This is a genomic window from Salinivibrio sharmensis (assembly GCF_001995985.1).
Classification (GTDB): domain Bacteria; phylum Pseudomonadota; class Gammaproteobacteria; order Enterobacterales; family Vibrionaceae; genus Salinivibrio; species Salinivibrio sharmensis.
In genome coordinates, this window is the sequence record NZ_MUFC01000019.1 from 1 (window position 1) to 45,188 (window position 45,188).

Sequence of the window (45,188 nt, forward strand, 5' to 3'; positions counted from 1 at the left end):
GATAAGCGCTGAAAGCATCTAAGCGCGAAGCTGGCCCCGAGATGAGTCATCCCTAGAGCTTCGAGCTCTCTAAAGGGTTGTTCTAGACTAGAACGTTGATAGGCAGGGTGTGTAAGCGCTGTGAGGCGTTGAGCTAACCTGTACTAATTGCCCGTGAGGCTTAACCATACAACACCCAAGAGGTTTTGGGTTGGACTTAAAATAAGCCAGTTGATTGTGGCGAGAACGAACAGCTTTCTAGGTTGATAGTTTTCACTTTTAAAAAAGTGAAGACAAAACAAAATTTTGCTTGGCGACCATAGCGCTTTGGACCCACCTGACTCCATGCCGAACTCAGTAGTGAAACGAAGCAGCGCCGATGGTAGTGTGGGGTCTCCCCATGTGAGAGTAGGACATCGCCAGGCTCTCATTGCTTATCTTGTTGATAGCTCGATGCTTTTGATATCCGCGATGCTCATGTATTGGCATACACTGCGCGTCTCGATTCAAAATCCTCATCGCATCAATCAAGATAATCTAATTAGAGCTTAATGTTGGCTTTAGTTAGCAAAAATTTAAGCATCAAAGCGGATATGTGTAAGACTTTGATGAGAAAATACAGAGCCCTGACCTCACGGTCAGGGCTTTTTTTGTATCTGAGGTTGGGTGGTTTGTGGTTAAGAAGCGTGAGATTGAGGTTGCCAGTGTAAGCAAAAGTCCCAGAAGCGGGTGAGTAGACCAGACTGGTACTTATCTTTGTGGCGCACGAGCCAATAGCGACGAGATAACAGTAAAGGGAGTTCGAGGGCAACGACTCGACCGTCGGCAATGGCGTGCTGAGCGGAGAGCTTAGACAGATATGCCAAGCCTAACCCGGCACTTGCGGCGTTTAAAATCGCTTCTGTGGTATTGAGCTCGAAAGAAAGGTGCCAGCGCTCGAAGCGAGGTGCAAGGCATGAAAGAAAGTGCTCGCGTGTGCCCGAGCCAGATTCGCGGATCAGCCAAGTTTGATTGTCGAGATCCCCGACACTTAATGGCGCTTGACTGGCAAGTGGGTGATCAGGATGACACACCACCGCCATCTGATCACTTAGCCAAGGCGTTTGCAGTAAATCGGGATGTTGGATTTCACCTTCTATCAAACCGATATCCAGCTCGAAATGTTGCAGGCGAGCGATGATCTCTTGGCTGTTTGCAATCACTAATGTTTGCTGTTGGTGCGCGGTTGCATGACGAAAATCGCTGATCAGTGCCGGCAAAAGCTGGTTGCCTACCGTATCGCTTCCTCCTAATCGTAGGCAGCCAATCAACTGGCTGTCGTCTTTCAGTGCCGCGCTAATCTCATCGCTACGGGTCAGCAATTCATCCGCTTTAGGGATCAGCGCGGCGCCTTGGTCATTAAGGTGGAGTCGGTTTCCGCGTCGATCAAACAAGGGGTAGCCGAGCTGACTTTCTAATTCGGTAAGTGCCATACTGACCGCGGGTTTGCTGAGAAACAGTTTCTTTGCCGCGGCAGTGATCGTGCCCTCTTGCACGGTGGTTAGAAAAACCCGCAGTTGAGGAAGTGAAAGCGCCATTAAGACCTAGCGATTAAGGGTTTGAGCCACTATAAGGCCGCTTGCCCGCAATGACAATGTTAACGACGGCCTTTGTCTTGGCTCACCCAGTTCTGGATATCTAATTGTGCCTGCTTTAATGATTGATAATGTGGTGACTGCTCACTGGTATGCTCAAGTACAAAGTCGAGAGTACGCACTACATTTCGCCAACGTGGTGTTTTAGGAACGGTTTCGACGTGCAGGTACTTATCCAAGGTTCTTGTTTGCAGGCTACCTTTATCCTGATAAACACGCCATAAGCCACTTTTTTCTGCTAGGTCGACTTTATCCCCATCCCAGGCAGCTAGCGCCAAGTTCATCGCATCAACTAAGCAACGATGAATACTCTCCGGCTGTTGAGCTTGTGTCTCTTTGTGTTTAATTGTGCTTGATGGGGAAAAATACGTCGCTCTCAAGCTGTGTTTCAAGTGGGAGAGAGCGGTCGCAAGACGACCAATTTCATCGCATCGCTGGCGATGGGTAACCGGATAGTCCAGTTCACCGGCGGCAAACTGCTCGGCGCACCAAGTCAGTTGTAAGATAGGCAGTGTCAGGCGGTGAGACAGCCAATGTCCAACACAGACTAATAAAACAATAACGGCGATCAAGAGCGTCGCACTGATCGCATACAAGTGGCGAAGAGGCTGATAGGCACGTTTTTGAGGCGTACAAGTGATCAACGCCCAAGACGCCCCCGCCACATTGACGGGGCGATACGCCGTGAGTTGAGGCATGAGCGTATATTGGCTCGGTGACATAACCCCTTGTTGGCCATGGAAAGCGGTATCGATTGCATGGTTTGATGGCAGGATCGAGGGCTTAGCTTGATTGGAATGAGGCACCCAACTGTTGAGTAACGATTGATGATTTTGATTAATCAGCCACAGGCCTGACTCTGGGGGCTGCCGTTGACGTAGTGTTGCAGACAAGTTATCGGTTGTGGTGCTAATAGCAAGGATGCTTTGCATATGGCCGCTTTTAAGTATGGGAACCAGATACCAAGCTTGCATGGTGCGTGATCCGTGTGACTCAAAGTCAGTACGCATCCATTTAGGGCGTTGCTGGGCAGGCATGTTCATCAATTGCTTTATCGCATTTTTCAGGGATGGATGGTCCTGTGTCATGGGGTGAGCTTTGACGGTGTACACGAGGTTTTGGTTTAAATCAAACATCGCGAGATTGTTGAACGCGTACCTTGCTAACCAAGATTGAAATTGGTGATGAAAGCGACGATATAAACGGTGATACTTTTGTGCTGTGACGCCAGCATATTGGTTCGGAGACTGTTGAAGGATCGGTATGAGTCGACGCTGCGATTGGCGTGTATCGTCACCGAGTTGCTGGAATGCATTGGGAAAGCCATAAAAGCGCCCACCGCTGCTGGTTGCTAGATCGGAAGCTGCAAGATTGGTCACCGCGCGCACTTGATCATTAAAATATGATGTGATGGTGACATAGTAACGATCGCGCTCGTTCTCGAGCTGTTGATGAGCTTGATCAATCAGCAGTTGCGACTGACTCCAAGTAAAGTATCCCGTCAAAATCACCACAGGGATAATACTAAGACTAAAAAACCACCACATAAAGCGGCGTTGAAGACGTGTCGAGTAACCCATATCTATGTGCACGCTGTGAATACCTCTCCCTGATCACGCGGGCTTGAATCGCAAACGGCTGCCAAAAGGCAGCCGCGAGAGAGTAGACGCTAGCACGTCCGATCAGTCAAAACTGTGACCTGCTGTTAGGTATCAAGTCTTAAAACTGTGTGAGGACGTCGATTGATGGTGTTGTCAGCAACTAGCGCGCTTTTTGCGCATGATAAACCGCGAATCGACGTGTTTTCGCGAGGATATCGCACTGACCGAACCCTTTTTCAATAATCGGTGGGTAACGTAAGAAGCTATTGGCAACGATCACCAGTTGGCCATGACGGCGCAGGTAGCGAGGGGCGTTTTCCAGCAAGGATTCGGTGGCATGGTAAAATGTTTCCAAGCCTTCATGGAAAGGTGGATTGCTAATGATGGCATCAAACTGTTGTCCACTGACGGCACTTAGCATGTCTGAGGCGTGTACCTGCCCGGTTAATCCATTGGCGCTAAGGGTGGCTTGTGTAGACGCTACCGCTAGATGACTGACATCAACGAAGGTAACCGCACAGTTTGGATTGGCTGCCAATAACACAGCACCTATTACTCCTGCGCCACAGCCCACATCGAGAACATCACCTTGGATGCTGGGAAGGTTGTTCAGTAGTAGTGCAGTACCATCATCAAGGCTTTTGTGGCTAAACACACCGGGTAGAGCACGAACAGTGAGTGATAGACTCCCTACTTCGAGTGGGTAGTCATGAAACCAATCCGCCAAGCTAAATGACGCCGCCGGTGATGTGCACTGGCCATGATACAGGCTGCATCGACGTGCCGAATCTTGTTTGATGACTTGGCCATACGGGGCAAAACGTTTTTCGATGCTTTTAACGCCACTGCGGTTTTCCCCCACCACGACCCAGTCGACGTTGGCACCGAGACGGTGCGTGAGCATCGCGAGAAGAAAATCGGCTTCCGCTTTTGACTTAGGCCAATAGAAAAGCACTAAATCAACAGGGCTCTCTCCTACATATTCAGCCCCTTCATGGACCTTTACATCGGTATCTCTCATCCGTGAGGCATAGCCATGATGAGTCGTAAAGACCGACACTTGCGAGGCACGAGGCAGTAACTGCTGGGCAAAGTTATCTTCTAGCTCACCAGCTAATAGGACATGTTTGTTTTCAAACAGCGTGAGGTGACGTTGGGCAATCTCGCTAGGAGCCGTGAGGGCCATGGTATTTCTCTTCGGTTACTGTGACTGATAGGTCGCGTTTGGTCGAGGGGCGCGCTAACGGAAGATTTTCCCACAAAGCGCGCACCAGGCCAATATCAGAGTGCTTATGCGTTGTCTTGTCGGTCAAGAAAGCGCTCAAATTCGATTTCGTACATCCGAAATAACACTAAGGTAATCGAAAAGATAATCGGACCATAGATAAGCCCCATCAAGCCAAACAGATGAAGCCCTCCTAATAGTGAGAAGAAGATAAGTAGGGTGTTCATGCCTGAGTTGCCTTGCATGAGAAAAGGGCGGAGTAAGTTATCGATGGAGCCGACCACCACAACACTCCATATCAGTAAGGCGATAGCCCACTGCCAATCTCCCGTGGCCACCAAATAAAGCACGGTTGGCAGCCAGATGAGCGCAGTACCGACCACAGGGATAAAGGAGGCGAACGCCATCATGGTGCCCCAAAATAACGCCGGCAGCCCGACAGCCCACATTGCCAAGCCACCTGCGGCCCCTTGCGCGAGTGCGGTAAGAAAGGAGCCCAATACAGCAGACTTAGCCACCTTTTCCACCTCATCCAATAACTGATCCTCTTGGCTACGTGATAGCGGGATCACGTGTCGGAGCGTATGGATAATGCTGTCGTGATCGCGGAGCAAGAAAAACAGAACGAACAACATCAGCATGAAGGTGATGAAAAAGTCGGTCACATCACCTAATACCTTGGAGCTAAACTCGAGCATTTGGCCACTGAAGGAAGACATCCAAGCGGCTAGCTTTTTCACCGTTTCTTGTGGGTCAATTAAATCAAACGGCAACCACTGGTTAAGAAAGTGCAGTGCTGACTGTATTTGCGGGTTGTTGAGTAATTGTTTCGCGCCGCCGTTGTTGAGCCACTCATAACTGCGTGTAAAAAAGCTCACACCTTGCTCGATAATGGCCCCTGCCACCACGGTAAGGGGGATGATGATGATAAAGGTGATTAAGACACAGGATATGACCGACGCAGTATTCGGGCGTTGTCCAATGCGATCTTCAATACGTTTATGAACAGGGAAAAAAAGCAAAGAAACAATAAACGCGAGTACAATGGCGCCAATATAGGGCTCGATAAGTAAATAGCACGCATAGGCTGCGATAATCAGCGCGGCGATTAAAGTCCAATGTTTCGGCTCGACACGAAATGACGAAGTCACAGGGTATCCCTCTTAGGCTGGTTGAATGAATCGCGCTTGCTTTACTTGCCGTCAAAAGACCAATCCGCCGCTGGGCAAGTAAAGGCGCCTAAACAATAGGCACCTTAACATACCGTTTGTTGCACTAGTCAGTTAAAAAAATGGCCAAAAGATCGTTGAGGAAGAGCTTACCTTTAGCGGTCACTTGCCAATGTGTCTCGGACTCAACGAGTAGACCTTGATCATACGCCTGAGCTAATGGCTGGCTAAGGTGGTCGAGAGGTAACCCCGTGCGGGCAACAAACTCGGATTTCGGACAAGGTTCCAGTAGGCGAAACCGGTTCATGAAGAACTCAAACGCGAGATCCGTCTCCTTCACCCACTGGCTATCGGTGAGATAGGCCTTTTGTGGATCAAGATAGCCGCGCGGATGCTTCACTTTAACGGTTCGAAGCAGGCGAGACTGATCGCCGTTCGGTAAAGTGAGCTTACCATGGGCGCCACAACCAATCCCCAAATAGTCGCCAAAGCGCCAATAGTTTAGGTTATGGGCGCATTGATGACCGGGTAAGCTGTATGCGGATGTCTCGTATTGCACGTAGCCAGCGTCGGTAAGCAGCTGATGGCCGCGATCAAAAATGTCCCACAAGGTATCGTCTTCTGGCAGGAGCGGTGGTTTGGAGTAAAACTGGGTGTTGGGCTCTATGGTCAACTGATACCAAGAGAGATGCGGCGGCTTAAGCGCTATGGCTTTTTCCAAGTCACTCAGTGCCTCTTGCTCTGATTGCTCAGGCAAACCATGCATTAAATCGAGGTTAAAGCTGTTTAATCCTGCTTGATGAGCAAGGTGGGCCGCACGCTCTGCCTCGCCAGGGCCATGAATACGCCCTAAGAGTTCGAGCTTATCAGCAGAAAAGCTCTGCACCCCGATAGAAATCCGATTGACCCCAGCCTGTTGGTAGCCAATGAATTTATCGGCTTCCACAGTGCCAGGGTTGGCTTCCATGGTCACTTCCATGCTGTCACTGACGGGAAGGCGTGCTTTAATCCCATCCAGTAAACGCGCGATTTGCGCGGGTGACATTAAGCTTGGCGTACCACCACCAATGAAGATCGAATGCAGTGGACGTGTCGCAACAGAGGGATAGGCGCCAAGATCGGTGCCCAGATCGTCAAGCAGCGCATCAATATAATCCTCTTCCGGGATCGCGCCCTTTTGGGTGTGCGAATTAAAATCGCAATAGGGACATTTTTGTACACACCAAGGAATGTGTACATACAGACTCAATGGGATCATGGTTTATTGCGACGCTTTTAATGCTTGGAACAGGGCGTTGAGTGCTTGCCCACGGTGAGAACGTTGCTTCTTCTCGGAAGCAGGCATTTCCGCGGCGCTACATTGTTGATCGGCAGGTAAAAACACCGGGTCGTAACCAAAGCCGTTTTCCCCTTGCGGTGCGTGAGCGATTTGCCCTTCCCACACCCCGTGACAGACCAGTGGTGTTGGGTCATTAGCGTGACGCATATAAACCAATACACAGTGAAAGCGAGCGAGGCGTTCATCACTGCTACTCTCGTGCAGCGCCTCTAACAGTTTGGCGATGTTATCGGCATCACTGGCCGTTTCACCCGCGTAGCGCGCAGAGTACACGCCTGGCGCACCGTTCAAGGCATCGACTTCAAGGCCTGAATCATCGGCAATGGCGGGCAATCCGGTCACTTTCGCCGCATGACGTGCCTTAATGATCGCATTTTCGATAAAGGTGGTGCCTGTTTCGTCAACCTCTTCAACGGCAAAGTCACTTTGCGGCAGTACGTCGAAACCAAATTCGCCGAGTAGTCCCGCCATTTCTTTTACTTTGCCTGCGTTCCCCGTTGCCAACACAACTTTATTCATCACAGTTACCTATTGGGTTATGGCCCGACTATGGGGCATCGACGTAAAACGTATAATTATAGTCAAAAGACGCATTGCGGTTTCCTTCGGCGTTGAGGTCGATATGGAAGCGATACGTCTCTTCATCATCGGCTGCGAAGGTGGCGATGTAGTAGATCGCGTCACCTTCTCTTACCTCGGTAAAGTCCAGTTCACGGCTGTTTCCGACCAAGTTTTTTACTTGCCCGGTGATCTCGGCGGCTATCGCCGGTTTTCCCAGTTGCATGGTATCGAGAACGGCAATGTTGACCAAGCCTCGGTAGCCACTACGGGTAATGTCGTACTGCTGAGCGATTTCGGGCGTCAAGAAAGTGGTTGAGAGCGTGTTGTAATGCACTTCCAATTCACCGACTTCCTTAAACTGTCCCGCCCATGCGGTGGGGGTAGCCACGGCTAATAATACGCTGAGTGCTGCAATTATCTGACGCATAATCTTTCCTTGTGATAAAGCAAATTCATCTTCGCTAATCATACGTACGGGTGCCTGAGTACGATCCGCCGTACTGCTGAGGCACCCGTTAGCTTGAATTATCTGTGTGAGCCAGCTCAATACGCCCTTTGGGGATTATGGTGCTGTTATTGGCTTATAGCGCGTACCAAATCGGGCCAACAAAGTCGCCGATAAGCATATTGATAAATTGGAGCGCGATAAAAATCACCAAAATACTGAGGTCAAGCCCACCGATAGGAGGAATGATACGGCGTACTGGCGCACATACCGGCTCGGTGAGTTGGTGAAATACGTACTCGACAGGATTGTTCCCCTGGCTGACCCAGCTGAGGATGGCGCGCAGGATCAATACCCAAAATAGCAGTTTACCTGCCGCTTTCAGTAAGGCGATCGCTGAGAAGAGGAACATGCCTGAGCTCATCGCAAAAGGGTTGCCGGCGACTAAATCCAGTACCACAAACTTGGCCACCATGAGCAAATATGCAAACAGCACCGTTGCCAGATCCAAACCACCGAGTGCCGGGATCATACGACGCAATGGGCCAACCACAGGTTGAGTCGCTTTGACAATAAATTGAGAGAAGGGGTTGTAAAAGTCTGCGCGCGCCCATTGTAGCCAAACGCGTAGCAGCACCACCATGATGTAAAGATCAAACGCGGTGTTGATCAGAAAGGTCATTGCATTCATATCGTTGCCTTAGTGATTAAAATTCTTGTTCCATTTGCTCGGCACGGGTTACTGCCGCCTGCATGGCCTGTGCCACTATATCGCCAATGTGGTGCTGGTCGAAAACACGTAACGCTTCAGCGGTTGTGCCGCCTTTCGAGGTCACCTGCTCACGCAATTGGCCAATGGTTGTGTCCGTATTGCTTACAACCATTTCTGCCGCCCCTTTTGCGGCTTGCTGAACCAGCTGCCTGGCTTGCTCGTCGCTCAAGCCTTGGCGGATAGCTTCTTGCTGCATCGCTTCCATAAAGCGAAAGAAGTATGCCGGTGCGCTGCCTGCAGCAGCAATCACACCATTAATTTTTGCTTCCTCATCGACCCAGCAGACCTCACCGACGGCTTTCATCAATGCGGTGGCGTAGTGTTTATCCGCCTCCGTTACCTGGCTAGACGCATAGAGCCCGCTCATTCCTTGTCCGACTAAAGAGGGTGTGTTGGGCATCACACGTACCAGGTTAAGTATGGTACCTGCCATCTCACACAGACGATGAGTACTGATGCCGGCTGCAATCGAGATCACCAGTTTTGATGACCAATCGACAGCCGATAAATCGCTTAAAACCTGCGCCATTAATTGCGGCTTGACTGCCAAAACCACGACGTCTGCCGCTTGGCAAGCACGCGTATTATCACGGGTGGTGTGGATACCATAATCCGTACTCAGTACGTCTTCAGGATGCGCGCTGGGTGACGATGCCGATATCGCAGTGGCAGGATAGCCGGCATTAATCAGCCCAGCAATGATAGAGCGTGCCATGTTACCGGCGCCGATAAAAGTAAGGGAGCGATGTTCCATGAAAAGCGTTCCTGTTGTTTTCGTCATCGTTTTATTGTGGGTGTGCACCCCGTCATTCGGAGTAGTTTCGCGCGCCAAAAATCGCGGTGCCGACACGTACCATAGTGCTACCACACGCAATCGCCGCTTCCATGTCACCACTCATACCCATCGACAAGGTATCGATACGCTCTGTCTGCTCACGGAGGGCATGAAACGCATTGGATAAAGGTTCAAACGCGGCGCATTGGCGCTGATAGTCCGTCTCAGGCTGTGGAATAGACATCAATCCTCTGACATTCAGACCGGGTAGGGCTCGGATATCTTCAATGAGGGTGATGGCGTTATCCACGGTTAACCCCGACTTTGATGCCTCGCCACTGGTGTTTACTTGTACCAAGACATTGAGCGGCGGTAAATGTGCCGGACGTTGCTCGCTCAGGCGTTTAGCAATCTTCAACCGATCGACAGAATGCACCCAGTCAAAGTGCTCTGCAATTAACCGTGTTTTGTTGGACTGAATAGGGCCAATAAAGTGCCATTCAATGCGTGCCTCGGGGTGATGTTCGGCAAAATAATTGACTTTTTCCACCCCTTCTTGCACGTAGTTTTCCCCAAACGCTCGTTGTCCCGCGGTGATGGCATCTGCGATCGCCTCGATAGGTTTGGTTTTGCTGACTGCAATTAATTGCACTGAGTCCGCGAGTCGGCCGCATTTTTGGCTTGCGTGATCTATCTGTTCCCTGACCTGTTGAATATTGTTCTTAATATGACACATACCTGATTCTGCAAGGAAAATGAATGGATATTAATGAGCTACTTGCGTTTAGTGTAAAGCATCGCGCGTCAGATCTACATCTTTCTGCGGGGGTGTCGCCTATGGTGCGGGTAGATGGCGATATGCGCAAGCTTAGTCTGCCGCCGCTTAGCCACCAAGCCGTGATGGAATTGGTACTGGCGGTAATGAGCCCTGAGCAGCGGCACATTTTTGACAATGCATGGGAAGTCGACTTTTCCTTTGAACTAAACTCGGTGGCGCGTTTTCGTGTTAATGCGTTCCATCAGCAACATGGTTGTGCGGCGGTTTTTCGCGTGGTACCCACCACTGTCCCAAGGTTAGAGGATTTATCCGCGCCGCCACTTTTCAGTGAGCTGGCTTCGTTACACCAAGGGCTGGTGTTGGTGACTGGGCCGACAGGCTCGGGGAAATCGACCACATTGGCGGCCATGATTGCCCAAATTAATCACCACCAGCAAAAGCATATTCTGACTATCGAAGATCCGATTGAATTTATCCATCCGTCCGAGCAAAGCTTGGTGAACCAGCGCGAGGTTAAGCGTGATACGCAGTCTTTTCAGCAAGCCTTGCGCTCAGCGCTGCGTGAAGACCCAGATGTAATATTAGTGGGCGAGCTACGTGACTTAGAAACCATCCGTTTAGCGTTAACCGCGGCAGAGACCGGGCATTTGGTGTTTGCGACTTTACATACCGTCAGCGCCGCTAAAAGTGTTGATCGTATCATTGATGTTTTTCCCGGCAGTGATAAACCCTTGGTACGCTCAATGCTCTCTGCCTCACTGCGGGCGGTGATCTCTCAGCAACTTGTCAAAAACATCCAAGGCCAGCGTGTTGCTGCTTATGAAATTATGATGGTGACGTCAGCGATTTGTAACTTGATCCGAGAGGATAGAGTGGCGCAAATCACCTCCATGATGCAAACGGGTGGCGCGCATGGCATGCAGACCATGGCGCAAGCGATGGCACAGCTAGAGAATCAAGGCGTGATTGCGCCGCAGGCGGCGATGACGGCCACTCAATCTGTGTATTGACGCTCGAACCAGCTTTCGATAATCACCACCGCAGATTGGGCATCAACAGCACCTTTTCCCAGCGCCTTATATCCGCCACGGGAAAACAGATCCGCGCGCGCTTCACGAGTAGACAAGCGTTCATCGTGCAGCTCAACCGGGTAGCCGAAACGTCCATGCAGGCGGTTGGCAAACTTCTTTGCTCTCGGTGTGATGGTCTCTAAAGGTTGACCGTGTAAATCAAGCGGCAAGCCTACCACCAGATAATCGGGTTGCCAGTCTTTGAGTATGGCTTCGATATCATCCCAGTTTGGGATCCCGTCTCTCGCTTTTAATGCACACAAAGGGCGAGCCGTGCCGGTTAACGATTGGCCAATTGCGACGCCAATACTTTTGACGCCGTAATCAAATCCAATAATGGTCTGAGCGTTCATGCATGTCCTACTTGTGAAGAAAGGTTTGCCGCGTCAATGCCGAGTTGGTCGAGCGCTTTTTGCCAACGCTGATGCACCGGGGTGTCAAAGATGACCTTGGGATCGGCTTCCAGTGTCAGCCAGCTGTTGTCAGCCAATTCCTGCTCTAGCTGCCCAGATTCCCAGCCTGCATAGCCCAGCGCGACCAGAAACTGCTCCGGCTGTTGCTCGGTGCCAAGCGTAGAGAGGATATCTTTGGAGGTGGTGACGGCTAGCTGGTCAGACAGCGGGATGCTGGTGCCATAGCTGCAGTTTGCTGGGTGAAGCACAAACCCTCTGTCCTCAGAGACGGGGCCGCCAAAAAGGACTGGTTGAGATAGGCTCTTTGTGGTATTCGACAAGGGCAGTTGTCGCTCGACCTCAATTTGATCCAGCATTTTTCCCACTGATAAGTTGATCGGGTGGTTAATCATTAGCCCCATAGCCCCGTCATGGCTGTGCTCACAGACATAAATAACACCATGATGAAAACGGCTATCAGCCATACTGGGCATCGCGATTAAAAAATGATTTTTCAGATCCATATCGCCGTCTCCTGTGGGGGCGCGTACTTTGAGTATGCGCGAAAATTCAAGATTTAGATAATGAAGGCGCAGAGCGCCTTCTTTACTTAGGCGCAGCGTCTGGCGATCGCCTCCATTAACATGTCACCAATAGAAATGTCATACGCGGCATCAATCTCGCGAATACAGGTGGGACTGGTGACATTGATTTCCGTTAATTTGTCGCCTATCACGTCGAGACCAACAAAAATTAAGCCCTTTTCTTTGAGGGTAGGAGCAATGGCGCGCGCGATGGCCCAGTCAGTCTCTGAAAGAGGACGTGCTTCGCCGCGGCCGCCAGCAGCCAAGTTGCCACGGGTTTCACCGTCGGCCGGGATACGGGCCAAACAGTAGGGAACCGGTTCGCCATCAACAATTAAGATGCGCTTGTCACCGTTGCTGATGTCAGGGACGAAGGTTTGTGCCATACAAAAACGTTGGCCATGCTCGGTCAGGGTTTCAATAATCACCGACAGGTTCGGGTCGCCTTGTTTGACTCGAAAGATAGACGCGCCGCCCATGCCATCGAGCGGTTTTAAAATCACATCGCCGTGTTCGGCTTGGAATGCTTTAATCTCGTCGGCACGACGGGTCACCAAGGTGGTCGGCGTGTGCTCTGGGAACCACGCAGTATAAAGCTTTTCATTGCAATCACGTAGGCTCTGTGGCTTATTCACAATCAACACACCAGCTTGCTCGGCGCGTTCGAGCATGTAAGTCGCGTAAATGTACTCGGTATCAAACGGCGGATCTTTGCGCATCAAAATCGCATCAAATTCTTGCAATGCGAGGGTTTGGGTCTGGCCGATTTGGTACCAATGGTCGGGGTTATCCATTACAGTCACCCTGTGGGAGCGAGCGTAAGGGGCTCCCTGCTGCATTGACATATCTTCCATCAAGATATAATGCACCTCCCAGCCGCGTTTTTGTGCTGCCAACATCATGGCAAACGTGGAGTCTTTTTTCACACTGATGGCCTCGATGGGATCCATCACAACACCTATTTTCATCATGTCTCTCCTGTTTGCCGGTTAACCCAAATCGCCAAAACGGACTTGAAGGGCCGTAATGGCGGTGAGTGCCGCGGTTTCTGTTCGCAACACGCGTGGGCCTAATAGGATCTCTTCAAAGCCGTGTTCGCGTGTCATTGCAATCTCGTCATCAGACAATCCGCCTTCAGGGCCAATGAGCAAGCGCAGCTTGTTGGGGGCGTCGGGCAGCGTGTTGATAGAGTAGGGAGCTCGTGGATGCAAGTTCAGCTTTAAGCCATCAAACGCCTGCTGACACCATGTATCGAGATTGATCACCGGATTAATGGTGGGCACTACATTACGGCCGCTTTGCTCACAGGCGCCAATCGCGATTTTTTGCCATTGTTGGCGTTTTTTCTCGAGCCGCTCGGCATTGAGTTTCACCCCGCATCGAGCCGATAAAAGGGGAGTGATGGTATTCACGCCTAATTCGACCGATTTTTGAATGGTAAACTCCATTTTCTCACCACGTGAAATCACTTGGCCGAGTTCAAAGTCAAGCGGTGACTCGACACTGTGTGATTCGCAAGCGGTAATGGTCGCGACAACCTGCTTTTTACTGACTTCCGTCAGCATAGCGGGAAACTGCGCGCCACTGCCATCAAAGAGCAAAATAGGTTGTTCTGGTTGCATACGTAGGACGCGACCGAGATGGTTGGCGGCTTCGCCACTCAGTGTCACATCGCCTTGCGATGGCAAGGGCGTTGGGTGATAAATTCGAGGAATTCGCATTGTGCTCGTTTTCCATGGTCATCTCGCCCTCAGTGTAACATGGCTACGGGGGCGATAGGCTTTGTCACTAATATGGGGTCGAGTGGTGAAAAAACAAATTATTCTAAGGCGTCTTGGCTTCTCACTAGTGGCTGTTGGCAGCGGTTGCAGTGATAGGTAGCTTGTCCACGCTGTATTTTATTGTGTCGGCGAATGGATAAGGCGACAGGGCCACACTCACACTGGTACGCGAAGGTTTTGCCTTGCACGGCACTGATATCAAGCTGGTGGGTGGTATTGGCAGGGGCGTTAAATACCTGGGTCATTAGCGAACGCCACTCGGAACCATGTGGTTTTACCCGGCCGTATAACGCAAAAGTAACCAAATGACAGACTTCATGAGGGATCACTTCGTCGAAAAAGATCTCTGGTGCTTGCTGCAAAAGGACAGGGTTAAACCTAACACGCCATTGCGTGGGGTGCGCGGTGCCGGCGGCTTTTCCCCGCAGTGTAAAGCCAACCACGGGGTAGGTCAGCTGAGTGCCTAATTGACGATTGGCCGCATCAATACACTGGTAAACACGCGTGTTAGCCGCTTGCTGTAATGCATCAGATGACCACGCGGTCTTGTCAAAGGCGAATGCGTCAGAAGCAGAAGACATAGTGTGGCGATCCTAGTGGCGATCAAAAAGGGAAGCCGAAGCTTCCCTTAAAAGCAATGAGTACGTGGAGATTACCCGAGTTTGGCAAAGTCGCGCAACAGCTCCGCTTTGTCGGTTTTCTCCCAAGGGAAGATGTCGCGACCAAAGTGGCCATACGCAGCCGTTTGCTTATAGATAGGTTGTAATAGATCCAGCATTTCTTGCAAACCATACGGGCGTAAGTCGAAGTGCTCACGGACCGCTTTAGTGATCACCTCGGGCGCGACTTTTTCAGTGCCGAAGGTTTCGACCATGATGGACGTCGGCTCGGCGACGCCAATCGCGTAAGACAGTTGAATTTCACAACGGTCGGCAAGGCCTGCGGCAACAATGTTTTTGGCCACATAGCGCGCGGCGTAAGCGGCAGAGCGGTCAACTTTTGAGGGATCTTTCCCCGAGAACGCTCCACCACCGTGACGGGCTGCACCGCCATAGGTGTCAACAATGATCTTACGGCCTGTCAAACCACAATCGCCCATCGGCCCGCCAATCACAAACCGGCCCGTTGGGTTGATGAAATACTTGGTATCCTTGGTCAGCCATTTTGCCGGCAGCACAGGCTTGATGATTTCTTCCATCACCGCCTCGCGCAGATCCTCGGTTGAAATGCTGTCGCAATGCTGTGTAGAGAGCACGACGGCATCAATACCGGCAATTTTGCCGTTGTCGTAGGCGAAAGTGACTTGGCTTTTCGCATCTGGGCGTAACCAGTCTAAGGTGCCATCTTTGCGCACCCGCCCTTGGCGCTCCACCAAACGGTGTGAATAGGTAATAGGAGCTGGCATCAGCACATTGGTTTCGTTGGTGGCAAAGCCAAACATGATCCCTTGGTCCCCGGCCCCTTGATCTTTCGGATCGGCGCGGTCAACCCCTTGATTAATGTCGGGCGACTGTTTACCAATGGTATTCAATACGGCGCAAGAGTTGGCATCAAAACCCATATCAGAGTGGACATAGCCGATATCTTGGACGGTTTGACGAGTAAGCTCTTCAATGTCGACCCATGCCGAGGTCGTCACTTCCCCGCCTACCATTACCATGCCAGTTTTAACATAGGTTTCGCAGGCAACGCGTGCTTTGGGGTCTTGCTCAAGGATGGCATCCAAAACAGCATCAGAAATCTGATCTGCGATTTTATCAGGATGGCCTTCAGAGACGGACTCTGAGGTAAACAGGTGCTTAGCCATGTGACACTCTCATTGATTATCAGGGAAACTGACGATACGTACTCACGCGCATCGTCGATCATCTCAGATGTTTTAACTTCTAGACGTCTATTTTATTCGCAATTGTGATAAACGCAAGTCAGTTGATGCCTATGGGTGTTTATTAAGGTATAGCAAAACTGGCTGAGGCACGCTTACACCTCGTGGGAGACTGGCTGCGGCTTCACTGAACACCATGGTGAGGGAACCGCTTCTTGCAGCCTGATCACCAGAGATTCGACACGCAGAGGAAGACGGCCAGCGCTGCAGTATAGACGCAACGGAATAGGTGCTGAGGCCCAGTTAGGCAAGCAGCGCGTAATTCTATCAGGATGATGGTGTTGATAGCCAGTGGCGCTCCAAATCGGTAGCAATCCAACGCCCTGTCCATCAGTGATGGCATCTAACTGAATCGCTATCATGTCGCAATTAAAGCGACTAGGCATGGCGCTTAAGTGGTAGGTCTTGTCGTGATCATAGAGCGTTAATCCTTGACGGCGTAGGGCAAATACGTCTAGCCAAGGGTGTTCATCGAGCATGCTAGGATGCGTAAACGGGCCATATTGGCTGACATAGTCTGGTGCTGCGTAGATACCATATTGCCAGTGGCCGAGCTGATACGAGCGACAATTGACCGGCAGCATGATGTCTCCTGCCCAGATGATAAGATCGGCCGACTGAATACGTTGTGCGCTGACTTCGCTTGTCAATGTGATGGATACTTTGGGGTGCTCAGCGAGAAAAGTACTGATCAATGGGCCCGCCCAGCCGCGCATCATGCCGGGATGGCAAATCACTTCTATCGGCCCTTGAAGGTGGTTATTTAAATCCTGTATTGCCTCTTCACTTCTTTCCGCTAAATCAAGAATTTGATGGCAGTATCGCGCAAATATCACGCCCGCTTTTGTTAAGACCAGTCTATTGCCTTGCCTTTGCGTTAAAGGTTGTCCTAGGTCGGCTTCAAGTTGAGCTAAGCGGCGGCTCACCGTTGACTTGGGTTGGCCCAATGCCTTGGCGGCAGCGGTGAGGCTTTGATGATGACATAAAGCGGCAAACGAACGGATCGAAGAAAAATCCTGCATAACTGTCCTTTTAACGCCACTAAGACGTCACGTCGGCTGTCCAGAAGGAGAGAAATCATCTCGTTCTATAAATGGAACGAGATGTTCCCTTTATGGGGCTAGGCGTCTGTGCATCTTTGTGAATAATTCTCAATTAACAAATGATAATTATTATCACAAAATGGAGTTGATTATGTCCAGTTGTCTTCGTCCCGTTGTTATCGGGATGGTATTAGCCGGTATGCCTGTGGCTGCCAGTCATGCGGCAGAAGCCGGCGATCAAAATACGGAAACCATGGTGATCACTGCCTCAGGGTTTGAACAAGCCACGGCAAAGGCGCCAGCGAGTATCAGTGTGATTAGCCGTGACCAACTTGAAGATCGTTATTATCGCGACGTCACAGACGCACTAAAGCGTATTCCAGGTGTCGTGCTCACAGGGGGCGGTGACACCCAGGATATCAGTATTCGTGGAATGGGCTCCAAGTACACCCTGATGCTGGTGGACGGAAAGCGTATGACGAGCCGGGAGACACGTCCAAATAGCGATGGCCCGGGCATTGAACAAGGTTGGTTACCTCCCCTTCAAGCGATTGAGCGTATCGAGGTAATTCGGGGGCCGATGTCGACCTTGTATGGCTCTGACGCCATCGGTGGGGTGATTAATATTATTACCCGTCGTGAACAACATGAATGGCATGGCAACGTGCAATTAAGCACCTTACTCCAAGAAAAACGTGCTTCAGGGGATGAACAAAGCGCCAATTTTTATCTTTCTGGCGCCTTGAGCGATAAGCTTGGGATGACGGTATCGGGCCAAAACGTTCAACGTCAAGAAGACGATATTCTCTCTGGTTACGAGGACAAATCTTTACGTAGTCTTTCTACCTCGTTGACCTATGATGCCAGCGATTATCAACAGTGGACCTTGGACTTAGGCGCGAGTTCGCAAGAACGAAATGGTCACATAGGTAAAACCGTTCCCACGGATGATAGCCAGTGTCGACGCAAAAAATGTGAAAACAGCAACAATGAATATCGACGGCAATCAATCGCCCTTGGGCATGAAGGGCATTGGACGTGGGGCTGGTCAGATTCACATTTACAGTACGAGCAAAGCCGCAATAAAAGTCGTGAAATGACGATTAAGAACACCGAGTTTAAAACCCGTCTTATTCGTGATTTTGACACACACACTTTGACGGTCGGTGGCTCAGTGAACAAAGCGAAGTTGGAGGACTTTACCTCGAATAAAGCGTCGAGCCAAACTGAGATTGACAATACACAAGCGGCTTTATTTGTCGAAGATGAGTGGCGTGTGATTGAGCCATTTAGTCTGACCCTTGGCTTGCGTGTCGATCATGATGAAAACTACGACTACCACGCCAGTCCACGGGTGTATGGCGTGTATCAACTTAATAGCAACTGGGTAGTGAAAGGAGGCGTGGCGACTGGCTTCCGTTCACCGCAACTGCGAGAAATTGCCCCAAATTGGGCGCAAGTGAGTCGCGGGGGGAATATCTATGGCAACCCGGATCTGGAGCCTGAAACCTCTGTAAACTCAGAAGTCAGCATCAACTACCAAGGCGATACGGGAGTCAGTGGATCGTTAACCGCATTCCATAATGACTTTGAAGATAAGATCACCCGAGTGACTTGTCCCGCATCAACCTGTCCGCCTACTGTCTATATAGACAAGGGAGTGACAAAAACGAAACTGTCCACCACCCGGATTAACGTCGACGAAGCGGTCACACAAGGGATTGAAGCGAGCCTATTCGTGCCAGTCACGGAGACGGTTGACGTGAGTGCCAGCTATACCTATACCGATTCAGAGCAAAAAACCGGTGAGTATAAGGGGCAGCCTTTAACGCAAATACCCCAGCAGCTCGCGTATGGCGAAGTTAATTGGCAAGCCACTGAGAGGTTGCGTCCTTGGGTGAGCGCGACCTACCGTGGCGAAGAAATGGATCCTGTGACAGGCCCGTCCTCTCGCAGCAATATAGAGCCAAGTTACACCTTGGTTGATGCCGGGATGAACTACCAGCTCAGCGATGCGATTGAACTTCAAGGCGCGGTTTATAACCTATTGGATAAAACGCGTGAGTATGAAGACTACGGTTATATCAGTGATGAACGTCGATATTGGTTCGGACTGAATGTCAGCTTCTAGTCATTGATAAAAGGCGTGTTGTTACTTCATAGACTGCCACACCCCTAACACTGCCACGCCCGTCTCGGACTCTGCCGGGCGGGCGTTTTCCCTGCATTTTGTTCCCAAGTAGCGTGAGAAGAGTCACACAACACGTGCGTCTTTTACGTGCTTGAGATACACTGTGCATCATCGTTAAACGAGCACCGATGGACATGGCATTAAGAGTCGCAATTAATGGATTTGGTCGTATAGGGCGCAGTGTATTGCGAGCTCTGTACGAAAGTGGCAAGCACGATCGCATTCAAGTGGTCGCGATTAATGAGCTCGCAGAGCCCGAGGCGATGGCGCATCTGCTCCAGTATGACTCGAGCCATGGTCGATTCGGCTGGCCAGTGTCCTATAATCAAGAACACCTTTTTGTCGCCACCGACAGCATTCGCTTGCTTCATTTGCCGGAGCTGCAGCTTCTACCTTGGCGCGATCTGGATGTAGATATTGTGCTCGATTGCACGGGCAAGTTTGGTACGCGTCAGGATGGGGAAGCCCATATTGCAGCGGGCGCTAAAAAAGTCCTTTTCTCTCACCCCGCCAGCCAAGACGTGGACAGAACCGTTATTTACGGGGTCAATCATGACGCATTGACCGCCGATGATCGTATTGTTTCTAATGGTTCTTGTACCACCAATTGTATCGTCCCGGTGATTAAAGCCTTGGATGAGCATTTTGGTATCGAGTCGGGGACGATTACGACCATTCACTCTTCGATGAATGATCAACAAGTCATCGATGCGTATCACTCTGATCTTCGTCGCACACGTACTGCCAGCCAGTCTATTATTCCTGTGGATACCAAACTGCATGTTGGAATTGGTAGAATTTTTCCGAAATTTTCTGACAAATTTGAAGCAATTTCTGTCCGCGTGCCGACGATAAACGTGACAGCGATGGATTTAAGTGTCACTGTACGTACTAAAGTGAAAGTTAATGACGTAAATCAAGCTCTGCAGACGGCATCTCGATGTACATTAGACGGTATACTGGATTATACCGAAGCGCCCTTGGTATCGATCGATTTTAACCATGACTCGCACAGCGCCATTGTCGATGGGTCGCAAACACGGGTCAGTGATCACCAGCTGATTAAAACGCTGGTTTGGTGTGATAACGAGTGGGGCTTTGCCAACCGAATGTTAGATACCACACTTGCGATGGCGTAATAGACGCAAGCGTGGGTGGGGTGTTGCCCTGATTAAATCAGTTTCAATTTGCAACCTTATAGCGAGGACCATATGTCTGTAATTAAGATGACCGACTTAGATCTTGCCGGAAAGCGTGTGTTTATCCGTGCTGATCTGAACGTGCCAGTTAAAGACGGTAAAGTTACCTCTGATGCACGTATTTTGGCATCACTGCCTACGATTAAGCACTGCCTCGAAGCAGGCGCGAAAGTCATGGTAACGTCTCACCTAGGTCGCCCTGAGGAAGGTCAGCCTGAAGACCAGTACTCACTGCAACCTGTTGTGAACTACCTGGATGACGCACTCGATTGTAAGGTCAGCCTCGCGAAAGACTACCTAGACGGCCTTGAGCTTAATGCCGGTGAGCTGGTGGTGCTTGAGAACGTTCGCTTTAACAAAGGCGAGAAGAAGAACGACGAAGCGCTCTCTAAAAAGTATGCAGCGCTGTGTGATATCTTCGTGATGGATGCATTCGGCACCGCGCACCGTGCACAAGCGTCAACCCATGGTGTGGGCACGCATGCCCCTGTAGCTTGCGCCGGTCCACTGCTGGCTAACGAGCTTGACGCCTTAGGCAAAGCGATGGATAACCCTGCACGTCCAATGGTCGCCATTGTGGGTGGGTCAAAAGTATCTACCAAACTGACAGTGCTGAAATCATTGTCAACCGTTGCTGACCAGCTGGTTGTGGGCGGTGGTATTGCGAACACCTTTATCGCAGCTGACGGCCACAATGTCGGTAAATCGCTGTATGAGGCAGACTTGGTCGATACCGCGAAATCCTTAATGGAAGAGTGCCACATTCCTGTCGCAACCGACGTAGCGTGTGCGAAAGCGTTTGATGAAAATGCGGAGGCGGAGATCAAGCGCGTTGAAGATGTACAAGACGACGACATGATTTTTGACCTTGGTCCTGAATCTACCCAAGCGTTGGCGGACATTTTGAAAAATGCCAAAACCATTCTGTGGAATGGCCCTGTTGGCGTGTTTGAGTTTAAGAACTTCGAAGCAGGCACCGCGGGTATTTCAAAAGCGATCGCGGAGTCTGAAGGCTTCTCTGTTGCGGGTGGCGGCGATACGCTTGCAGCCATTGACAAGTTTGGCATCCAAGCTGACGTGTCTTACATCTCAACCGGCGGCGGTGCGTTCCTAGAGTTTGTTGAAGGCAAACCTCTACCTGCGGTAGAAATGCTAGAAGCACGCGCGAAAGACGCATAAATCAGATAATAAAACGGGAGTGACATCTCCCGTTTTTGCTTTCGTTTGACTACAATAGGCCGAGTCGTAAACGATTGCACCAGATTGATAAAGGTGCACCGCATCTTTACTCAGTTCAGCAAAGACAACCCGAGTTAATAGGACAAGAGCCATGTCTAAAGTTTTTGATTTTGTAAAACCTGGCGTTATCTTTGGCGATGACGTTCAGAAAGTATTTGAAGTTGCCAAAGAGAACAAGTTTGCACTGCCTGCAGTCAACGTGGTTAACACTGACTCAATCAACGCAGTGATGGAAGCCGCAGCGAAAGTAAAAGCGCCAGTGGTTATTCAGTTCTCAAACGGCGGTGCGGGTTTCTTCCCGGGCAAAGGTCTGAAACTAGAAGGCCAAGAAGCGCAAATTAAAGGCGCTGTTGCCGGTGCGAAGTACGTTCACGCCATGGCTGAAGTCTACGGTGTGCCTGTGATCATGCACACTGACCACGCTGCGAAAAAACTGCTGCCTTGGATTGATGGTCTGCTCGACGCTGGCGAAGCCTTCTTCAAAGAGCACGGCAAACCGCTTTTCTCTTCTCACATGATTGACCTTTCTGAAGAGTCGCTAGAAGAGAACATGGAAATCTGTGCCGAGTACCTAGCGCGCATGGACAAAATGGGCATGACGCTAGAAATTGAACTGGGTATTACGGGTGGTGAAGAAGACGGCGTTGATAACAGCGATGTTGATACTGCTGACCTGTACACCAAGCCAGAAGAAGTGGCTTACGCATACGAAAAACTGTCAGCTGTTAGCCATCGTTTCACCATTGCTGCTTCATTCGGTAACGTCCACGGTGTTTATAAGCCAGGTAACGTGGTTCTGAAGCCAAGCATCCTGCGTGAATCACAAGCATATTGTGCTGAAAAATTTGGCCTTGACCACAATGCCCTCAACTTTGTTTTCCACGGTGGCTCAGGTTCTTCACAAGCAGAAATCGAAGAATCTATTGGCTATGGCGTGATCAAGATGAATATCGATACCGATACCCAGTGGGCGACATGGGATGGTATTCGTCAGTACTACCAAGACAACGAAGGTTACCTGCAAAGCCAAATCGGTAACCCGAAAGGTGACGACCAACCAAACAAAAAATTCTATGACCCACGCGTTTGGCTACGTAAAGGTCAAGAGTCGATGGTTGCGCGCCTTGAGCAAGCCTTTAAAGACCTTAACGCGGTTGACGTACTGTAAACGTTATAACAGTGTTGAATTAAAGCCCGCCATTTGGCGGGTTTTTTTATATCTGCGTGATACCGACTCGTCTCATTGGGTAGAGGTTTTGCGTCACTGAGATAGACAGCGACCAGTAAAAGGCTGTTAACATAGGGTTACCGTTTATCCCAACTTGAAGAGGGAAAGTGAATGAGTGAGGAAAACACAGTGGTAGAGGGCGCTAAATGGGCCCAGACTTGGCTGATGGATAATCAAGATCTGTTGACGCAGTACGGGGTGAACATTATTTCCGCACTACTGATCTTGGTGGTTGGTAACCTTGTGGTTAAAGGTTTAGCTAACTCCATGGCGGGTGTGATGCGCAAGCGCAACATGGATAACGCGGTGATGGAGTTTCTCCATGGCTTCGTGCGTTACTTACTGTTTGTCATCGTTTTAATCGCAGCATTAAGCCGCGTGGGTGTACAAACCGCGTCTGTGATTGCCATCTTAGGTGCCGCAGGTTTAGCCGTGGGTCTTGCGTTACAAGGCTCGTTGGCAAACTTTGCCGCTGGGGTCTTGATTGTGATGTTCCGTCCGTTCAAATCGGGCGATTACGTCGAGTTGGCCGGAGTGGCTGGCTCTGTTGAGTCCATTCAAGTGTTCTCTACGGTGCTCACGACCCCTGACAACAAAATGGTGGTGGTGCCAAATGGTTCGGTGATCAGCAGCCCAATCACTAACTATTCCAAGCATGCCACACGCCGCATTGACTTGACGATTGGCGTAGCGTATAGCGCGGATTTGAAGAAAACCAAAGCGGTGTTGACGGATATTGTCACCCAACATCCTTTGATCATAAAAGATCCTGAGCCTAATGTGGCGGTGATGACGTTAGCCGACTCATCGGTCAATTTTGTGGTGCGCCCTTGGGTGAAAACAGAAGACTACTGGAGTGTTTACTTTGAGCTGTTGCCAACCATCAAAGAAGCGCTGGACGAAAATGGTATAGAAATCCCGTTCCCGCAAATGAGTGTTCACGTCGAACGCAGCGAGAGCCAAGCATAACCTCACGGTGGCTGGCTGTCATTATGGATGCGGCTGTATGGCCGCATCCGTGTTTTTTAACCGGCCAGTAAACGTGTGTACAGGCCAAGGGCGAGCTTGCCCGCCACGAATAACATCATACTCGCCATTAATAGATCCAGCAGTCGTCGAATAGAGGGGGTGGATAGCCACGGTGACAAACGTGCTGCCCCTGCCGACAAGCCGTAAAACCAAAGGCACGATCCCATTAGGGCGCCGACAGTAAAGGCAACGCGTTCATCGAACGCAAATTGGCCACCAATTGCCCCCAACACTACCACGGTATCGAGGTAAACGTGCGGATTAAGCAAGGTCACCGCTAATGCGCCAATGATCACCGCGCGGCGGCCTCGACTCATGGTGGGGGCTTCCATTGACGCCTCTTGGTTGTGTTGACGTGCGCTTTGGATAAACTGCCACGCGTAGACACTCAAAAAGCCGATCCCTGCGAGCGTAATGGTATTGAGCAGTATGGGATAACTTGCCAATAATGCTCCTCCGCCAAAAATCCCACTTGAGATCAAGATGATATCGCAGACAAAGCAAATTGATGCCGTGGTCATATGGTGCTCACGACTAATCCCTTGGTTGATCACATACGCATTTTGCGCGCCAATCGGAATAATCATCGTCAGGCTCAAGCCTAATCCCTGAAGGGCGACTAAAAAACTGCTCACTGCTGTTTTCCTTTTCTCTCCGAGTATGGCTCTCACTTTAAGCAGGAATACCTATTAAGGGAACTTAAATATATTTATGGTTAATTAGTAAAACTAATAAGGAGAGTGAGAWGGATTATCGAGGTGTAGAAGCCTTAGATGCGGTGATTTCCTGGGGAAGTTTTGAACGTGCAGCCGCGGCATTGTTTATCACCCAGTCAGCGGTATCACAACGCATCAAGCAACTGGAGCGACAAATCGCTCAACCTGTGATGGTGCGCGAGCAACCGCCAAAACCCACAGCGATAGGCCAGCGCCTGTTAGGGCTTTATCGACGCGTGCAACTGTTGGAGCAAGAAACCTTGCCCGAGCTGGCGCCCGGTGTTGATGGATCAGCTTTGTCAGTGTCGATTGCCACCAATGCAGACAGTTTAGCCACTTGGCTGCTTTTGGCTCTTGCCCCGCTGACCACCCATCAAGCGATTGATTTTAATCTATTGGTGGAAGATGAGAGCCGTACACTCAATAAAATGCGCAGTGGTGAAGCGGTTGCGGCGATCAGTACCGATTCCACGCCAATGCACGGTTGTGACTGCCGCTATTTAGGTACCATGGACTACAGTTGTGTGGCCACGCCGTCATTTGCCCAGCGATACTTTGCCGATGGGATTGATAGAGAAGCGTTAATGGCAGCGCCAGCGGTGATCTTTGATGCGCATGATGATATGCACGCGGACTTTTTGGCGGCCCACTATGCGATGCCTGCTGCGGGCTGGCGCCGGCATATTGTGCGCTCGTCGGAGGCGTTTGTAGCCATGGCGTTGCAGAGCATGGCTTATTGCCTGATCCCAAGGGTAATGGTCTCAGAGCAGTTAGCCGACGGGCGTTTAATAGACGTGATGCCGGGAAAAGTCGAATCACGCCATTTATACTGGCATTTTTGGGCAATGGAAAGTGGCGTATTGGCCGAGATCACCCATGCCTGTCAGCTCGCCGCGAAGGAAGCACTCGCCCAATATTGACACAACGTTGACGTTGGCGAGGGAGCGTTTTTCGTTTTTAGGCGTCTGACAGGTGTGACTTACTATTATCGGGTTCCAAAGGAGAGACTATGCATAAATTTAAAGCAATGCTTTGCCTGACTAGCGCCTTGGTGACAGCACCGGCTGCGATGGCCAATATTGATTTTCCGCATTTGGACATTACCGGTGTCGGTGAAGTGACGGCTGCACCTGATATGGCCACGATTGATGTGGGGGTGGTGACCGAGCGAAAAACCGCAAAAGCGGCAAAAGCGGCATCGGATAAAGCGGTGACTGCCTTTATCGACAGGCTCGCTGCACAAGGGGTGACACGCGAACAGATTGAGAGTGCGCATATTCAACTATCACCACGTTACCAACATAGCAAAGACAAAGCGCCTGAATTAGTCGGTTATCGCGCCGAGCGCCAGGTTACCGTGACCCTCAACCAGCTCGACAAGTTGAATGCCGTTTTAGATGGGGCGCTGGGCGAGGGGATTAATCGAATCCGGCAAGTACAGCTGACCAGCAGTGACCAATCGGCATTGAAAGATAAAGCGCGTGAGGCAGCGGTCAATGATGCCAAAGCAAAAGCGGAATCGCTCGCGAAAAGCCTGGATATGCGTGTTGATGGTGTCTGGCAAATTCGCTATCGGTCCAGCAATCCGCGCCCTGTAATGATGAATGCCGAGATGCGCAGCGGCAGCGCCGATGTCGCCGCAAGCTACCAAGATGCAACCATGCAGGTGCGTGACCAGGTTGATATTATTTTCCGCCTTGATGACTAGTAGCGTCGTTGGCCAACACGATCAAAAAAGGGCGCTGATGCGCCCTTTTTTACCATTGATTCGGTGTTTGAATCTTATGCCGTTGGATTGATAGGTTTGCCATCGGCATCGGTGGCTTCACTTTCTTGCTTGCCATTACGGCGCGCCAGACGTTGTTCCCAGTAATCGGCATTTTTGATGCCAAGCTTAACGGGATCGAAGGTGTAGGTTTCTACCCCTCTGGCCTGTTGCTCTTCATAATCTTTTAGCGCCTTAAGGGCTGGCTTAGAGATAAAGAAGATGATGATGATGCCAACAATGTTCAGCCATGCCATCAGGCCCACACCCGCATCACCAAATGCCCAAGCGAGGTTAGCGCTTCGCACACAACCGTAGAACACGGCGGACATCAGTACCACTTTCAGCGCAAACATCATCCCTGGCACCTTGATGGTACGGCGCAGGTAAGCAATGTTGGTTTCGGCAATGTAGTAGTAGGCCAAAATAGTGGTAAAGGCGAAGAAGAAGAGCGCGAAGGCGATAAAGGGTTTACCTAGGCCGGGCATCGCTGCTTCAATCGCCAGCTGGGTAAATTCAGGGCTGTTTGCCGCGACCGAAGATGCCAAGTTTTGCACGATATAGGCTTCACCCGGACCATGGACGTTGTAAGCACCAGTAATGATGATCATAAACGCGGTTGCCGAGCATACCAGCAGGGTATCGATGTACACCGAGAAGGATTGCACTAAACCTTGCTGAGCTGGGTGGTCAACGTTGGCAGCAGCAGCAGCGTGTGGACCTGTACCTTGACCGGCTTCGTTGGAGTAAACACCACGTTTAACCCCCCAACCAATAGCTGCACCGGCACCTGCCATCGGTGTGAAGGCATCGCCGATGATCATAGAAACCACGGCGGGAATTTCACTAATGTTCAGTAGGATGATGACAAACGCAATAATGATGTACGCCAGTGCCATGAATGGCACGACGATTTGCGTAAAGTGGGCAATACGTTTAACACCGCCGAAAATGATGAAACCCAGAACGATTGAGATAAAGGCCCCGGTAATCACTTTTGAAACTTCGAGCGCGCCGAACATCGCGGTATCAACCATGGCACCAGAGCCAAACGCGGTTTCAACCGCATTACCGATGGCGTTAGATTGCACGCCAGGAAGCATCACACCACAGGCTAGCAGAGTCGCAAGGGCGAAAAGAATCGCGTACCATTTTTGACCCATTGCTTTTTCAATGTAATAAGCAGGGCCGCCACGGAACTCACCGTTGTCCTCTTCTTTATAGATCTGCGCCAACGTTGATTCAGTGTATGCGGTCGCCGCGCCAAGAAAGGCAACAACCCACATCCAGAATACTGCGCCTGGGCCACCAAAACCGATGGCGGCAGCGACGCCGGCGATGTTACCTGTACCGACTCGGCCAGAGAGTGATACCGCCAAGGCTTGGAACGAGGAAATCCCTTTGGTTGAGCTTTTCCCTGAAAAGAGCAGTCGCCACATCTCGGAGAAGTGACGGACTTGAACAAAGCGAGTCAGTATGGAGTAAAACAGTCCCGCACCCAAGCAGGTGTAAATCAGAACTGGGCTCCATATGATGCTATTTAAGAAATCGACAAACGATTGCATAGTGAGTTCCTTCTACTGTGTTTGCATCATGGTTTTGTTGTTAGCGCGAATAGCATCTTAAACTGATTTGCAGCTCAATTGTTAATATTTTGTGTCATCACATTGCACGATGTGTGAATCTGATCGTTTTGTGCTCAACAAAATGGACGTAGATAGCAAAAAAAAGGAGGCCTTATCGGGCCTCCTTGAGTAATTCCTTATATATCAGCCAGTCAGTGAGGCTGAGAGGTGTCTAGTTCTATTTGCGCTTTTTTGGCTTTTTAACTTTGCTTGAGTTTTTAACGCTTTGCTTCTTTTTTTTCTTCTTGTGCTCTGCTTTTTTATGTTTTGGCTTCAAGCCATCAATGGTTCGCTCTTTAATCTCTTCATCCATGTAGCGCATGATCCTATCCATCATCGGTTGGTCATGGGCTTCGACCAGTGAAATCGCAGAGCCTTTCTTGCCCGCACGCGCCGTGCGACCTATGCGATGTAAATACACATCGGCGGTGCGCGGAAGATCATAATTGATCACATGGGTGATATCTGGGACATCAATACCACGTGCCGCAACATCCGTGGCCAGCAGTACCTTCACTTTTCCTTCACTAAAGCGGCTAATAGCATTATTACGTTTCGCTTGCTGCATTTCGCCTTGGATCCAGGCGCAATCCAGTTGTTGTGACTGCATATAATCACGAAGCTCCGCCAAGCGTTCACGTGTTTTTATAAACACAATCGCGCGCTCTGCCTGATCGGTAACAATGGATTTAAGCAAGGCACGTTTATGTTCCAAATCATCGCAGCGGTGATACCACTGGATGATTTTCTTACGCTCGCGGCGCGGCGGTGTCACATCCACCAACTCAGGGTTATCTAGCAGGCTATCGGTAAAGCCTGCGACTCCGCGCCCTTCTAATGTGGCTGAGAACAGCATGGTCTGACGGCGGCGTTGACACTCATCAGATAGTCGATTGACCGCATTTGCAAACCCCATATCTAGCATCCGGTCTGCTTCATCTAAGATCAGGCATTCAACGGCGCGGCAATCGAACCGCTCGGCTTCAATGTATTCCATCAAACGGCCAGGCGTTGCCACTACAATATCCTGAGTTTTACCCAGCTGCTCTGCATGCTCTTGGTATGAAATCCCGCCGGTGATGGTGAAGATCTTTAAGCTAGTGTTTTTCGCCAAGGCTCGAGCTTCATCAGCAACCTGAATGGCCAGCTCACGCGTGGGGGTGAGAACCAGTACGCGACCTGGTCCTGGCTTTTGCCGTGGGAAGTCGAGTAAATGCTGCAACATGGGTAGCAGAAAAGCCGCCGTTTTGCCGGTGCCTGTCGGGGCGGAGGCGAGAATATCGCGCCCATCCATACCGTGGGGGATAACCTCAGATTGGATCAGCGTAGGGCGCTGATAGCCCATATCGTCAAGTGCACTGAGCAGTTCAGGATCCAGCTCGAGTTCGGCAAAGCTTCGCACAGATAATTCTCCAAGGGTAGTTAAGCGCGGTATTATAGACGCAAATAGTGTAAATGGGCAGCGCGCCCAAGGCCAATGATAGCGAGATGTTGCTCGGTTTGGCTTACGAGAGTTTAAGGTAAAACGCTCGCGTTAGGTTGGCAAAAGCCTGCGTGTAGGTGCCATCTTGCTCGCGCACTGCGATCGTATCAGATCTGACTGCGCCCGTCGTCGGGCTCAGCGTGAATAATACACGAGAGGGCGCTTTTTCCGGTGTGGCACTGACCAACACGTGGCGGTGTAAAAAAAGCCCGTGTGCTTGTGCATCCTCAATAAATGTCTTTGCCTCGTTGCTGGGCAAAATCAGATCCGCACACCCTGTGGGGGCGAGTAATCGCTTTAGACAGGCAATAAGCGCGGGATGGCTTAAGGTACTAGCATGTCTGGCAACGGCCCGTTGTGGGTTGCTTGAAGGCGCACCACTGGTGAAATAGGGGGGATTGCAGACAATATGTTGCCACTGTTCGCGACACGCAAAATCGGTGATATCGCCGTGGTGTAATTGGATCTGCGTGGCAAACCGTGACGCTCTCACATTTAACGTGGCGCAGTGAAAGGCGGACGGGTCGTACTCGACCGCGGTGATCGATAAGTGAGTGAAACGTTGTGCCAACATCAATGCCAATAAACCGGTTCCCGTTCCGATATCCAAGCTATTGCTCGCCGTCCCAGGCTGAGACCACGCGCCCAGTAGTACACCGTCCGTACTGACTTTCATGCCACAGTCACCGTGGTCGATAACAAATTGTTTAAAGCGAAATTGGCTCATTTGTCCTGCACTCTGGCGACTTAGCGGCATCAAGGATTAGCATTTTTTGCTTTTGTGTAACCACAATGTTATCGATCTTGATCGTTAAAAAATGCCATGGATAACATGATAGCTAGTTTATTGAGCTGATTGTTATTGCTAAAGCAGAAGATCACAAGGTTTTTTGTCAATGCCTTTACTGTGGCTGTGAACTTCTTCATTATTCTGCGTTCTGCCCATCGTCTGAAACAAAATATTATAAATGAGCGTTTCAGCTGGGTGAAACATTATTCATTGCAAACACCATCTCAAGCTGTAGGTATACATCGTGACTAAGCGTTTAAAATTAGTAGATATTTTAGCGTTAGGTTTTATGACCTTTGCCTTTTTCTTAGGCGCTGGGAATATAATCTTTCCTCCACAAGCTGGCATGTTAGCCGGTGATCATTACACTGCCGCGATGATCGGATTTTTGATCACAGCGGTCGGTCTTCCTTTAATCGGTATTATTGCGGTTGCAGTCGCAGGCGGCGGCTGGAAAGGCCTCACCCGTGATTTGCCAACGGGTGTGGCGACACTGATGGCCGTGTTGATTTTTATCATTATTGGCCCTGCTTTTGCCGCACCTCGTGCCGGACTGGTTGCCTATGAGATTGGTTTTAAACCGTTTTTATCTGCACCAGGGCAACTAGAATTAGGCGCTTTCTCGGTCGTTTTCTTTGCTGTCGCGATGTTTTTCTCCCTTTCTCAAGGCAAACTGATTGATACCATCGGTAAGTTCTTGACACCTCTGCTCTTTGCGGCGCTCGCGATTTTGGCTATCGCAGTTATTATCAATCCTCAAGGCGAAGTGGTTGCCGCGCAGGGTAGCTACGTTGAAAACGCACTGACAACCGGCTTTTTGGAAGGTTATAACACCATGGATACCTTTGCGGCCTTGATGTTCGGCATGTTGATTGTCGATGTGATCCGCAAAAAAGGTATCGAGGACAACAAAGCAACCTGCATGTACCTGATTTATGCCGGTATTATTGCCGCGGCTGGCCTAGCGTTTGTATACGTGTCGCTGTTCTATTTGGGCTCAACCGCCAGTGCAGTGGCGCAGGGGACGCAAAACGGTGGCGAAATCATGGCCGCTTACGTGGATGCACTGTTTGGCCCAGTGGGACAAATGATCCTCGCGGCGATCATTGGCCTTGCGTGTTTGACCACCGTGATTGGGTTGGTCAGCGCGTGTGCTGATTACTTTAGCTCGCTCACATCGTGGACGTACCGTCGCTGGGTGGTGGTCGTGGCCACTATCTGTGCGGTGGTGGCTAATGTGGGCCTAAAACAGCTTATCGCCATTTCTATTCCGGTCTTGTTCGCATTATACCCGGTTGCGATTGCACTGATTGGCTTGACCTTCATTCGCCGTTGGTTGCCAAATCCAGCGCTAGGCTATCGCCTTGTATTGGGCGTGGCATTGCTGTTTAGCTTGCTTGATGCGGTGAAAGTCATGGGCGCTGATATGAGTGCCTTTAACTTCCTGCCGCTGTTTGATGTCGGCATGGCATGGCTGCTGCCCACATTGGTGGCAATGGGTGTGGCAAAGTTTGTTGGCTCACGTGATGATGCGCTAGCAGAAGCCTAATGATTCGCTACATGGTAGCCAAGAAAAACCGCGCTGGTTGAGCGCGGTTTTTTTATGTCTGTTTGTTAAACAGGCTGATCATCAGAGTAACGCTTGGTATTCGACCAGTACTTGTTCGCACCAGGTTTGGATACGCTCGTCACTGAGCTCGTATTCAGAGTCTTCATCGAGTGCAAGACCGACAAAGTGTTTGCCATCCTCAGTCACGGCCTTTGACGCGTCAAAACGGTAGCCTTCGGTAGGCCAATAACCAATAAACTGTGCGCCACAGCCTTGTAGCTGCTGGTGGAGCATGCCCATGGCATCGAGGAACCACTCGGCATAGCCTTCCTGATCGCCCAAACCAAAGAGGGCAATGACTTTGCCTTGTAACTGAAGGCTATCAATATCTTGCCAAACCGCTTCCCAATCTTCTTGTAACTCGCCAAAGTCCCACGTTGAAATCCCAAGTATCAGCAGGTCATACTCTGCCATTTTGGCGAGCGGTGTTTCTTTGACATTATGTAGCTCAACCAAGTCATCACCGATAAAGTCGCAGATTTTCTCCGCGGCCATTTCGGTGTAGCAGGTGGTAGAACCATAAAAAAGACCGATTTTCATAGCGCAACTCGTTTGTGTGTAATGGGCGCAGTTTACCTGCTCAACGGTAATTTGATCCAGCAAGTGCAGGCGACATTTTGTATACTAGCCGCCAGCCATTACTCCGATAATGGGCGTGCTTTTTCCGATGGATAACCAAGTGAGCTGAACGTGACGAACAACATTGAACTCATCGAACAGTTTTTGGATGCAATGTGGATGGAGCGCGGGCTCTCTGAAAACACCTTGACCTCCTACCGCACCGATTTACTCAAGCTATGTCATTGGCTCGATAGCCGTGCATTGGTGGCCGTCAGCAAGCAAGATTTGCAAGACTACCAGTATTGGTTGCATGAGCAGGGCTATCAATCGAGCTCACGTAGTCGCATGGTGTCGGCGTTGCGTCGGCTTTTTCAATATGTGTATCGACAAAAATTGCGCCCCGACGATCCCAGCGCCACATTAATCAGCCCGAAACAGCCAAAGCGGCTACCAAAAGATCTGACAGAAGAGCAAATCGATGCCTTATTAACTGCCCCCAATACGGACGACCCGCTTGAGCTCAGAGACAAAGCCATGTTGGAGCTCTTATATGCCACAGGTTTGCGTGTCACAGAGCTTATCGGACTGACCATGGAAAATGTGAGCTTGCGCCAAGGTGTGGTGCGGGTGTCCGGTAAAGGGGATAAAGAGCGCTTGGTGCCCATGGGAGAATCTGCGGTGGATTGGCTAGAACACTACTTGGCGTATAGCCGTCCGATATTGCTGGGAGAAACCAGTACCGATGTATTTTTTCCAAGTAAACGTGCACGCCAAATGACAAGGCAAACCTTTTGGCATCGCATCAAATATTACGCGCAGTTGGCGGGGATTGAGACCGATGACCTTTCCCCGCATGTTTTACGCCACGCGTTTGCGACTCACTTGCTCAATCATGGCGCCGATTTACGCGTAGTGCAGATGTTACTCGGACACAGTGACCTGTCGACGACGCAAATATACACCCATGTGGCTACCGAGCGTTTGAAGCAGCTTCATCAAACACATCACCCACGCGGCTAATCGATAACTGGTGACAACTTCATGATAGAAATAAAAAGACGTACCCCGTCGGTCACGCCGGCATTTAGCGATGCGATTCCGCCGTTATTGCAACGTTTATACGCTAACCGTGGCTTAAAAGCAGACAGCGAGCTCAACCGCAGCGTGGCTGGGTTGCATCAATACCAGGCGCTAACCGGGATTGATGCTGCGGTTAACTTGCTCGCCGAGGCGTTAAAGGCTCACCAGTCTATTTTGATTGTGGGTGACTTTGATGCCGATGGCGCGACATCGTCAGCGCTATCCGTCAAAGCCTTACGCATGATGGGCGCGACTCGGGTTGATTACCTGGTACCTAACCGCTTTGACGATGGCTATGGGCTAAGCCCAGAGGTGGTCGACCAAGCTGCGGAGCGGGGCGCTGAGCTTATCATGACCGTGGACAACGGGGTGTCTTCATTGGCGGGGGTGGCGCACGCCAAAGCGCTCGGTATGCAGGTGCTGGTGACCGATCACCACCTACCGGGTGAGACACTGCCTGAGGCCGACGCCATGGTGAACCCGAATCTGGATGACTGTGGTTTTCCCTCGAAGGCGCTTGCCGGTGTCGGGGTCGCCTTTTATTTGATGCTGGCGCTGCGCGCACATTTGCGTGACCAAGGGTGGTTTGAGCAGCAAGGCATCCCTGTGCCCAATTTGGCCGAGTTACTCGATTTGGTCGCGCTGGGCACCGTCGCCGATGTGGTGGCGTTAGATGGCAATAACCGCATTCTTGTGCATCAGGGGTTGCAGCGGATCCGTGCTGGACGTTGCCGCCCGGGGATCCAGGCGCTTATCGAGGTGGCTAATCGCAACATGGCCACGCTCGTCGCCAGTGATTTTGGCTTTGCATTGGGGCCAAGGATCAATGCCGCGGGGCGTTTAGATGATATGGCGTTTGGGGTCGAGCTTTTACTGTGTGACAACATTCATGCTGCCAGACGAATGGCCTCAGAGTTGGATGCGCTCAATCAAACTCGCAAAGACATAGAGCAAGGAATGAAGCAAGAAGCCGTGGCTTGGTGTGAGCGCTTGATTGCCGAGCAGTCTGAGCAAGAATTGCCGGTAGGGCTGGCGTTGTTTCAGCGCGACTGGCATCAAGGCGTGATTGGGATCTTAGCCTCACGATTAAAAGATCAATTTCACCGCCCTGTGATTGCGTTTGCCGATGGCGGCGATGGGCTGATAAAGGGGTCAGCGCGTTCGATTCCTGGTTTGCATATGCGCGACACCCTCGATCGGATTGATACATTAAATCCAGGATTAATCAAAAAGTTTGGCGGCCATGCCATGGCAGCTGGGCTTACGATAGACGAAACTCAGTTCGAGGCCTTCGCCAAGCAGTTTGATGTGCAGGTACGTGAGCAAGTCAGTGATGATGACTTAAAAGGTGTGTTGTTAACTGATGGTCCCTTACACAGCCACGAGCTGGGGTTAGAAACGGCAGAAACCATTCAAGCAGGCGGCCCTTGGGGACAAGGCTTTCCGGAGCCGCAGTTCGATGGCATTTTTAAGGTGCTGCAGCAAAAACTGGTGGGCGGCAAACACTTAAAATTGATGGTCGAGCCCGAGGGCGGCGGCACCATGATTGATGCGATTGCTTTTAACGTTGATTTGCGTCGCTGGCCCGATCCCAGTACCAAGACGCTACGACTTGTTTACCGCCTGGATATCAATGAGTTTCGCGGTAATCGCAGCGCCCAGTTGATCATTTCCCATCTTGAAGCCGCTTAAATATGCGGCTTTTTCCATCACGCCCTGTTTATTGGCGCGACAATTCGCTAAAATTCGGCGGTTAAATTTCCGCTAATAATGAAGATGCTTGACCATGTTTGAGATTAATCCAATCAAAAATCGCCTCGCCGATATCGCTGAACGTACCGATGTCCTCCGGGGGTATCTTTGACTATGATGCCAAGAAAGAGCGTCTAGAAGAAGTTAATGCCGAATTAGAACAACCGGACGTGTGGAATGAACCACAACGTGCACAAGCGCTGGGTAAAGAGCGTGCTTCTCTTGAAGCGGTGGTGGAAACCATCGATCAACTGACCCAAGGCGGCGAAGACGTCAACGAGTTGTTGATGCTTGCGGTCGAAGAAGACGACCAAGAAACCTTCGACGAAGTGGAGCCGGAGCTGGTGGAGCTTGAAGCCAAGCTGACCAAGCTTGAATTCCGCCGCATGTTTTCTGGTGAGCACGATGCGTCTGATTGCTATATTGACCTGCAAGCCGGGTCAGGCGGTACCGAAGCGCAAGATTGGACCAACATGATGCTCCGCATGTACTTGCGCTGGGCGGACGGCAAAGGCTTCAAAGCTGAAGTCATTGAGGTGTCTGAGGGTGATGTGGCTGGATTAAAGTCTGCCACGGTTCGGATTACTGGCGAATACGCTTATGGCTGGCTACGCACGGAAACGGGCGTGCACCGTCTGGTACGTAAGTCACCGTTTGATTCAGGAGGACGTCGCCATACGTCGTTTGCCTCGGCGTTTGTGTATCCGGAAATCGATGACAACATTGATATTGATATCAACCCGTCAGATTTACGGATTGATGTCTATCGCGCCTCAGGCGCAGGTGGTCAGCACGTTAACACCACCGAATCAGCGGTTCGGATCACCCACGTGCCGACCAACACCGTGGTGCAGTGTCAAAACGATCGCTCACAGCATAAAAATAAAGATCAAGCGATGAAACAGCTGCGTGCGAAGTTGTTTGAGCTTGAGCTACAAAAACAAAACGCGGAAAAACAAGCCAACGAAGACGCCAAATCAGATATCGGTTGGGGCAGCCAGATCCGCTCCTACGTATTAGATGATTCGCGCATCAAAGACTTGCGTACCGGTATTGAAAACCGCAATACGCAGGCCGTTCTCGACGGCGACTTGGACAAATTTATTGAAGCCAGCCTCAAATCTGGCCTGTAATGACGATTTAATGTAAAGGGTTTTCTATGACTGACCAGTTACCAGATGAAAATAAGCTGATTGCCGAGCGTCGCGCCAAGCTCACTCACATTCGTGAAAACTGTAAGGCAAACGGCCATCCGAATGATTTCCGTCGCGAGCACTTGGCGGCTGACTTGCAAGCTGAATTTGGCGAGAAAGAAAAAGCGGAACTTGAAACACTGGACCACAAAGTGACTATCGCGGGCCGCATCATGGCCAAACGTGGTCCATTTATGGTGGTACAAGATGTCTCGGGCCGTATTCAAGCCTATGCGTCAAAAGACGTGCAAAAGGCGTTGAAAGCTGAGTACCAGGGCTTAGATATCGGTGACATCATTGGTGTGCACGGTGCGCTACATAAATCTGGTAAAGGCGATCTGTATGTCAACATGGAGCGCTACCAGCTGCTGACGAAAGCCCTACGGCCGCTACCGGAAAAATTCCATGGCTTGGCTGACCAAGAGCTGCGCTATCGTCAGCGCTACGTGGATCTGATTGTCAACGAAGAGTCGCGTCACGCCTTCCAGGTACGTTCGAATGTGGTCACCGCCATCCGTAATTACATGGTGGAAAAACACTTTATGGAAGTGGAAACGCCGATGATGCACGTCATCCCAGGCGGTGCGACTGCGCGTCCGTTTACCACCCACCATAATGCGCTTGATATCGACATGTACTTACGTGTGGCGCCAGAGCTTTATCTTAAGCGCTTGGTCGTCGGCGGTTTTGAGCGTGTGTTTGAAGTGAACCGTAACTTCCGTAATGAAGGGCTTTCACCGCGTCATAATCCTGAATTCACCATGATGGAATTCTATATGGCGTATGCGGATTACAATGATCTGATGGATCTCACGGAAGATATGCTCTCTCGCGTGGCGCTGGAAGTGATGGGACAGTCAGTGTTGCCATATGGCGAGCATGAAATTAACTTCGCTGGGCCTTATCCGCGAATGACCATGCTTGACGCTATCAAGCAATATAATCCTGATCATGCGGAGATCCAGGCGCTGACGTATGAGACGGTACAAGACCGTGATCATCTTGCCTCGATTGCAAAATCACTCAAGATCAGTGTTGAGTCATTCTGGACGACTGGACAATTGCTGGAAGAGATCTTTGGTGAGACCGCTGAACCGCAGTTAATTCAGCCAACCTTTATCACCGAATATCCGGCTGATATTTCACCGCTGGCGCGTCGCAATGATGATAACCCGTTTGTGACCGATCGCTTTGAATTCTTCGTCGGTGGGCGTGAAGTGGCAAATGGCTTCTCGGAGCTTAACGACGCAGAAGACCAAGATGAACGTTTCAAAGCTCAGGTCGATGCCAAAGATGCCGGTGATGATGAGGCTATGTACTACGATGCGGATTATATCAACGCACTCGAGCATGGTTTGCCTCCGACTGCGGGACAAGGGATCGGTATTGACCGATTGGTGATGTTATTCACCAATACGCATACGATCCGCGATGTGATTTTGTTCCCAGCTATGCGCCCGCAGCAAGGCAGTTAACACTGAACAGACCACAGCATAAGCGGCTCATTGAGCCGCTTTTTTTGCGCCTTGCGTCATTGTCTTTTCATAAACCTGCGATATTTTATCTGGCTTTTTCAGATGTTTGGCTACAATTATCCGTATTACAACCCATCGATTGTCTCTTTATTGAGACAGATTAGAACTTGCCCTTCTTTATAATAGGGGCTTGATTCGCTGGCAAAAAAGACAGACTGGATGTAAGGCAGGTGTTATGGGATTCGATTCGGGGAATGACAAAACCTTGAGCTCACTCGTCGTGGTCGGCGGGACTTATGAGCCGTGGTTGGCCACCCTTGAGCAAGCCGGTTGGCATTGTCATCGTTGCTATGATTTGCGAGCCGCGCAGTCATTGCTGCAAGATATCGGCCCCTGCATCGGTATTGTCGACTTAAGCCATGATGACTTTAGCCTTAACGGTGTGGCATCACTGGTGAACCGCAACAAACAGGTGCGCTGGTTAGCTTTAGTAAGAGAAAACCAACTGACTAACGAAGCCATTTGCCAGTTTATTGTTAGCTTTTGCATTGATTACTTCACCTCGCCCGTCCCTAACTCGCAGCTGATGAGCACCATTGGTCACCAATTGGGCATGTTGCGCCTTGAGCGACAAGTATGGCCGCAGTTGGGCGATCATAGCGATATGGGGTTGGAAGGTACCAGCCCGGCCATGAAAAAATTGCGCGATCAGGTCAGGCGTGTCGCGCCCACCGATGTGTCTGTGTTGATCGCCGGCGAGAGCGGTACAGGTAAAGAGTTGGTGGCGCAAGCGGTTCATCATGCCTCAACCCGTGCAAAAGCCCCCTTTGAATCGATCAAATGTTCGGCGCTTGCCGACGAGCAAATGCAGCAAGCGCTATTGGGAGACGAGCATTCGCGTGGGAAAATCCGCCAATGCCACAAAGGTACCCTCTTTTTTGATGAGATTGGTGACCTGCCGCTGCATCTACAAGGGCACTTATTGCACTTGCTGCAAGAGGGCACCTTAGATATCAGCCATGACAAATACGAACATGACCTGGATGTGCGGGTGATTGCCTCCACCCATATGGATTTGGAAAAGCGGGTGGCTGAGGGGCTGTTTCGTGAAGATCTGTATTACCGGTTAAACGTGCTGCGCATTAATATGCCGTCGTTAAAAGACCGTCAGCCTGATGTGCCTGATTTGGCAGAATACTTTTTGCTTAAGTTTGCACGTCAATACAACACGCAAGCGAGAACCTTTTCCGATGAGGCCAAGCGTGTGTTAAGCAGTTACTCGTGGCCGGGTAATGTGCGTGAGCTCATTAATCAGGTGAAACGGGCAGTATTGTTGGCCGATCATCTGGTGATTGAAGCGGAGCACTTAGATCTTCCTCGTCAGGGGGATTATAAACAAAGTTTACGTAAAATCCGTGAAGAGTCTGAGCGAGACGCGCTGATCGCCGTCCTTGAAGACAATAAGGGGCAAGTGTCGGCCGCGGCTAAAGAGCTTGGTATCTCACGCGCGACCATGTATCGGCTATTGAATAAACACAACTTGATCCCCTCGCCGCGTACCTTCCGTCAGTAAATCTTTGTACCCGTGATATTGAGGGCTGGCAGACTCAGCCCTGCTGCGCATTTGGGATTGGAAACAGATAGTCATACAGCCAGTTATAAACGAACGCATACACCAGATAAAATAGGACTAGCCCGATATCCATACTGAGTGCTTGCCAAAAGCTCATCGACAGCCACCACATAATAAACGGGATGGTCGCGACCAGCAGCCCGGCTTCAAAGATCACCGCATGCAGCAGACGCAGCGGTAAGGTTTTGAGCACTGAGCCCCGCCAAGCCAACATCGCTTTATCAAAGCCAATGTTGTAGACATAATTCCAAAGGGTGGCGAGCACAGAAAAAATCGCGCCCATGATCCCAAGGTGACCAATGCCTGCTCCAAGGATCCAATTGAGCCCTAACACCACCAAGATTAAGCCTGTTAGTTCAAAACCGATAGCATGGCGCCATCTATCTGCTTTTGTTCGCATCAGATATCCCGTCGAAATAAGGTAACCCGGTCAGACTACACCTCATACTCAACAACGCAACCGAGACGTCTCGAGGAAACAGATCATTGTGGTGTTTGGCGGTGAGCGATGAATTCAAAGCTGTACTGATATAAGCGGAAGTAGTTCACTGTATATTCAAACGGTGTCCCATCGACAAGCTCACTGACTGATTCGACCCTTAATATGGGCGAGTTTTCACGGGTGTTGAGGAGCGCGGCGAGTGAGGTGGAGGTGCTATCTGGCCAGACACATTGGCGACTTTTCGCGATCTGCATCCCCTTATGCCGCTCGATATAATCGTATTTCGATGTTTGCATCACTTCGATACTGAGATCGGTAAACATAGCCACCGGTAGGTAGGTGCACTCAAGGATTTCTGGCTCGCCATCAATCAAACGAAGACGTTGGATTTCATAAATCAACGTCCCTTCCTCCACGTTTAATTTACTGGCAATGGTGTGGCTGCAAGGTGACGTTTCAAATGCGATCACCTTTGAGCTTGGTGTTTTGCCTTGCGCTGAGACTTCTTCGATAAACCCCATCAGTTGAAAGGCGTTGTGCTGTGCTTTAGGGGCTTTTACATAACTGCCACTACCTCGGACGCGGTAGAGCAGATCGTTATCAACCAACACCTTCATCGCCTTACGTATGGTGACTCGGCTGACGTCATAGGTGGCTTGTAGCGTGGCCTCAGTTGGCATCATCGCGCCTGGTGTCAGGGTGCCATCTTTAATCTGCTCAGTGAGTAAATCGGCTATTTGCATGTAGCGAGGTTTCAACATGTCGGCTCCTTTTAGCTGCATGCCCCATCATAACAAACTGTGATCGATAATACATTTAAAGTACATAAATAGATTCTTATCGTGTCTTCGATCAATAAATAACCCTTTGTGTATTTTTAAAGTACCACCCATGTAATACATTAAAGATACATATTAAGAGGAGATACGATGATGAAACCACAAAAGCTCACTATCGTCGGGGGTGGAAGCACCTATACACTGGGGATGATCAATAGCTTGATTGCTGAAAAAGAGGCATTTCCGCTCAGCAAAATCACCTTTTATGATATTGATGAACAAAGACAAGCCTCGAATGCCAAAGCGACGGAGATTTTGCTGCGCGAGGCTTATCCTGAGGTCGAAGAGTTTGTTTATACCACGGATAAAGAAACAGCATTCTCAGATGCTGATTTCTTCTTTATTCAGATCCGCACGGGTGGCCTTGCCATGCGGGAGCGTGATGAGCAGATACCACTGTTTTACGGTTGTGTGGGACAAGAAACGTGCGGTGCGGGTGGCATGGCGTATGGGTTACGCTCGATAGGTGACATGATCACCTTAGTAAATGATATCCGTCACTTTGCCCCGGATGCCTGGATTTTAAACTATACCAATCCAGCAGCCATTGTGGCTGAAGCCTTGCAGCGCGAATTTCCTCATGACAACCGCATTCTAAACATCTGCGATATGCCTGCCGCCATTATGGTGAGTTATGCCCAATTACTCGGTTGCGAGATCTGGGATTTGGTGCCGGAATACTTTGGACTGAACCACTTTGGGTGGTTTACCAAGGTGCGAAACCGAGAAGGGGTCGACCTGACCGCTGAGATTAAACGCATCATTTTGGAAGAGGGGATCAGTGCTGTTGACCCAGAAATTGCGGATGACCCTTCATGGCAGGCAACGTTTAAAAACATGCAGACCATGTTGAAAGACAATCCTGAGTACTTACCCAATACTTATCTGCAGTACTACTTGTATCCGGAAAAAATGGTGGAAAAGGAAGATATTGCTAACACGCGTGCGCGCCAAGTAATCAATGGACGAGAAAAGCGGGTGTTTAGCCTGAATGAACGCATCATTTCCGCGGGCACGACCGCTAATGAGCATCTTCATGCAGATATCCATGGACGCTATATGGTGCGTGTAGCGGCCTCCTTGGCCTATAACCGTGGTGAGACGTATCTGGTTATCGTACCGAATGATGGCGCGATCCCCAATATTCAGAATGATGCCATGGTTGAAGTTCCGGCCGCGTTAACCAATGACGGCCCGAAACGCTTTGCGGTCGGAACCATCCCTACATTCCAAAAAGCACTGATCGAAGGCCAACTCGGCTACGAAAAGCTGGTCGTGGATGCATGGTTTAGCGGAGATCGACAAACACTGGTCAACGCGCTCACGCTCAATCGAACCGTTGTGGATGTGCCAAAAGCGCAACAGATCGTCGATGAGCTTTTACGTGTGAACGGCGACTATCTACCGCAATTTCATTAATAATACGATGCCCCAGAGACCATCTGGGGCCAACATCTGGGAGCGATCATCATGAAAGATATGATCCAGCGCTTTGGCGCAGCAATGTTTGTCCCTGTGCTCCTCTTTCCTGCAGCCGGTATGTTATTAGGCTTATCGGTGATGCTGCTCAACCAAGATCTCTTTCCTTGGGCAGTGGAAGGCAGTGCATGGGTAAAAGTGTCAACGATCCTTCTCCAAGCCTCGTTGGCGGTGTTTAAAAATATGGCCTTGGTGTTTGCGGTAGGGTTACCGATAGCACTAGCAAAATCTGCATCTGGGCGCGCAGTGCTTGCCACACTGGTGTCATACATCACCTTTAATTATGTGATTGGTGGCATTTTACAGTTCTGGGGACCTGAGCTTGGGGTGAACTATGTGGAGGGTGAGCGTGGGCTTACTGATGTGGGCGGTATACTTACTTTGGATACTAACCTATTGGGCGCCATCGTAATTGCTAGCCTCTCCGTTTGGGTTCACAACCGTTTCTTCGACAAAAAACTGCCAAACTGGGCGGCAGTGTTTGGTGGCACACCTTTGGTGGTCATTGTGAGTTTTCCGATTATGGTACTCATGGCGATCATCACCTGTTTTACCTGGCCAAGTATTCAGCACGGCATTAATAATCTACAAACCTTTTTAGTCGGTGCGGGGTCATTCGGGGTGTGGATGTTCACCTTCCTTGAGCGGATTATGATCCCAACGGGGCTGCATCACTTTGTCTATGGCCCCGTATTCTATGGACCTGTAGCGGTGGATGGCGGCACAGTGGCCCATTGGATTCAAAATATCCAAAACTTTGCCAGCAATCCTGCCCCCTTAACTGAGCAATTCCCGCAAGGTGGCTTGATGTTGACTGGCATGGGGAAAGTCTTTGGTTGTACGGGTATTGCTATGGCGCTTTACGCAACCGCGAAGCCAGAAAACAAGAAAATGGTGCTTGGCTTGGTGCTTGGTGCGGCATTGACGGCCATTCTTACTGGGATCACCGAGCCAATTGAGTTTACCTTCTTGTTTATCGCGCCGGCATTGTTTGCTCTCCACGCGGTATTGGCGGCAACCATGGCAACCATTGCCTATTGGTTTGGTGTTTCAGGTAACTTTCAGACTGGGCTTATCGACTTTATTTTTCAAAATTGGCTACCGCTAGGCAGCTTGCATGGCGACACCTATATTGTGCAAGTGCTCATCGGCTTGAGTTTCACCGCTATCTACTTTGTGGTGTTCCGCGCGCTGATTTTGAAGTTTGATATTCCCACCCCTGGTCGAGGTAGCGCAGAGGCGAAGCTTTATACCAAAGCCGACTATAAGGGCGCGCAACAGAGTGATTCATCGAGCGGTGTGATTGACGGCGGACAAGCGAGCGCGTTTATTGAAGGGTTAGGAGGCAAAGATAATATAGCCTTGCTCACCAATTGTGCCACGCGGTTACGTATCAAGGTACATGAGCCAGAAAAAGTAGCGGAAACGCAATACTTTCAAGAGCATGGTGCAGTAAACATGGTACGTAATGGTGATAGCTTTCAAATTATTGTTGGCTTAACCGTACCGCAGGTTCGCGAAGAAATGACGCAATTGACACGAGCGTAGGTTTTGCGCCTCAAGACAAGGAATGAAGAGCGGTACTGGGTACCGCTCTTATGCATTGAGGTTAATATAAGCCAGAAGTTAATAGTACTTAGGTACTATTGATTAAAGTGTTACTAATGGTAATGTTCGTTGGCTACGAAAAGTCGTGTGAGTCTGAGTAAGTTGTTGCCCAATTTAAGGCGATACTCAGTGTGACCATCGAATAATCATTGAGAGTATGTAATGTCTGAAATTGAAGAAGAGCTGTTACTAGCCTTTAAGTTGAGTAGGGTTATTACTTACGACGTTTTAGATCGTTGCGCTTTCCCTTATAGGGATGTTGTCAAAGAAAAATTATCTAATGAAAAGGAGAAAATTAGAGAAAATGGACATGAGTACTTTTATTTAGGGAGAGAACTATCGGATCTTGACTGGCAAACAATTCTATCGATCATCGATAATGATGATAGAGTCTTCAGGTTTTTAAGTGTGTTACCTAAAGAAGGAGTAAATCGACTATATGAAACCTTACTGAAGCATGAAAGTAATGTGAATCATTACGTGAGTGTGATCTTACAGGTCATGATTGATCTTAACTTAAGTGAAACGCCACTGTTCTTAGTGAACAGGCTGATGCGGCAAGGTTTCAATCTAGAAAAGAGAGTGCTCGTCAAAGCGATTAAAATATATCTTGTGTTTGGGAAGTTTGAACAAGCTAAGCTATGTTATAACGTTTTTTTCGGTAATAATAACCCAGACTCCAGTAGCTATGGTGAAATAGTCTTGTATCATATCGTGCGTCGGCTAGAGCACGGTGAAACACTCAGTGCTGATTTGTTTTTTGAAAAGTATCAGCTTGATAAAATTGACATTGATGACGAAGAAGCAGTTGACTTACTCACATCAACTGCCCAAGAATTATTTCTTCTTAGCCGATTTGATGATTGCCAACATCTGCTAAAAAATCTCCTTCCCTTATGCCAAAGGCGAAAGCGTTGGATTAGCCTGTATTATGGCTATTTCCTCAATATCCTTTGTGCAGCAATGAGTGATAGTCACGAGACTGCATTGGGCCGGTATGAATTATACACCCTACTACCTTACCAGGGCGAGATCGCGAACGTTTTTTGACCAAAACAGGATCGGTTTGACGATCACCTCTGGCTGTGATCATATAGGCCGATTCTAAAATAGTTCGGGATAGATACCGTGGATATCGATACATTTAAAGACTACTTCAGCGCCGTTGATGATAACCGCCAGAGTGCCAAGATAACCTACCCGCTTTTCGACCTGCTCT

General features: G+C 50.1%; 41 protein-coding genes and 2 rRNA genes. 19 read left to right on the plus strand and 24 right to left on the minus strand.

The genetic code is table 11. The features are described from left to right. A 23S ribosomal RNA gene (locus BZG74_RS13515) occupies nt 1–168 on the plus strand; the annotation flags it as partial. Nucleotides 169–288: 120 nt separating this feature from the next. Beyond that, nucleotides 289–404 (plus strand): 5S ribosomal RNA (rrf, locus tag BZG74_RS13520). A 252-nt stretch (nt 405–656) separates the two neighbouring features. Here rrf and BZG74_RS13525 read toward each other — a convergent pair. From BZG74_RS13525 to BZG74_RS13570, 10 genes are all read right to left on the minus strand, one after another. Beyond that, nucleotides 657–1,556 (minus strand): LysR substrate-binding domain-containing protein, encoded by a 900-nt coding sequence (locus tag BZG74_RS13525; protein WP_077773081.1) that lies wholly within the window; start codon nt 1,554–1,556, stop codon nt 657–659. Between the two features lie 59 nt (nt 1,557–1,615). Then, nucleotides 1,616–3,205 carry a HAMP domain-containing protein gene (locus tag BZG74_RS13530; RefSeq protein WP_131825641.1) on the minus strand — a complete coding sequence of 530 codons (1,590 nt, stop codon included), beginning with the start codon at nt 3,203–3,205 and terminating at the stop codon, nt 1,616–1,618. Between the two features lie 169 nt (nt 3,206–3,374). Then, the gene (gene rsmC / locus BZG74_RS13535) at nt 3,375–4,400 is read right to left on the minus strand and encodes a 16S rRNA (guanine(1207)-N(2))-methyltransferase RsmC (RefSeq protein WP_077773083.1); all 1,026 of its coding nucleotides are present in this window, start codon (nt 4,398–4,400) and stop codon (nt 3,375–3,377) included. A 104-nt stretch (nt 4,401–4,504) separates the two neighbouring features. Continuing rightward, nucleotides 4,505–5,590, minus strand: a complete 1,086-nt coding sequence (locus BZG74_RS13540) for an AI-2E family transporter (protein ID WP_077773084.1) — start codon at nt 5,588–5,590, stop codon at nt 4,505–4,507. Between the two features lie 124 nt (nt 5,591–5,714). Continuing rightward, a complete protein-coding gene (hemW, locus tag BZG74_RS13545; RefSeq protein ID WP_077773085.1) occupies nt 5,715–6,866 on the minus strand; it encodes a radical SAM family heme chaperone HemW in 1,152 nt (383 codons plus the stop codon). Nucleotides 6,867–6,869: 3 nt separating this feature from the next. Next, complete coding sequence (gene rdgB / locus BZG74_RS13550; protein ID WP_077773086.1) at nt 6,870–7,466, minus strand: RdgB/HAM1 family non-canonical purine NTP pyrophosphatase; 597 nt, start codon at nt 7,464–7,466, stop codon at nt 6,870–6,872. Nucleotides 7,467–7,494: 28 nt separating this feature from the next. Next, nucleotides 7,495–7,935 carry a DUF4426 domain-containing protein gene (locus BZG74_RS13555; RefSeq protein ID WP_077773114.1) on the minus strand — a complete coding sequence of 147 codons (441 nt, stop codon included), beginning with the start codon at nt 7,933–7,935 and terminating at the stop codon, nt 7,495–7,497. A gap of 154 nt (nt 7,936–8,089) precedes the next feature. Further along, nucleotides 8,090–8,644, minus strand: a complete 555-nt coding sequence (locus BZG74_RS13560; RefSeq protein ID WP_077773087.1) for a YggT family protein — start codon at nt 8,642–8,644, stop codon at nt 8,090–8,092. A 16-nt stretch (nt 8,645–8,660) separates the two neighbouring features. Beyond that, nucleotides 8,661–9,479, minus strand: a complete 819-nt coding sequence (gene proC, locus BZG74_RS13565; RefSeq protein WP_077773088.1) for a pyrroline-5-carboxylate reductase — start codon at nt 9,477–9,479, stop codon at nt 8,661–8,663. 52 nt (nt 9,480–9,531) lie between these two features. Beyond that, nucleotides 9,532–10,236, minus strand: coding sequence for a YggS family pyridoxal phosphate-dependent enzyme (locus BZG74_RS13570; protein WP_077773089.1), 705 nt, complete (start codon nt 10,234–10,236; stop codon nt 9,532–9,534). 23 nt (nt 10,237–10,259) lie between these two features. Between BZG74_RS13570 and BZG74_RS13575 the strand changes: the two genes are divergently transcribed. Further along, nucleotides 10,260–11,288, plus strand: a complete 1,029-nt coding sequence (locus tag BZG74_RS13575) for a type IV pilus twitching motility protein PilT (protein ID WP_077773090.1) — start codon at nt 10,260–10,262, stop codon at nt 11,286–11,288. Here BZG74_RS13575 and ruvX read toward each other — a convergent pair. The 7 genes from ruvX to BZG74_RS13610 form a co-directional block, all read right to left on the minus strand. Next, complete coding sequence (ruvX, locus tag BZG74_RS13580; protein WP_046075064.1) at nt 11,273–11,701, minus strand: Holliday junction resolvase RuvX; 429 nt, start codon at nt 11,699–11,701, stop codon at nt 11,273–11,275. The genes BZG74_RS13575 and ruvX overlap by 16 nt on opposite strands. Continuing rightward, nucleotides 11,698–12,264, minus strand: coding sequence for a YqgE/AlgH family protein (locus tag BZG74_RS13585; protein ID WP_077773091.1), 567 nt, complete (start codon nt 12,262–12,264; stop codon nt 11,698–11,700). The genes ruvX and BZG74_RS13585 overlap by 4 nt, the downstream gene beginning before the upstream one ends. Nucleotides 12,265–12,350: 86 nt before the next feature. Further along, nucleotides 12,351–13,295 (minus strand): glutathione synthase, encoded by a 945-nt coding sequence (gene gshB / locus BZG74_RS15710; RefSeq protein ID WP_077773092.1) that lies wholly within the window; start codon nt 13,293–13,295, stop codon nt 12,351–12,353. Between the two features lie 18 nt (nt 13,296–13,313). Then, on the minus strand, nt 13,314–14,045 hold the full coding sequence (gene rsmE / locus BZG74_RS15715; protein ID WP_077773093.1) for a 16S rRNA (uracil(1498)-N(3))-methyltransferase: 732 nt from the start codon (nt 14,043–14,045) through the stop codon (nt 13,314–13,316). A 98-nt stretch (nt 14,046–14,143) separates the two neighbouring features. Beyond that, on the minus strand, nt 14,144–14,686 hold the full coding sequence (locus BZG74_RS13600) for a SprT family zinc-dependent metalloprotease (RefSeq protein WP_077773094.1): 543 nt from the start codon (nt 14,684–14,686) through the stop codon (nt 14,144–14,146). A gap of 71 nt (nt 14,687–14,757) precedes the next feature. Continuing rightward, a complete protein-coding gene (gene metK, locus BZG74_RS13605; protein ID WP_077773095.1) occupies nt 14,758–15,912 on the minus strand; it encodes a methionine adenosyltransferase in 1,155 nt (384 codons plus the stop codon). A 173-nt stretch (nt 15,913–16,085) separates the two neighbouring features. Beyond that, entirely contained in the window at nt 16,086–17,012 is a 927-nt protein-coding gene (locus BZG74_RS13610) for a LysR family transcriptional regulator (RefSeq protein ID WP_077773096.1), read from the minus strand. Nucleotides 17,013–17,184: 172 nt separating this feature from the next. Between BZG74_RS13610 and BZG74_RS13615 the strand changes: the two genes are divergently transcribed. From BZG74_RS13615 to mscS, 5 genes are all read left to right on the plus strand, one after another. Continuing rightward, nucleotides 17,185–19,164, plus strand: coding sequence for a ligand-gated channel protein (locus BZG74_RS13615; protein ID WP_077773097.1), 1,980 nt, complete (start codon nt 17,185–17,187; stop codon nt 19,162–19,164). A gap of 194 nt (nt 19,165–19,358) precedes the next feature. Continuing rightward, entirely contained in the window at nt 19,359–20,363 is a 1,005-nt protein-coding gene (gene epd, locus BZG74_RS13620; RefSeq protein ID WP_069362153.1) for an erythrose-4-phosphate dehydrogenase, read from the plus strand. Nucleotides 20,364–20,435: 72 nt separating this feature from the next. Further along, complete coding sequence (locus BZG74_RS13625; protein ID WP_046075071.1) at nt 20,436–21,602, plus strand: phosphoglycerate kinase; 1,167 nt, start codon at nt 20,436–20,438, stop codon at nt 21,600–21,602. A 151-nt stretch (nt 21,603–21,753) separates the two neighbouring features. Then, nucleotides 21,754–22,830 carry a class II fructose-bisphosphate aldolase gene (gene fbaA / locus BZG74_RS13630; RefSeq protein WP_077773098.1) on the plus strand — a complete coding sequence of 359 codons (1,077 nt, stop codon included), beginning with the start codon at nt 21,754–21,756 and terminating at the stop codon, nt 22,828–22,830. Between the two features lie 171 nt (nt 22,831–23,001). Continuing rightward, nucleotides 23,002–23,859: a small-conductance mechanosensitive channel MscS gene (gene mscS / locus BZG74_RS13635; protein ID WP_077773099.1), complete on the plus strand. Its 858-nt coding sequence runs from the start codon at nt 23,002–23,004 to the stop codon at nt 23,857–23,859. Between the two features lie 56 nt (nt 23,860–23,915). Here the strand turns inward: mscS and BZG74_RS13640 are convergent, their stop codons facing one another. Further along, a complete protein-coding gene (locus BZG74_RS13640; protein ID WP_077773115.1) occupies nt 23,916–24,506 on the minus strand; it encodes a LysE/ArgO family amino acid transporter in 591 nt (196 codons plus the stop codon). Between the two features lie 131 nt (nt 24,507–24,637). Here BZG74_RS13640 and BZG74_RS13645 point away from each other — a divergent pair, with 131 nt between their 5' ends. Further along, nucleotides 24,638–25,555: a LysR family transcriptional regulator ArgP gene (locus tag BZG74_RS13645; RefSeq protein ID WP_077773100.1), complete on the plus strand. Its 918-nt coding sequence runs from the start codon at nt 24,638–24,640 to the stop codon at nt 25,553–25,555. An 89-nt stretch (nt 25,556–25,644) separates the two neighbouring features. Further along, nucleotides 25,645–26,343 carry an oxidative stress defense protein gene (locus tag BZG74_RS13650; RefSeq protein ID WP_077773101.1) on the plus strand — a complete coding sequence of 233 codons (699 nt, stop codon included), beginning with the start codon at nt 25,645–25,647 and terminating at the stop codon, nt 26,341–26,343. A gap of 74 nt (nt 26,344–26,417) precedes the next feature. Here the strand turns inward: BZG74_RS13650 and BZG74_RS13655 are convergent, their stop codons facing one another. The 3 genes from BZG74_RS13655 to BZG74_RS13665 all read right to left on the minus strand — a co-directional run bounded on the left by BZG74_RS13655 (nt 26,418) and on the right by BZG74_RS13665 (nt 30,235). Next, on the minus strand, nt 26,418–27,965 hold the full coding sequence (locus BZG74_RS13655; protein ID WP_077773102.1) for an alanine/glycine:cation symporter family protein: 1,548 nt from the start codon (nt 27,963–27,965) through the stop codon (nt 26,418–26,420). Nucleotides 27,966–28,203: 238 nt separating this feature from the next. Further along, nucleotides 28,204–29,427, minus strand: coding sequence for an ATP-dependent RNA helicase SrmB (gene srmB / locus BZG74_RS13660; protein ID WP_077773103.1), 1,224 nt, complete (start codon nt 29,425–29,427; stop codon nt 28,204–28,206). Between the two features lie 103 nt (nt 29,428–29,530). Further along, nucleotides 29,531–30,235, minus strand: coding sequence for a tRNA1(Val) (adenine(37)-N6)-methyltransferase (locus BZG74_RS13665; protein WP_158020663.1), 705 nt, complete (start codon nt 30,233–30,235; stop codon nt 29,531–29,533). Nucleotides 30,236–30,542: 307 nt separating this feature from the next. On the opposite strand from BZG74_RS13665, the gene brnQ reads away from it, so the two are divergent. Continuing rightward, nucleotides 30,543–31,847 (plus strand): branched-chain amino acid transport system II carrier protein, encoded by a 1,305-nt coding sequence (brnQ, locus tag BZG74_RS13670; RefSeq protein WP_077773105.1) that lies wholly within the window; start codon nt 30,543–30,545, stop codon nt 31,845–31,847. A gap of 81 nt (nt 31,848–31,928) precedes the next feature. Here brnQ and fldB read toward each other — a convergent pair whose 3' ends face one another. Next, complete coding sequence (gene fldB, locus BZG74_RS13675; protein ID WP_077773106.1) at nt 31,929–32,447, minus strand: flavodoxin FldB; 519 nt, start codon at nt 32,445–32,447, stop codon at nt 31,929–31,931. Nucleotides 32,448–32,597: 150 nt separating this feature from the next. Between fldB and xerD the strand changes: the two genes are divergently transcribed. From xerD to BZG74_RS13700, 5 genes are all read left to right on the plus strand, one after another. Next, the gene (xerD, locus tag BZG74_RS13680) at nt 32,598–33,488 is read left to right on the plus strand and encodes a site-specific tyrosine recombinase XerD (RefSeq protein ID WP_077773107.1); all 891 of its coding nucleotides are present in this window, start codon (nt 32,598–32,600) and stop codon (nt 33,486–33,488) included. Between the two features lie 21 nt (nt 33,489–33,509). Beyond that, entirely contained in the window at nt 33,510–35,240 is a 1,731-nt protein-coding gene (gene recJ, locus BZG74_RS13685) for a single-stranded-DNA-specific exonuclease RecJ (protein WP_077773108.1), read from the plus strand. 94 nt (nt 35,241–35,334) lie between these two features. Next, a protein-coding gene (gene prfB / locus BZG74_RS13690; RefSeq protein ID WP_101494711.1) for a peptide chain release factor 2 occupies nt 35,335–36,433 on the plus strand; the annotation gives its coding sequence in 2 pieces (ribosomal slippage) (nt 35,335–35,409 and nt 35,411–36,433; 1,098 coding nt in all). Between the two features lie 26 nt (nt 36,434–36,459). Beyond that, nucleotides 36,460–37,968 (plus strand): lysine--tRNA ligase, encoded by a 1,509-nt coding sequence (gene lysS / locus BZG74_RS13695; protein WP_077773109.1) that lies wholly within the window; start codon nt 36,460–36,462, stop codon nt 37,966–37,968. A gap of 235 nt (nt 37,969–38,203) precedes the next feature. Then, on the plus strand, nt 38,204–39,541 hold the full coding sequence (locus tag BZG74_RS13700; protein WP_077773110.1) for a sigma-54-dependent transcriptional regulator: 1,338 nt from the start codon (nt 38,204–38,206) through the stop codon (nt 39,539–39,541). Nucleotides 39,542–39,575: 34 nt separating this feature from the next. On the opposite strand, the gene BZG74_RS13705 is transcribed toward BZG74_RS13700, so the two are convergent. Next, nucleotides 39,576–40,001: a PACE efflux transporter gene (locus tag BZG74_RS13705; RefSeq protein WP_077773111.1), complete on the minus strand. Its 426-nt coding sequence runs from the start codon at nt 39,999–40,001 to the stop codon at nt 39,576–39,578. Between the two features lie 83 nt (nt 40,002–40,084). Then, nucleotides 40,085–40,804 carry a GntR family transcriptional regulator gene (locus BZG74_RS13710; RefSeq protein ID WP_077578296.1) on the minus strand — a complete coding sequence of 240 codons (720 nt, stop codon included), beginning with the start codon at nt 40,802–40,804 and terminating at the stop codon, nt 40,085–40,087. Nucleotides 40,805–40,972: 168 nt separating this feature from the next. Here BZG74_RS13710 and BZG74_RS13715 point away from each other — a divergent pair, with 168 nt between their 5' ends. From BZG74_RS13715 to BZG74_RS13725, 3 genes are all read left to right on the plus strand, one after another. Further along, a complete protein-coding gene (locus tag BZG74_RS13715; protein ID WP_235605768.1) occupies nt 40,973–42,301 on the plus strand; it encodes a 6-phospho-alpha-glucosidase in 1,329 nt (442 codons plus the stop codon). 51 nt (nt 42,302–42,352) lie between these two features. Then, nucleotides 42,353–43,909: an alpha-glucoside-specific PTS transporter subunit IIBC gene (locus tag BZG74_RS13720; RefSeq protein WP_077773112.1), complete on the plus strand. Its 1,557-nt coding sequence runs from the start codon at nt 42,353–42,355 to the stop codon at nt 43,907–43,909. 222 nt (nt 43,910–44,131) lie between these two features. Further along, entirely contained in the window at nt 44,132–45,019 is an 888-nt protein-coding gene (locus BZG74_RS13725) for a hypothetical protein (RefSeq protein WP_077773113.1), read from the plus strand. The last annotated feature ends 169 nt before the right edge of the window (nt 45,020–45,188 follow it).

Coding starts and splice junctions, on each gene's coding strand:
- BZG74_RS13525 (WP_077773081.1), bottom strand. CDS start 1,556: ATGGCGCTTTCACTTCCTCAACTGCGGGTTTTTCTAACCACCGTGCAA.
- rsmC (WP_077773083.1), bottom strand. CDS start 4,400: ATGGCCCTCACGGCTCCTAGCGAGATTGCCCAACGTCACCTCACGCTG.
- hemW (WP_077773085.1), bottom strand. CDS start 6,866: ATGATCCCATTGAGTCTGTATGTACACATTCCTTGGTGTGTACAAAAA.
- rdgB (WP_077773086.1), bottom strand. CDS start 7,466: ATGAATAAAGTTGTGTTGGCAACGGGGAACGCAGGCAAAGTAAAAGAA.
- BZG74_RS13555 (WP_077773114.1), bottom strand. CDS start 7,935: ATGCGTCAGATAATTGCAGCACTCAGCGTATTATTAGCCGTGGCTACC.
- BZG74_RS13560 (WP_077773087.1), bottom strand. CDS start 8,644: ATGAATGCAATGACCTTTCTGATCAACACCGCGTTTGATCTTTACATC.
- proC (WP_077773088.1), bottom strand. CDS start 9,479: ATGGAACATCGCTCCCTTACTTTTATCGGCGCCGGTAACATGGCACGC.
- BZG74_RS13570 (WP_077773089.1), bottom strand. CDS start 10,236: ATGTGTCATATTAAGAACAATATTCAACAGGTCAGGGAACAGATAGAT.
- BZG74_RS13575 (WP_077773090.1), top strand. CDS start 10,260: ATGGATATTAATGAGCTACTTGCGTTTAGTGTAAAGCATCGCGCGTCA.
- ruvX (WP_046075064.1), bottom strand. CDS start 11,701: ATGAACGCTCAGACCATTATTGGATTTGATTACGGCGTCAAAAGTATT.
- BZG74_RS13585 (WP_077773091.1), bottom strand. CDS start 12,264: ATGGATCTGAAAAATCATTTTTTAATCGCGATGCCCAGTATGGCTGAT.
- gshB (WP_077773092.1), bottom strand. CDS start 13,295: ATGATGAAAATAGGTGTTGTGATGGATCCCATCGAGGCCATCAGTGTG.
- rsmE (WP_077773093.1), bottom strand. CDS start 14,045: ATGCGAATTCCTCGAATTTATCACCCAACGCCCTTGCCATCGCAAGGC.
- BZG74_RS13600 (WP_077773094.1), bottom strand. CDS start 14,686: ATGTCTTCTGCTTCTGACGCATTCGCCTTTGACAAGACCGCGTGGTCA.
- metK (WP_077773095.1), bottom strand. CDS start 15,912: ATGGCTAAGCACCTGTTTACCTCAGAGTCCGTCTCTGAAGGCCATCCT.
- BZG74_RS13610 (WP_077773096.1), bottom strand. CDS start 17,012: ATGCAGGATTTTTCTTCGATCCGTTCGTTTGCCGCTTTATGTCATCAT.
- BZG74_RS13615 (WP_077773097.1), top strand. CDS start 17,185: ATGTCCAGTTGTCTTCGTCCCGTTGTTATCGGGATGGTATTAGCCGGT.
- epd (WP_069362153.1), top strand. CDS start 19,359: ATGGCATTAAGAGTCGCAATTAATGGATTTGGTCGTATAGGGCGCAGT.
- BZG74_RS13625 (WP_046075071.1), top strand. CDS start 20,436: ATGTCTGTAATTAAGATGACCGACTTAGATCTTGCCGGAAAGCGTGTG.
- fbaA (WP_077773098.1), top strand. CDS start 21,754: ATGTCTAAAGTTTTTGATTTTGTAAAACCTGGCGTTATCTTTGGCGAT.
- mscS (WP_077773099.1), top strand. CDS start 23,002: ATGAGTGAGGAAAACACAGTGGTAGAGGGCGCTAAATGGGCCCAGACT.
- BZG74_RS13640 (WP_077773115.1), bottom strand. CDS start 24,506: ATGATTATTCCGATTGGCGCGCAAAATGCGTATGTGATCAACCAAGGG.
- BZG74_RS13650 (WP_077773101.1), top strand. CDS start 25,645: ATGCATAAATTTAAAGCAATGCTTTGCCTGACTAGCGCCTTGGTGACA.
- BZG74_RS13655 (WP_077773102.1), bottom strand. CDS start 27,965: ATGCAATCGTTTGTCGATTTCTTAAATAGCATCATATGGAGCCCAGTT.
- BZG74_RS13665 (WP_158020663.1), bottom strand. CDS start 30,235: ATGAGCCAATTTCGCTTTAAACAATTTGTTATCGACCACGGTGACTGT.
- fldB (WP_077773106.1), bottom strand. CDS start 32,447: ATGAAAATCGGTCTTTTTTATGGTTCTACCACCTGCTACACCGAAATG.
- recJ (WP_077773108.1), top strand. CDS start 33,510: ATGATAGAAATAAAAAGACGTACCCCGTCGGTCACGCCGGCATTTAGC.
- lysS (WP_077773109.1), top strand. CDS start 36,460: ATGACTGACCAGTTACCAGATGAAAATAAGCTGATTGCCGAGCGTCGC.
- BZG74_RS13700 (WP_077773110.1), top strand. CDS start 38,204: ATGGGATTCGATTCGGGGAATGACAAAACCTTGAGCTCACTCGTCGTG.
- BZG74_RS13705 (WP_077773111.1), bottom strand. CDS start 40,001: ATGCGAACAAAAGCAGATAGATGGCGCCATGCTATCGGTTTTGAACTA.
- BZG74_RS13710 (WP_077578296.1), bottom strand. CDS start 40,804: ATGTTGAAACCTCGCTACATGCAAATAGCCGATTTACTCACTGAGCAG.
- BZG74_RS13715 (WP_235605768.1), top strand. CDS start 40,973: ATGATGAAACCACAAAAGCTCACTATCGTCGGGGGTGGAAGCACCTAT.
- BZG74_RS13720 (WP_077773112.1), top strand. CDS start 42,353: ATGAAAGATATGATCCAGCGCTTTGGCGCAGCAATGTTTGTCCCTGTG.
- BZG74_RS13725 (WP_077773113.1), top strand. CDS start 44,132: ATGTCTGAAATTGAAGAAGAGCTGTTACTAGCCTTTAAGTTGAGTAGG.